The organism is Candidatus Pantoea deserta (genome assembly GCF_003813865.1).
Classification (GTDB): Bacteria; Pseudomonadota; Gammaproteobacteria; order Enterobacterales; family Enterobacteriaceae; genus Pantoea; species Pantoea deserta.
In genome coordinates, this window is record NZ_RMVG01000010.1 from 55,801 (window position 1) to 112,171 (window position 56,371).

The window sequence follows — 56,371 nt, forward strand, 5'->3', positions numbered from 1 at the left end:
CAGAAATGCGCCTTTAACGTCGCGCAACCTTCTGACCCAGCTAAAACTCTACTTTTTCGCCAGCGCCTGGCTTAATGTCCAGAATTCACGACGCTCTTCAGCGCTCAAACCCTGGGTGCGATCGCGCGCGATCAGCTCTTCCAGACGCTGTTCAAGCGCGGCGTCATAAATACTCGCCAGCGAGTCGTGAAACACCGCTTCTACTTCCTCATCCACTATCATGTGGTTCCATGTGGCTAAGGTTTCAAGCGTCTGACTAAAATTTGTCCCGCGATATAACTCTAGTAGCTGTCCGGTGGTCAATCCAGGATTCTCGTTACAACGGCTGACCAACTCCGCAAACAAGGGCAAACCGGCCATTTTCACCTGAGACAGCCCGTCAAGCGTTGGCACTCGCGTCGCCAGCTGCGGATTTTGCACCAGCAAGGCCACCAGCACGCGCATGGTGGTGCGCTTTAACGGCGGCGCGGTCGGCGCTGCGCCGCTGGGCACCTGCTTCGGCATCAGCTTCTCTAACTGATTATCGTCAAGAATGCCGAGTTTATTACCCAGTTCCTGACGCATATAGATACGCAGCGTCTCACCCGGAATCTGACCGATCAGCGGCAGCGCCAGCGTACTCAGGCGCGCTTTACCGTCGCGCGTACTCAGATCGACCTGCGGCAACAGCGTATCGAACAGAAAGGAAGAGAGCGGCATCGCCTGCTCCATACGCGCCTCAAACGCGCTTTTTCCCTCTTTGCGTACCAGCGTGTCCGGATCTTCGCCGTCAGGCAAAAACATAAAGCGTAGCTGACGTCCGTCATTCATGTAAGGCAATGCGGTTTCCAGCGCACGCCAGGCGGCTTCACGACCGGCGCGATCGCCGTCGTAGCAGCAGATAACGGTATCGGTGCTGCGAAACAGCAGCTGAATATGCTCGGCTGTCGTGGAGGTTCCCAGCGACGCCACCGCGTAGTCAATGCCGAACTGCGCCAGCGCCACCACATCCATATAGCCTTCCACTACTAACAGGCGGGCAGGCTGCGGATGATTCTTCTGCGCTTCATACAGGCCATACAGCTGGCGGCCTTTGTGAAAAATGGGCGTTTCCGGCGAGTTCAGATACTTTGGCGTATCGTTGCCCAGCACGCGGCCGCCAAAAGCAATAACGCGCCCGCGCTTATCGCGGATCGGAAACATGACGCGCTCGCGAAAGCGGTCATAGGTGCGGCCCTTGTCGTTGGAGACCAGCATGCCGGCTTCCATCAGGGACTCGCGATCTTCCTTATTGCTGCCGAAGCGCTTAAGCACGTTGTCCCAGCCCGCCGGTGCGAAACCAATGGCGAAATGCTCAATGACCTCTGCGCTCAGGCCGCGGTTGCTGAGATAGTCGCGCGCGCCTCGCGCATGGGACTGCGTCAGGCTCTGCTGATAAAAGCCGTTAAGGCTTTCCATTAGCTGATACAGGCTCTGGCGCTGATGACGTTCCATCTGGCTCGGCCCGCTGCCCGCTTCATAGGGCACTTCCAGACCGTGCTGGGTCGCCAGTTCTTCGATGCTCTCGACAAATTCGAGCCGGTCGTAGTTCATCAAAAAATCGATAGCGTTGCCGTGGGCGCCACAGCCAAAGCAGTGATAGAACTGCTTGTCGCCGTTTACGGTAAAAGAGGGGGTTTTTTCGTTATGGAAAGGACAGCACGCGTGAAAGTTCTTACCCTGCTTTTTCAGCTTAACGCGGGCATCGATAAGATCCACGATGTCCGTGCGGGCAAGCAGATCATTGATAAAAACGCGCGGGATTCTTCCAGCCATAAGCCCCAGATTTTAAGCTCATAAACGGCAACAAGCCGCGCTTCCTTTCGGAAAGCACGGCCTCTTACGTGACTCTGTCTGCGTTTAATACGCAATGGAGGCGAACCTCCGGAAGAACTTAGTACAGACGAGTGCGGCGTGCGTTTTCGCGAGCCAGTTTCTTGGCGTGACGCTTAACAGCTGACGCTTTAGCGCGCTTACGTTCTGTGGTCGGTTTTTCATAAAACTCACGACGACGAACTTCAGCCAGAACGCCTGCTTTCTCGCAGGAACGCTTGAAGCGACGCAGTGCTACGTCGAACGGCTCGTTTTCACGTACTTTAATTACCGGCATGTAACTCTCACCTCGATAAAATTCGGTTTTTGCTGCTGACTGCGGCGCCAGCACATTTCAAAATGGTGCAGCATTTTACTCCAACTCAAGTCGGTTTGTAAAGCACCATGGACAATTAAGAACCAACAGGAGCGTTTGCCGATGCGGCTGCCGGTTTTTTTTAAGGGTGCGGAGTATAGCGCACTCTTTGCGCGCCACGAAATCACTTTTTGCAGCGAAAGCGTCGACCGACAAAGGTGTTGCTGTGCTACACTGCGCGCCGCAAGTAAGAGGTAAGCGCTATGCGAATTCTGGGTATTGAAACATCCTGCGATGAAACCGGCATCGCAATTTATGATGATGAAGCAGGCCTGCTGGCCAATCAGCTTTACAGCCAGGTGAAACTGCACGCCGACTATGGCGGCGTGGTGCCGGAACTGGCGTCGCGCGATCACGTGCGTAAAACCGTACCGCTCATTCAGGCGGCGCTGAAACAGGCGAACCTGCAACCGCAGCAAATCGACGCCGTGGCTTATACCGCGGGGCCGGGCCTGGTCGGGGCGCTGCTGGTGGGCGCAACCATTGGCCGCGCGCTGGCGTTTGCGTGGAAAGTGCCTGCTGTTCCCGTGCACCATATGGAAGGGCATCTGCTCGCGCCGATGCTGGAAGAGAATCCGCCGGCATTTCCGTTTGTGGCGCTGCTGGTGTCAGGCGGGCATACCCAGCTGATTAGCGTCACCGGCATTGGCGAATACGCCCTGCTCGGCGAATCCATTGACGATGCCGCAGGCGAAGCTTTTGATAAAACCGCCAAGCTGCTGGGGCTGGACTATCCCGGCGGTCCAATGCTGTCCAGAATGGCGCAGCAGGGCGTGGCAGGGCGCTTTACCTTTCCGCGTCCTATGACCGATCGTCCGGGACTGGATTTTAGTTTTTCCGGTCTGAAGACCTTTGCCGCCAACACCATCCGCGAAAACGCCGATGATGCGCAAACGCATGCCGACATCGCCCGCGCTTTTGAAGATGCGGTGGTAGATACGCTGATGATCAAGTGTAAGCGCGCGCTGGAGCAGACCGGTTTCAAACGTCTGGTGATTGCCGGCGGCGTCAGCGCCAACCGCACGCTGCGCGAGCGTATGGCGCAGATGATGCAGGCGCGCGGCGGAGAGGTGTTCTATGCGCGCCCTGAGTTCTGCACCGACAACGGCGCGATGATCGCCTATGCGGGCATGGTGCGGCTGAAAGGCGGCACGCGCGGCGAACTAGGCGTCAGCGTACGCCCGCGCTGGCCGCTGGCGGAACTGCCCGCCATCTGATGTAAAAAAGCCGGCGCTACCGGCTTTATTTTTTCTCTTCCTCGCGCGCTTTCCTGCGCCTCCAGATTTTGCTCTCCTGTCCGCGCCACAGGCGCTGAATATTGTCATGATGACGCAGCAGGATCAGGCATGAGAGCATCGACACCGGAAAGGTGAACTGCGGCTTAAACCACCACACGTAAAAAGGCGCGATCAGCGCGCTGACAATCGCGCCCAGCGACGAGTAGCCGCTCAGCAGCACCGTCAGCAGCCAGGTGCCGGTCATCAGTCCCGTTAAGTCCCAGCCAATCGGCGCGATGGCGCCCAGCGCCGTGGCGACGCCTTTGCCGCCGCGGAAGCGAAAGAACAGCGGATAGATATGGCCGAGACAGGCGGCGATGGCGGTAAGGCCAAGATAAAGCGGAGCAAGATGCAGCAGATAAGCCAGCCAGACCGGCACCATGCCTTTAAGAATGTCGAAAACCAAAACGCAGGCCGCAGCGGCTTTACCACCAATGCGCAACACGTTGGTCGCGCCAGGATTACCTGAGCCTTGAGTGCGCGGATCCGGCAGTCCGGCGATCTTGCATACCAGAATCGCGCTCGAAATCGAACCGCAAAGATACGCGAAAAAAATCATACCAGGCGCGATAGCACTCATCATATCGTACCATTTCCTTTAGGGTCGTTTTGTCTTCGTGAACCGTGGATAATACGCATTATACGCCGGAAGTGGTATCCGGCTTAGCCAAAAACAGAGACTGTCATCATGGATATCGTTTTTATCGAACAACTCACGGTGTACACCACCATTGGCGTTTACGACTGGGAGCAGGGCATCCAGCAGAAGCTGGTGCTCGATGTCGAAATGGCATGGGACAATCGTCAGGCGGCGCGCAGCGACGATGTCAACGACTGTCTGAGCTATGCCGATGTCTCTGACGCCATCCTGGCGCATCTCAGCGGCGCGCGCTTCGCGCTGGTGGAGCGCGTAGCGGAAGAAATCGCGGATCTGCTGATGGCGCGTTTCAATACGCCAGGCGTGCGCATCAAAGTCGCCAAACCAGGCGCGGTTGCCCAGGCCGCGCAGGTGGGCGTGCGCATTGAGCGCGGGACTATTCCTAAATAAATCGCTTGTGATTGCCATCACAATGAAACCAAACCAAATTACTGTTTGTCAGAGCGTCTACCGTTGCGTTGCTAAACACGCAGGGTGCCGAAAGCCTTAAGGTTTCCCTCAGGCAGACGATGGCAAAATTTCAGGCGGAAGCAATGGCGCGACCGCCTTTTTAATGGGTTTGAAACGGACATAAGGAAAATTTGATGGCAGATATTCATCAGCTTTGGGTAGCTGCAATCCTGGGCATCGTCGAGGGGTTAACCGAGTTTCTGCCGGTTTCCTCTACGGGGCACATGATTATTGTTGGCCACCTGCTGGGCTTTGAGGGGGATAAAGCGGAAACCTTCGAAGTTGTTATCCAGCTCGGTTCCATACTCGCCGTGGTGGTGATGTTCTGGCGTCGTCTCTTTGGGTTAATCGGCCTTCACTTCGGAGAGGTGAAGCACGAAGGCGTCGGCCGCGGCCACCTGACGCTGATCCATATTCTGTTGGGGATGATCCCGGCGGTGGTGATTGGACTGGTTTTACACGATCAGATCAAAACGCTGTTTAATCCGATCAACGTGATGTATGCGCTGGTGGTCGGCGGCGTGCTGCTGCTGGCGGCTGAGTTCCTGAAGCCGAAGCAGCCAAAAGCGGTGGGCATTGACGACATTACCTATCGCCAGGCCTTTATGATTGGCTGCTTTCAGTGTCTGGCGCTCTGGCCGGGCTTCTCTCGCTCCGGCGCCACCATTTCCGGCGGGATGCTGATGGGCGTCAGCCGTTACGCGGCGTCGGAGTTTTCCTTTATCCTGGCCGTGCCAATGATGATGGGCGCAACGGGTCTTGATCTGTATAAAAGCATCGGCTTCCTGACGATGAATGATCTGCCTATGTTCGCCGTCGGCTTCGTCACCGCATTTATTGTGGCGCTGATCGCTATCAAGGCATTCCTGGAGCTGATCAAACGTATCTCGTTTGTCTCATTCGCCATCTATCGCTTTATCGTGGCGGCCGCCGTCTACGCCATCTTTATGTAATCGCCGCGCGGCCAGCGATTAAGCTGGCCGCATCTCGGCAATCCCCTGCGCCACAGCGGCAATGCGACGCCGCGTCAGCTCTTCTCTTACCTGCGCCCCTTTAAATCCTGCCTCGACCACGGCTTTGGTCGACACCGACTGCGCCAGCGCAAACGCCTGACGCAGATAATCTCCCTGAGGATAGGCCATGCTCTCCAGCCCGGCGCGGCCGCGCGCATCGGCTTCGCTGGTCAGAGCGATCTGCTCAATGCGCTGCGGTTTACGCCAGGCGTCAACGCGATCAAACAGCGCGACCAGGGCATCGGCGGACTGACGTTCGATGGTATGCACCACGTCGTGAAACTCCGTGACCAGCAGCGCCAGATCGCGAATGGCGTTCGGCACGCGCAGGCGCTGGCACAGCGCCTCTACCAGCGGGACGCCCGCTGCGCCGTGGCCGTGATGGCTTGGCCACTTCTCCGGCGGCGTCAGCGCTTTGCCAACGTCATGGAATAGCGTGGCGAAACGCACATCGACTTCGTCGGACAGCGACGCCGCCAGCGTCAGCGTCATCAGCGTATGCACGCCGGTATCGATCTCAGGATGCCACTTTGCCGGGGCGGGAATGCCGAACAGCCGGTCGATTTCCGGGAACAGCACCTCAAGCGCGCCGCAGTCGCGCAGCACCTGGAAATAGACCTGCGGATTACGCGTGGTCAGCGCCTTCTCCGTCTCTTTCCACACGCGCTCGGCGGTGAGGTGACTCAGCTCGCCGCTGGCCGCCATCTGGCTCATCAGCGTCTGGGTCTCGTCGGCGATGCGGAAATTAAGATGCGCGAAACGCGCGGCGAAGCGCGCCACGCGCAGCACGCGCAGCGGGTCTTCATTAAAGGCGTCGGAAACGTGGCGCAGCAGGCGCGCCTGAAGATCGCGCAGCCCGTGAAAGGGATCGATCAGATCGCCATTCTCCGCCTGCGCAATGGCATTGATCGTCAGATCGCGGCGTTGCAGATCCTGCTCCAGCGTGACGTCGGGCGCAGAACAGGTGATAAAGCCCGTATAGCCATTGCCGCTTTTGCGTTCGGTGCGCGCCAGCGCGTGCTCTTCGCGGCTGTCTGGGTGCAAAAACACCGGAAAATCGCGGCCTACCTGCTGAAAACCCTGCGCCAGCATCGCCTCAGGCGTTGCGCCGACCACGACCCAGTCCCGGTCTTTGACCGGCAATTTTAGCTGCGCATCACGAACCGCGCCGCCTACCAAATACGTCTTCACTCAACAGCTCCAGAGAAAATAAAAAGGGCGCGCCGGACGGCCATCCGCCGCTCAACATCAGCGCGCTCGTTGCTCTATTGTTGCACACAATGGGCAAATTGCAGGCATGACGAAAAGGGCATCAATGGATGCCCTGCAACGGCTGAACGCAATCCCGGCGGTGGGACGGGGGAAACGCTTAGTTCATCCAGCGATCTTTTTTCTTGCGGCGCGGCACCATATGCGGCAGCAGCAGCCCCAGCAGCAGACCAACGCCCAGCACGCCGCCGCCATACATAAACCACTGCATAATAATGGTGCGCTGCTTATCATCCAGCTGAACATTGGCGGCGCTCACTTTTTTCTGCGCCACGATCAGCTCATTTTTCAGCTTCTGATTCTCATCTTTCAGTCCGTTGATAACGCTGTCGCTGCTGGCGACTTTGTTCTGCATCTCTGAAGTGCGCTGGTTCCAGCTGTTGTCGATATTACCCAGCTTCGCGGTGAGGTCCTTCACCTGCTGTTCCAGCTGCGGCACGCGCGTGCGCAGGCTGGGTTCGGCGCTGAGCTGCGACAGCGGGATCCACAGGGTGCGGCCCTGCGAATCGCGAATCTGCCCATAGTTGGTATCGTTGTTGGTCTGGAGCAGCTGCACTTCTTCACCCGCGTTGACTTTACCGAGCAGGCGATACTGGTCGCCCGGTCCGCTGCGAACCCAGGTGGATAATTCGTCGGAGATATAGCGTTTTTCGTCGGCATGGGCTGGCGCGAGTGTGCTGAGAGCCAGCAAGGCGAGGCCTGCGATTGCAATTTTTTTCATTCGATGTCGTTTTAGCTGAGGTCTGTAAATTTACCGGCACAGTCTGAAACCGCTTCGCATAAATCTGAATGAGAACTATCCTGGTCTCATTTCCCTGCGAAAAGGGTAGCGAAAGCGCAAAGAAAGCAGAGACAGTCCGCCTTCTGTGCATTACTCTTCGCCAGATAATCCTTGTAAGTGCCAGCAGCGTATTGAATAAAAAATTATGACCATCGAAATCGAATTAAAGTTCATTGCCACTCCGGATGTCGCCAGCAAACTGGCGCAGACGCTTGCCGCTTTTCCGCACCAGCATCACGCCGCGCGCGCGTTGAGCAACATCTATTTCGAGACGGATGACAACCAGCTGCGCCGCTGGGATATGGGGCTGCGCATTCGCGGCGTGGATGGCCAGCATGAAATGACGCTGAAAACTGCCGGAAACACGCTGGGCGGCCTGCATCAGCGCGCGGAATACAATGTCGACCTGCCTGCGGCGGAGCTGGATATTGCCCGGCTGCCGAAGGAGGTCTGGCCGCAGGGCACGGACATCGCCGCGCTGCAACAGCGTCTGCAACCGCTGTTCAGCACCCATTTTCAGCGTGAAACCTGGCTGGTGCAGGTGGGCGAGAGCGAAGTGGAAGTGGCGTTCGATCGCGGCGAGGTGGCGACAGAGACGCTAAGCGAAGCGCTGTTTGAAGTCGAGCTGGAGCTGAAGAGCGGCCAGCGCAGCGACATGATGGCCTTTGCTCAGCAGCTTATCGCGATGGGCGGCCTGCGCCTCGGCAGCCTGAGCAAAGCGGCGCGCGGCTATCAGCTGGCGCAGGGCAATCCGCCGCGTCCGCTGCGTCCGTTCCCGCTGCTGAAAGCCACGCCGAAAGCCACGGTAGAAGAGGGCATGGTCATCGCCATGTCCAGCGCGCTGAGCCACTGGCAGTATCATGAAGAGGTCTGGCTGCGCGGCAACGCCGAGGCGCAGCGCAGCGTGGTCGAAGCGCTGGAAGTGCTGCGTCAGGCCTTTTCTCTGTTCGGCGCGCTGGTGCCGCGTAAGGCCAGCAGCGAGCTGCGCCAGAAGCTTACCGCGCTGGAAGAGCAGCTGGCGGATCCGGTTGAGGACGTTGAGGCGCTGAGTTTTTCCGCACTCTCTGTTGAGACCCAGTTAGCGCTTACTCACTGGTTAGTCGAGTCGCAGTGGAAGCGCTGGATCGATGCGAAAAATCAGGCGAAGCTTGACGGCTCCTTTAAGCGCTTCAGCGACATTATGCTGAGCCGCATCGCGGCCGATCTCAAAGAGACCTTCAGCGATGTGCAGCAGGCCAACGAATACCACGATAAAGCGACGCGACTGTCACGCCAGCTGCTGGCGGTGCATCTGCTCGCCGGGGCCTATGCGCCGGAAGCGGTCAGCGTCTGGCTGGCGCCCTGGCAGCAGCTGCAACAGTCCATTGCGCAGAACCAGGATCGCTGGCTGAAATCGCTGGCGTCTCAGGCAATACGTCAGCCCACATTCTGGTTAAACAGCAGTACGCCGCGATAATCTGACCCATCAGGGAGAGAAGATGTTGTCTGAGTTACCCGCTGAATTACAGGCGCAGGCGGCCAGCGCGGCCGAGCGCCTCGGCGTCGCCGTCGACGCCCTCACTGACGCGCAGCGTGCCGCGCTGGCGTTCAGCGATTTCATCGCCGAGAACCTGCAACGTCACCCTGAATGGTGGCAGGAGATGCAGCAGCGCCCGCCGCAGCCGGATGAGTGGCAGCGCTACGCCGAATGGCTGGATGCGGATATTGCGGCGGTTGATAGCGAAGCCGCGCTGATGCGCGTGCTGCGGCTGTTTCGCCGTCGTATGCTGATGCGCGCCGCCTGGATGCAGTGTCTGCATGAATCCAGCACCGAACAGAGTTTGCAGCAGTTCAGCGTGCTGGCCGAGGCGCTGATTAGCCGCGCGCGCGACTGGGTCTATCAGGCGTGCTGCCGCGACTTCGGCACCCCCTGCAACGGCGCGGGCGAGCCGCAGCCGATGCTGATCCTCGGTATGGGCAAGCTGGGCGGCGGCGAACTTAACTTCTCTTCCGACATCGATCTGATCTTCGCCTGGCCGGAAAATGGCACGACGCGCGGCGGCCGACGCGAGCTGGACAACGCGCAGTTCTTTACCCGCATGGGGCAGCGGCTGATTAAAGTGCTGGATCAGCCGACGATGGACGGCTTTGTCTACCGCGTCGATATGCGGCTGCGTCCGTTTGGCGACAGCGGTCCCCTGGTGCTGAGCTTTGCGGCGCTGGAGGACTACTACCAGGAGCAGGGCCGCGACTGGGAACGCTATGCGATGGTGAAAGCGCGTCTGATGGGGGACGACCAGGATCGCTGGAGCCAGGAGCTTCAGCAGATGCTGCGTCCGTTTATCTATCGCCGCTATATCGATTTCAGCGTCATCCAGTCGCTGCGCAATATGAAGAGCATGATCACGCGCGAGGTGCGGCGGCGCGGGCTGACCAACAACATCAAGCTGGGCGCCGGCGGCATTCGCGAAACCGAATTTATCGTGCAGGTTTTTCAGCTGATACGCGGTGGACGTGAGCGCTCGCTACAGTTGCGTTCTTTGCTGCCCACGCTGTCCGCCATTGGCGAGCTGGCGCTGCTCACGCCAGAGCAGGTCGCGACGCTGCGCGAGGCTTACCTTTTCCTGCGTCGGCTGGAGAATCTGCTGCAAAGTATCGCCGACGAACAGACCCAGACGCTGCCAGCCGACCCGCTTAACCGCGCGCGGCTCGCCTGGGCGATGCAGTGCGCAGGCTGGTCCGACTTATCGGCGCGGCTTGAGGCGCATATGGCGGCGGTTCGCGCCATTTTCGACGAACTGATTGGCGAAGACATTCCTGAAATCAGCGATCAGCCGGAGCTGCTGGAATTTAGCAGCATGTGGCAGGATGCGCTGGACGATGCCGAACTGGCTCCGCTGGTGCCGCAGCTAGGCGAGGAGCAGCGCCAGTCGCTGCACCGCTCGCTGGAGGATTTCCGCCAGGACATTAGCCGTCGCACCATCGGCCCGCGCGGGCGACAGGCGATCGACCAGCTGATGCCGCGCCTGTTGAGCGAGGTATGCCCGCGCGACGACGCGGCGGTGACGTTCAGCCGACTGGTTCCTCTGCTGCTGGGCGTGCTGACGCGCAGTACCTATCTGGAACTGTTGACCGAATACCACGGCGCGCTGCGGCACTTGATCCGCCTGTGCGCCGCGTCGCCGATGATCGCCAGCCAGCTGGCGCGCTATCCGCTGCTGCTGGATGAACTGCTCGATCCCGCTACGCTTTACCAGCCGACCGCCACTGACGCCTATCGCGATGAACTGCGCCAGTACCTGATGCGCATTCCGGTTGACGATGAAGAACAACAGCTTGAGGCGGTGCGTCAGTTTAAACAGGCGCAGCTGCTGCGTATTGCCGCGGCAGACATCGCGGGAACGCTGCCGGTCATGAAAGTAAGCGACCACTTAACCTGGCTGGCGGAAGCCATAATTGAATCGGTGGTGCAGCAGGCGTGGCTGATGATGGTGCAGCGCTACGGGCGGCCGACGCACCTGAAAAATGAGCATGAGCGCGGTTTCGCGGTGCTGGGCTACGGCAAGCTGGGCGGCTGGGAGCTGGGCTATAGCTCCGATCTCGACCTGGTTTTCCTGCACGACTGCCCGGCGGACGCGGTAACCGACGGCGAGCGCAGCATCGATGGTCGTCAGTTCTATCTGCGGCTGGCGCAGCGCATTATGCACCTGTTCAGCACGCGCACCGCCTCAGGCATCCTGTATGAGGTCGACGCGCGGCTGCGGCCGTCGGGCGCGGCGGGCATGCTGGTCAGCACCTTTGACGCCTTCGACGACTATCAGCGCCACGAAGCCTGGACCTGGGAGCATCAGGCGCTGGTGCGCGCCCGTGTGGTGTTTGGCGATGACGCGCTGGCCGCGCGCTTTAACGCGATTCGCGGCGCCATCCTCTGCCTGCCGCGCGCGCCAGAGACGCTGCAAAAAGAGGTGCGCGATATGCGCGAGAAGATGCGCGCGCATCTCAGCAATAAACATAAAGGGCGCTGGGAGATAAAAACCGATGAAGGCGGCATCACCGACATTGAATTTATCGCGCAATATCTCGTCCTGCGCTATGCCGCTGAGCAGCCTGAGCTGACGCGCTGGTCTGACAATGTGCGTATTTTCGAGCTGGCGGCGCGCTACGACAAAATGCAGGAGGCGGAAGCGCAGGCGCTCACGCACGCCTATGTCACGCTGCGCGACGCGCTGCACCATCTGGCGTTACAGGAGCTTCCCGGCCACGTCGAACCGGAAGCCTTCGCCGCTGAGCGGCAAACCGTGGTGGCGAGCTGGCAGCGCTGGCTGGCGTCGCCGGTATCACCTTAAGCGTCTGTTGATAGCGCGGATCGCATCTGTGCTATCATCCGCGCACTATTTTTACTAGCAGTCTGGAGTGTCTGGAATGAAAGTTACTTTGCCCGCGTTCGACCGTGCTTCGGTACTGGTCGTCGGCGACGTGATGTTAGATCGCTACTGGTATGGCCCGACCAGCCGTATCTCTCCTGAAGCGCCGGTGCCGGTGGTGAAAGTGGATGCCATTGAAGAGCGTCCAGGCGGCGCAGCAAACGTAGCGATGAACATTGCCGCGCTGGGGGCCGCTTCGCGACTTATCGGCCTGACCGGTGAGGATGATGCGGCGCGCGTGCTGAGCGAAACGCTAAAAAACGTTAACGTTCACTGTGACTTCGTGGCGGTCAAAACGCATCCCACCATTACCAAACTGCGCGTGCTGTCGCGCAATCAGCAGCTGCTGCGTCTTGATTTCGAAGAGGGATTCGAACAGGTCGATCCAGAGCCGATTCATCAGCGTCTGCGCCAGTCGCTGGCCGCGGCCGGAGCGCTGGTGCTGTCTGATTACGCTAAAGGCGCGCTCTCCAGCGTGCAGTCGATGATCCGCCTGGCGCGCGAAGCGAATGTGCCGGTGCTTATCGATCCCAAAGGCACTGACTTTGAGCGCTATCGCGGCGCGACGCTGCTGACGCCCAATCTGTCAGAGTTCGAAGCCGTAGTGGGCAAATGCAAAAACGAAGATGAGATTGTCAGTCGCGGTATGCAGCTGGTGGCGGATTATGAACTCTCCGCGCTGCTGGTAACGCGTTCTGAAAACGGCATGACGCTGCTTCAGCCCGGTAAAGCGCCACTGCATCTGCCCACCCAGGCGCAGGAAGTGTTCGACGTGACCGGCGCGGGCGACACCGTAATCGGCGTGCTGGCGGCAACTCTGGCGGCGGGCGACTCGCTCGAAGAGGCCTGCTTTATGGCGAACGCGGCGGCAGGCGTGGTGGTTGGCAAGCTGGGCACCTCTACGGTAAGCACCGTTGAGCTGGAAAACGCCATTCACGCGCGACCGGAAGAGGGCTTCGGCATTATGAACGAAGCGCAGCTTAAGGTGGCGGTAGAGCAGGCGCGCAAGCGCGGCGAAAAGGTAGTGATGACCAACGGCGTTTTTGACATTCTGCACGCCGGCCACGTCTCTTACCTTGCCAACGCGCGTAAGCTGGGCGATCGCCTGATCGTGGCGGTTAACAGCGACGCGTCGACGAAACGCCTGAAAGGAGACAGTCGTCCGGTCAATCCGCTGGTTAACCGCATGATTGTGCTGGGCGCGCTGGAGGCGGTGGACTGGGTCGTCGCCTTTGAAGAGGATACGCCGCAGCGGCTGATTGCCGGAGTTCTTCCCGATCTGCTGGTGAAAGGCGGCGACTATAAGCCAGAAGATATTGCGGGCAGTAAAGAGGTATGGGCAAACGGCGGCGACGTGCGGGTGCTTAACTTCGAAGACGGGATCTCTACCACCAATATCATCAAAACCATTCGCGGCGAGTAAGCGTGCGGGCGGGCGCATCGCGCGCCCGCCATAAAAATCTTACTGCGGCGTGTCGATTTTAACCGCCGGATCGGGCGTCACTACCGCCGGGGCGGGTGCGGACGGCTGCTGGCTTTCCAGCTGCGCCAGGCGCTGCTCCAGCGCGGCCAGTTTTTCACGCGTGCGCAGCAAAACCTGCGTCTGCACATCGAACTCTTCACGATTAACCAAATCCATACGCGTCAGCTGCGCCTGAAGAACCTGGCGAATTTTCTTTTCGACATCGTCGCCAAACTCACGAATCCCTTTCGGCATGGCTTCGTGCACCTGACGTGCAAGTTGTTCAATTTTTTTCGTGTCGATCATGATGATTTCCTGGTTTCATGTTGCTGGTGACAGCAGGGTTGGGTCCTGATAGTGAGTAAGTGTAATGCCTGAAACGAAAAGGTTAAACCCGAAATCGCCATGGCAGGAAATGCAAAAGCATTTGCGGTTTTGTTGATTGCCCGCCTGGTTGATTGGCGCTATAGTAATTTTGCTTATTCTCAGGGCGGGGCGAAATTCCCCACCGGCGGTAAATCAGCCTGTGCTGAAAGCCCGCGAGCGCTTTCCGGTAACGGAAAGGTCAGCAGATCCGGTGTAATTCCGGGGCCGACGGTTAAAGTCCGGATGGGAGAGGGTAACGACATCAGCCGGACTCTGTCCGCTTCACGTTATTGCCATGTCTGACGACATCACTCCTAAGCTCGCCCTGATTCTGGTAACTCATATATTTTATAAGGTTTTATTACCATGAATCAGACGCTTCTTTCTGAATTTGGCACGCCGGAACAGCGTGTAGAACGTGCAGTGGCTGCGCTCCGTGAGGGACGCGGCGTGATGGTGCTTGACGATGAAAACCGTGAAAACGAAGGCGATATGATCTTCGCGGCGGAAACCATGACCGTAGAGCAAATGGCGCTGACCATTCGCCACGGCAGCGGCATCGTATGCCTGTGCCTGACCGACGAACGCCGTCAGCAGCTTGAACTGCCGATGATGGTGGAAAACAACACCAGCTCCTACGGCACCGGTTTTACCGTGACCATTGAAGCCGCTAAAGGCGTGACGACAGGCGTATCCGCCCAGGACCGCATCACCACGATTCGCGCGGCTATCGCCGACGACGCGAAGCCGAGCGACCTTAATCGTCCTGGCCACGTCTTCCCGCTGCGCGCGCGCGACGGCGGCGTACTGACGCGCGGCGGCCATACCGAAGCGACCATCGATCTGGTGACCCTGGCGGGCTTTAAACCCGCAGGCGTGCTGTGCGAACTCACTAACGACGACGGCAGCATGGCGCACGCGCCGGAAGCGATTGTGTTCGCTAAAGCGCACAATATGCCGGTAGTGACGATTGAAGATTTAGTGGCGTATCGCCGCGAACGCGAAACGCGTCAGGCCAGCTAAGCTGCGCCGCTGACCAACAAAAACGGGCCGCTTAGCGGCCCGTTCTGTTTTGCGGATGCAGGTTAGCCTGTCCCGCTTATCTGAAGCAGCGCGAGGCTCGCGCCCATCACCGTCATTCCGCACAGGACGCCATAGCTGGGATTATTATGCGGGTCGATTTCTCGCGCCAGCGGCATCAGCTCATCGACCGACAGGGCGACCATAATGCCCGCGACCGCAGCCATCACCGCGGCAATCACCACTGGCGACATCATCGGGCCAAGCAGCGCGAACGCCAGCAGGCCGCCGAGGATCTCCGCCACGCCAGAGACGCAGGCCCAGAACAGCGCCTTACGCTTTGAACCGGTAGCGGCGTACATCGGACCGGCCACCGCCAGCCCTTCCGGAATATTGTGGATGGCGACCGCCAGCGCGATGCCCATTCCCAGTTCCATATCGCTGCTTGCCGTAACAAAGGTCGCGACGCCTTCAGGAAAGTTATGCAGGCTGATGCCCAGCGTCAGCAGAATCGCCGTGCGGCGCAGCTTCGCAGGCTGATGCTGCGCCGTCATTAAATCCTGCGGATGCTGGTGCGGCAGCAGGCGGTCCAGCGCGAAGTAGCCCAGCAGGCCCAGCATAAACATACCGTAGCCGAGCAGCGGAGACATGCCTGCGGTATGCAGCGCGGTCGGCAGCATCTCCATCAGCGAAATCAGCAGCATAATTCCGGCGGCAAAGCCTAGCGCGAATGCCAGCATTCGATTAGACGGCTTCTGACCCAGTACGCCGAAAATCGCCCCGATAAAGGTAGCGGCGCCCGCCAGCACGGTAAGCAGCAGAGGAACCGACATTGCAGTCTCCTTAATGATTATCATTCGCATAAAGTTAGCGATAACCCTACGAAACGTCGAGCTATTTTTAGTAAAGAAGTGTCGGACAAAAGTTATTCAAATCTACTGATAGTCTTCATCACGCTTATGCGCGTTCAGCGCAGGGATAAAAGGCGTATCGTTGCTCTGTAAGCCACAGATTGAGGATAAATAATGCAACCACGTATGCCCGCGCTGTTTTTAGGTCACGGCAGCCCAATGAACGTGCTGCAAGAAAACCGCTATACCCGCGCCTGGCGCGCGGCGGGAGAAACGCTGCCGCGTCCGCGCGCCATTATTGCAGTATCGGCGCACTGGTACACGCAGGGTGTCGCCGTCACGGCGATGGAAGATCCCCGCACCATTCATGATTTTGGCGGCTTCCCGCAGGCGCTGTTCGACACGCGCTATCCCGCGCCGGGTTCGCCTGAGCTGGCGCAGCAGATCGCCGACGCCCTCGCGCCGGTAGCGGTTCGTTTTGATCATCAGTGGGGATTCGATCATGGCTCCTGGGGCGTGCTAATCAAAATGTACCCTGACGCCGACATTCCTGTGGTGCAGCTCAGCGTCGATGCCACCCAGCCGCCCGCCTGGCACTTTGAGCAGGGCAGAAAACTGGCCGCGCTGCGCGACAGCGGCGTGATGATCGTGGCCAGCGGCAACGTAGTGCACAATCTGCGTAAGGTCAGCTGGGATGAAACCTCGGCTGCCTGGCCGTGGGCGCTGAACTTTAATCAGTACGTGCGGGAGAATCTGGCTTATCAGGGGGAGATCGCCACGCATCCGCTGGTGAATTTTATGCAGCATCCGGACGCGAAACTCTCTAACCCGACCGAAGAACATTTTCTGCCGCTGCTCTATGTACTGGGCGCGCGTCAGGCTGACGAGCCTGTCAGCGTCCCCATAGACGGCATTGAGATGGGAGCTATCAGCATGTTGTCGGTGCAGGTGGGCTAAGGCAGAAGCGGGCCAGCGCGGCCCGCTTTAGTTACTCGATAAAGGCGTGCGGATAGAAGCGCGAAAGATCCTGAGTGATGAGATCGCGATCCTCGCGCAGGCCGATACCCGCAGGCTGATCGTCAATCAGCCAGCTGCCGATCAGCGTATAGCTGTCGCCAAACTTCGGTAGCGGATGGAACTGCTGCACGATCATGCCCTCTTCGCCGTAGGGGCCATCAACGCGCGCGATTTCCTGCCCGTTTTCCACGATGCGGATGTTAGCGCCTTCGCGTGAAAACAGCGGCTTAACCACATATTTATCCATATGCGGCACATTGTCTTCGGCAAAATAGGCGGGCAACAGGTTTGGATGGTCAGGGAACATCTGCCACAGCATCGGCAGCAGCGCTTTATTCGAGACGATGCTCTTCCATGCCGGCTCCAGCCAGCGCACGCCCGCATCCGCCAGCTTGGTGGAGAAGATCTCGCGCAGCATAAATTCCCACGGATAGAGCTTGAACAGGTTGCTGATCACCTGATCGTGCACGTCGGTGAACTGGCCCTTATCGCCAAGGCCAATTTCATCAATATAAAGAAATTCGCTCGGCAGGCCCGCTTCGGTCGCGCAGTCCTGAAGGTACTGCACCGTGCCGCGATCCTCTTCGGTATCACGGCAGCAGGCAAAGTGCAGCCACTGGAAGCCATGCTGCTGATGCAGCGCGGCGAAGCGCTCGATCAGCTTCTCTTGCAGGCTGTTGAACTGATCGCTGCCCTGCGGCAGCTGACCGGCGTTAAGCTGATCTTCCAGCCAGATCCACTGAAAGAAAGCCGCCTCGTACAATGAGGTGGGCGTATCCGCATTATTCTCCAGCAGCTTTGCGTCGCCTTTGCCGTCCCACGCCAGATCGAGGCGCGAGTAGAGCGAGGGCTGGCGCTGCTTCCAGGAGTCGCGAACAAAATCCCAGGTGTGCTTTGGAATGCGAAACTTCGTCAATAGCGCTTCGCTGGCGACAACTTTCTCTACCACCTGCAAACACATCTGGTGCAGCTCGGCGGTGACCGCCTCCAGCTTATCGATCTGCGCCAGGCTGAACTGATAGTAGGCGTCTTCGCACCAGTACGGCTCGCCGTGCATGGTATGAAAACGAAAGCCGTATTCCGTGGCTTTTTCACGCCAGTTGGGGCGCTCATTAATGGCAATGCGTTGCACGGCGTTAGCCTCCCAGCGAGCGGCTGGAGGTGCCGGTCGCGCTGCTGCGCGCCATGCTGTTCTGCTTCGCGACCGTTTCGCCGAAGCCGCCGCGCGTAATGGTCGAGGTCGTTGCCGGTTTCGGCGCCAGCGCGGTTTTCGGCACGTTCATGGTGCGGCCAGAGGTGGCGCTGCCGTAGTTTTTACCCGAGGCGTCGACAAACTGACCGTTTGCCGGGCTGTTCGGCGTGCGCGGCGAGAAGAGCGGCTGCTGCGCAAAGCCTGCGCCGCCGCCCATCATGCGGCCCATCATATAGCCCGCCATCAGGGGCATCCAGAAGCTGCCGCTCTGCTGCGCCTCGGCGTTTTGCGTAGTGCCCGCGCCTGCCTGGGCCGGCGTCTGCTGGCACTGATTTTCGCCGAATTCCGCGACGCAGTCTTCGCGCGTGGCGTATTTCGGCGCGGTGCGTTCCGCTTCTTTCAGCGCGTTGTTGTAAGCCGTGGTGCACTGCGCGCTCTGGCCTGGATTGGCCTTGCTACAGTCATCCGCATTCTGATACATCGAAACCGTTTCATCGCTCTGTTCGCAGCCCGCCAGGGTAAATACCGCAGCGATAGCCAGTGCGACCGGCGTTAAATGGCGTGCCTGCCAGCTTTTACGAAAAGCGGCATGGCGAATATTTTTTGTCCGTTTCATATGATTCATCCTGTGCCCAAAGGTGATGCTCAGGATAGGGGATTGCTGGTGGAAAATGAAGCTGAGGGCCTGATGAGGAAAGGATCTTTACGTTGTTATACGTTTAACAGAGAGACGGGCCGCAAAGCGGCCCGTTAACGATTAATTGCGGAACGGATTGCCGCTGCCGCGCTGGGCGGCGGGGCGCGCGGCCACCGGCGCAGTCTGCGCTGCCGCCGGCTGTGCTGCCGGACCGTTATCCACGCTGGCCGTCTGCTGCGGATTTTCCGGCGCGACGGTTTCTGGCGAGGTCGAGATCTCTTTGCCGAGCTGGCTGTTCAGCTGTTGCAGATCCTGCTCGTTCAGCGTACCCAGCGCGTATTTGATATTCAGCTGGTTAATCAGGTAGCTGTAACGCGCATCGGACAGCTGCTGTCTGGCGTTATACAGCGTGGTGGTCGCATCCAGCACGTCAACGATGGTGCGCGTACCCACCTGATAGCCGGCTTCCATCGCGTCGAGTGAACTCTGCGCTGAAACCACCGCCTGTTTATAGGCGTCGATGCTGCTGACGGAAGCGTTCACGTTGTTGTAAGAGGAACGCACGGTCTGAACGGCCGAACGGTGCGCGCTCTCCAGCTGCTCGCTGGCGCTGACGTAGTTAAACTGCGCCTGCTTCACCTGTGAGGTTACTGAACCGCCGCTGTAGAGCGGCAGCGTGAAGCTCAGGCCGACCTGATTGGTCCCGCTGATAGAGTCGGTGTAGCCTGCGCTCTGGTTGGCGCGGCTGCCGCCGTACTTGCTGTTTGACAGGCCGGTGGACGCCGTGAGATCCAGCGTCGGCATATGGCCGCTTTCCGCATAGCGGATCTGCTCGCGCGCCAGATCCTGATTCAAACGGGCGGATAACAGGTTCAGGTTACGGCTTTCCGCCTGCTTCAGCAGGGCGCTGATAGGATCGGGACGGGCGGTCTTAAAGCGATCGATATTCAGCGACGCCAGGGACAGGTAGTCATTGCCGGTAATCTGGCGCAGCGTCTCGACCGTATTATCCAGGTTATTACGGGCGGTGACTTCGTTCGCCAGCACGCTGTCATACTGGGCGCGGGCGTTCTGCACGTCGGTAATGGCGACCAGGCCGACATTGAAGCGCTGCGTGGTCTGGTCCAGCTCGCGGTAGATCGACTGTTTTTGCGCTTCGGTGTAAGAAAGGGTATCAATCGCCTTTAATACATTAAAATAAGCGGTAGCGGTGTTCAGGATCAGATCCTGCTGGGCGACCTGATAGGTGACATCCTGAATGCCGGCGCTCTTTTCCTGCAACGTCAGATTGCGCCATTTCGACATATCGAAAATAGTCTGGGTTAATTGCAGCGAGCCGCTGGTCGTGTTGGAATGAAGGCCGCTGCTGTCGCGAAAGCCGTTGCTATAGGTGTAATCCGCGCCTAAACCTAACTGAGGCAACAAAGGACTGCGCGCTTCATTAATCTTTTCAAAGGCGGCATCGCGGGTAGCAGCGGAGCTACGTAAATCCGGGTTGCTCAGACGCGCTTGTTGATAGACCTGTAGCAGATCCTCTGCCTGGCTGACGAGGCTGAAACCGCCCAGACTCAGCCCGATAAGAAATGGGAGCAGTTTTTTCATTTGCATTCCTTTTGTTGCAGCAAATTACAGGGGTAGCGCTGCCAGATAAGCCAAAAAATAATCGCAGATTCTAGCAGAGTGCGACTGTGTGATAAGTTGGCTGAACGTGCCTTCTCCCCCTAATTTACGTAAATAATTCAGAAAGAACCACTCGGATGGAGCCTCAGGGTTGGCTTTTGCCGCTCCGTCCCAATCTGGCTGAGGAACCGGACAATGAGCAGCGAAAAAAAATCCCCAGTGACTTTTACAAAAAACGATGTAGAAATTATTGCACGCGAAACCGCCTGGAAAGGTTTTTTTTCCATTGTTCGCTATCGGTTTCGTCACCGCCGCTTCAATGGCGAAATGAGCGGCGAGGTGGTGCGCGAAGTCTTTGAGCGCGGGCATGCCGCCGTGCTGCTACCCTATGATCCCTTACGCGATGAAGTGGTGCTGATCGAGCAGATCCGCATTCCTGCCTTTGACGTCAGCGCAACGCCCTGGCTGCTGGAGATGGTGGCGGGCATTATCGAACCCAACGAAAGCGCCGAAGACGTGGTGCGACGGGAAGCCGTAGAAGAAGCAGGCTTAACCGTCGGACGGGTTAAACCCGTGTTAAACTATCTCGCCAGCCCTGGCGGCACCAGTGAGCGCTTGTCGATCCTGGTGGGAGAAGTGGATGCCAGCCTGGCACAAGGATGCCATGGCCTGGAGGAAGAGAATGAGGATATTCTTGTGCATGTGGTCAGCCGCGAACAGGCTTACCGCTGGGTGGAAGAGGGGATTATCGACAACGCGGCGTCCGTCATCGCCCTGCAATGGCTGGCGTTGCACCATGAAAAACTACGAGACGAGTGGAAGCTAAAATGAAACAGCGCTATACCCCTGATTTCCCCGAAATGATGCGGCTTTGCGAAACCAATTTCGCCCAGTTGCGTCGTCTGCTGCCGCGCAGCGATGAGGCAGGCGCGTCGGTGGTCTATCAGGTTAACGGCGCTCGCTATCAGTTGACCATTGAAGAGTCTACGCGCTATACCACGCTGGTGGAGATCCGCCAGGTCGCGCCCGCCGTCAGCTACTGGAGCCTGCCCTCGATGTCGGTACGGCTCTATCATGACGCTATGGTCGCTGAAGTGTGTTCAACGCAGCAGATCTATCGCTTTAAAGCGCGCTATGATTACCCCAATAAAAAATTGCATCAGCGCGACGAGAAACATCAGATTAACCAGTTTCTTGCTGACTGGCTGCGCTACTGCCTGGCGCAGGGTGCGATGGCGATGCCGGTCTGCTGATCGCACAGATAATGCATTATTCGGCGTGGAGACGAAGGAAACGCTTTGGATAGCCTGCTAACACTTCCTGCGGCGAATGGGGCCGGGATCAGGATTTTGCAAATCACGGACACCCACCTTTTCGCTGGAAAAAACGAATCGCTGCTGGGCGTGAATACCTGGGCGAGCTATAACGCGGTGCTGAAAGCCATTGTGGCGCAGCAGCGCGAGTTTGATCTCATTATCGCCACCGGCGATCTTGCTCAGGATCACTCTGTTGAAGCCTATCAGCATTTCGCTGAGGGCATCGCGCGTCTGCCGCAACCCTGCGTCTGGCTACCGGGCAATCATGATTTCCAGCCGGCAATGGTGGATACCCTGGCCGAGGCGGCCATCGCCGCGCAAAAGCATGTGCTGCTTGGCGAACACTGGCAGCTGGTCATGCTCGACAGCCAGGTATTCGGCGTTCCGCACGGCATGCTGAGCGACTATCAGCTGGAGTGGCTGGAGAAGACGCTGGCGATCTATCCGCAGCGCCACACGCTGGTGGTGCTGCATCACCATCCGCTGGCCAGCGGCTGCACCTGGCTCGATCAGCACAGCCTGCGCAACGCCCATCAGCTGGACGCGGTGCTGCAACACTATCCTCTGGCGCGCACGCTGGTATGCGGCCATATTCATCAGGAGCTGGATCTCGCCTGGCACGATCGGCGGGTGCTGGCGACGCCTTCTACCTGCGTGCAGTTTAAACCGCTCTGCACCAGCTTCACTATTGATACCGTCGCGCCCGGCTGGCGCTGGTTCACCCTCTATCCGGACGGCACGCTCGACACCGAAGTCAACCGGCTGCAAACCGACGCGTTTCGGCCAGACCTGGATTCGGACGGTTACTGACGCATGGCGGCGCTGCTCTATCTGCACGGCTTTAACAGCTCGCCGCTGTCAGCCAAGGCGACGCAGCTACAGCAGTGGATGGCGGCAACGCATCCGCATATTGAGGTTATCGTTCCGCAGCTGCCCGCTTTCCCCGCTGACGCGGCGGCGCTGCTGGAAGAAAAAGTCATGGCGCTGAGCGGTCAGCCGCTCGGCCTGGTCGGCTCCTCGCTGGGCGGCTATTTAGCCACCTGGCTCTCTCAATGTTTTATGCTGCCCGCCGTGGTGGTCAATCCGGCGGTGCGTCCGTTTGAGCTGCTGGCGGATTACCTTGGGGTGAACCAGAATCCCTACACGGGCCAGCAATATGTGTTAGAGTCTCGCCACATTTACGATCTGAAAGTCATGCAGATCGATCCGCTGGAAGCGCCCGATTTAATCTGGCTGCTGCAACAAACCGGCGACGAAGTGCTCGATTACCGCCAGGCGCTGGACTACTACAGCGCCTGCCGCCAGACGGTGGAACAGGGCGGCAATCATGCATTTACTGGATTCGAACGCCATTTCCCGCAGATTCTGGACTTTCTGGGTCTGAATCACGACTAACCTGCGGAAATTGCACCTAATTTCACGCTTCTGATTAGAAATTTATCATGAGTCAATCAAGCTATAACGCGGATGCTATTGAGGTTCTGACTGGCCTTGAGCCGGTGCGCCGCCGTCCCGGTATGTACACCGATACGACGCGCCCTAATCATCTGGGTCAGGAAGTCATTGATAACAGCGTCGATGAGGCGCTGGCAGGCCATGCGAAACGAGTTGAAGTCATTCTTCATGCCGATCAGTCGCTGGAAGTCATCGACGACGGCCGCGGGATGCCGGTGGATATTCATCCGGAAGAGGGCGTGCCGGCCGTTGAGCTTATTCTCTGCCGCCTGCATGCGGGCGGTAAGTTCTCCAGCAAAAACTACCAGTTCTCAGGCGGCCTGCATGGCGTCGGCATCTCGGTGGTCAACGCCCTGTCGAAGCGCGTTGAAGTCACGGTACGCCGCAACGGCGAAGTGTACGACATCGCCTTTGAGAACGGCGAAAAGGTGCAGGAGCTGACTAAAACCGGCACGGTCGCGAAGCGCAACACCGGCACGCGGGTTCACTTCTGGCCTGATGAAAGCTTCTTCGACAGCCCGCGCTTTTCCGTCTCGCGCCTGACCCATCTGCTGAAGGCCAAGGCCGTGCTCTGTCCCGGCGTTGAAATTGTTTTCAAAGACAAGGTCAATAATACCGAGCAGCGCTGGTGCTATGAAGATGGCCTGACCGACTACCTGTGCGAAGCGGTGAACGGCCTGCCGACGCTGCCGGAAAAACCCTTTGTCGGCAGCTTTTCCGGCGATACGGAAGCGGTGGACTGGGCGCTGCTGTGGCTGCCGGAAGGCGGCGAGCTGCTGACCGAAAGCTACGTCAACCTGATCCCCACCATGCAGGGCGGCACCCATGTTAATGGTCTGCGCCAGGGGCTGCTCGATGCGATGCGGGAGTTTTGCGAATACCGCAATATTCTGCCGCGCGGCGTGAAGCTGTCGGCGGAAGACATCTGGGATCGCTGCGCCTACGTGCTCTCTGTCAAAATGCAGGATCCGCAGTTTGCCGGCCAGACCAAAGAGCGCCTGTCGTCGCGCCAGTGCGCGGCCTTTGTGTCGGCGGTGGTGAAAGACGCCTTTAGCCTGTGGCTGAACCAGAATGTTCAGGCCGCGGAGCAGCTGGCGGAGCTGGCGATCGCCAGCGCGCAGCGCCGTATGCGCGCGGCGAAGAAAGTGGTGCGTAAAAAGCTCACCAGCGGACCGGCGCTGCCTGGCAAGCTGGCGGACTGCACCGCGCAGGATTTGAATAAAACCGAGCTGTTCCTGGTAGAGGGGGATTCCGCAGGGGGATCCGCTAAGCAGGCGCGCGATCGCGAATATCAGGCGATCATGCCGTTGAAAGGCAAGATCCTCAACACCTGGGAGGTCTCCTCTGACGAAGTGCTGGCCTCGCAGGAGGTGCACGACATCTCCGTGGCGATCGGCATCGATCCCGACAGCGAGGATCTCAGCCAGCTGCGCTACGGCAAGATCTGCATTCTTGCCGATGCGGACTCGGACGGTCTGCATATCGCCACGCTGCTCTGCGCGCTGTTTGTGAAGCACTTCCGTTCGCTGGTGAAAGGCGGCCACGTTTATGTGGCGATGCCGCCGCTCTACCGTATCGATCTTGGCAAAGAGGTCTATTACGCGCTTGATGAAGATGAAAAAGAGGGCGTGCTGGAGCAGCTGAAGCGCAAGAAGGGCAAGCCGAACGTACAGCGTTTTAAAGGGCTGGGCGAGATGAACCCGCTACAGCTGCGCGAAACCACGCTCGATCCTAATACGCGCCGCCTGGTGCAGCTGACGGTGGAAGAGAGCGACGTCGAGCAGACGCTGCGCGTGATGGATATGCTGCTGGCCAAGAAGCGCTCGGAAGATCGCCGCAACTGGTTGCAGGAAAAAGGCGATATGGCCGATATCGAAGTGTAATCATCGCGCTGCGGCTGATAGCTCAGCCGCGCAATGGAGTGGATGATGAAAGTCACGCTGGAAGAGCTGCGCGTGCTGGTGGCGGTGGCGGACTGCGGATCTATTACCGCGGCGGCGGAACTGCTGGATCAAACCAGTTCTGGCGTGAGCCGCGCCCTGAGCCGGCTCGAAACCAAACTCAACAGTACTCTGTTGCACCGCACCACGCGCCGCCTGGCCCTGACCGAAGAGGGCCAGCTTTTCCTTGCCCATGCGCGTCAAATTCTGGTCTCGGTGGAGCAGGCCGAAGAGCAGATCGCCCGACGGCGCGAAACCCCTTCCGGCCGCCTGCGCATCAACGCCGCCGCGCCCTTTATGCAGCACGTTATCGTGCCGCTGATTGGCGCGTTCCGGCAGCGCTACCCGCTGATTCAGCTGGAGCTGAATACCGACGACATCGTTATCGATCTGCTGGAGCAGCAGACCGATATCGCCATTCGCATCGGCGAACTGCGCGATTCCACTATGCGCGCCAGAATGCTCGGCAGCAGCCGGGTGCGGCTGCTGGCCAGTCCGGAGTACCTGCAAAAGCATGGCGAACCACAGAGCGTCGAGGCGCTGGCGCAGCACCAGCTGATTGGCTTTAGCCAGCTGGAGATGCATAACGTCTGGCCGGTCTGGCAGCGAGAGGGCGAAATGCTGCGTATTCAGCCGACGATCGCCGCCTCCAGCGGTGAAATCATTCGTCAGCTTGCGCTGGCCGGGCAGGGCATTGCGCGTATCTCTGACTTTGTCAGCCATCAGGATCTTGCCGCCGGCAGGCTAAAAGAGGTGCTGGTGCCGCAGACGCTGGACGTGCGGCTGCCGGTGCACGCGGTTTATTACCGCAACGCGGAGCTGGCGGCGCGCATTACCTGTTTTCTCGATTTTCTTCACGCCGAAATCGCGTCGCAGGCGCTGTTCTGACATAAAAAAAGCCGCGTGCCTGGCGGCGCGCGGCCTGTGACAGCCTGTGGTGTTAAGCGGTCGGCTCCAGCACCAGAATCTTCACGTCCACCACATCATCTTTGATCTGCGCGCGGTGCGCCTCCATATGCGGCATCTGCTGATGCTGTTCCAGATGACGCAGCGATTCCCACTGCTCCAGCATAAAAATGGAGTCGGGCGAATTATGCTTCCACGGCACCTGCGCCTGATGATCCACCAGCGCGTCGTACTGATGGCAGCCCTCTTCGGCCAGCACCGTGGGAATAAGCGAGGAGATCGCGTTCAGTACTGCGCTGCGACGTCCGGGTTTGATACAAATTTCCGCCACTACCGTTAGCATGACTCTCTCCTCATTTGCTGGTTCGCGTTAAGTTAAGCAAAGATCTCGTTGAGATGAGTCCGATAACGCGCGATGTCGCGCGGCACGTCCGGCTGCTTAATAACGTCGTTGCAGATAAAGGTGGGCAGCGCCTCCATTCCCAGGAACTGGTTGGCCTTATGGAAGTGCAGGTAGAGACCATCCACGCCGACGCCTTCAAAGAACTGGTCGGGATCGGTAAAGGCTTCCAGCGGGGCGTTCCACGTCAGCGAAAGCATATATTTTTTGCCCTGAAGCAGGCCGCCTGAACCATATTTTTTGCTCGCGTCGGCGCGCGAGCGGCCATCGCTGGCGTAGAGCTTGCCGTGCCCTTCGGTAAAAATTTCGTCGATATAGCGCTTAACGGTCCACGGCTCGCCCATCCACCAGCCGGGCATCTGGTAAATCACCACATCGCTGTCGAGAAATTTCTGCACCTCTTCCGCAACGTTATAGTCGCTGTCAGCCAGGGTAACGTTAACCTCATGGCCTAAATCGCGCAGCTGGCTGGCCGCCACCTCAGTCAGCGTATGGTTCAGTTCACCCTTAGAGTGGGCAAAGGTTTTGCCGCCGTCGATAATCAGGATAGTGCTCATTCGGTAATCTCTGTTGTTTTGCATTTGAGCCGCTACTTTACGCCCGAAGCGGCAGCAGAAAAATGCGATTCTGATCACAAGACTCTTGCGCGGAAAGCAATAATCCAGCGGCTTATGACACACTCCGTCCACACTCATCACGCACCACAGAAGAACAACAATGTATAAATACCTTTTCTCCGCGCTGCTGCTGACTGGCGGCGTCGCGCACGCGGACTCGCGTCTCGACCGGGTTCTCGCCAGCAAAACCCTTACGATCTGCACCACCGGCGACTACAAGCCCTACACCTATTTACGTCCTGACGGACAGTACGAAGGGCTGGACATCAGCCTGGCGCAGTCGCTGGCCGCCAGCCTTGACGCCAGCATCCGCTGGGTGCCGACTACCTGGAAAACCCTGTCGCGGGATTTTATGGCAAAGCAGTGCGATATAGCGCTGGGCGGCGTGTCGGTCACGCTGAAGCGCCAGCAGATCGCCTGGTTCGCGCAGCCGCTCGGCGTCGATGGCAAAATTCCGCTGGTGCGCTGCGCCGATAAAGCGAAATACGGCACCATTGAGCAGCTCAATCAGCCTGGCGTGCGTCTGATCGAACCGGCGGGCGGCACCAACGAAGCCTTTGTGCACAGCCATCTGCCGCAGGCCTCGCTGACGCTGTTTCACGATAACGTGACGATTTTCCAGCAGCTGGTGGATAACAAAGCCGACGTCATGATTACCGACGCCTCGGAAGCCCGCTATCAGCAGCAGCATTACCCGCAGCTGTGCGCGCTTAATCCGCAGGCCCCGCTACAGTATGGCGAAAAGGCCTGGATGATCCCGCGCGATGATATGAGCTGGAAAGCCTATGTCGATCAGTGGCTGCATCTCGCCACCGCCACCGCCACCGGCGATTATGCGCGCCTTGCCGCTCAGTGGATGGGCGAAGCGCGCTAAGGCAGGGCGCTGCGCTTCCCCTGTGACTAATTCCGGCGATTAAGGTACTATCCTCGCCAAATAACCGCCGGGTGTTCCGCCATTACGGACCACGAAGTGAGGATAAAAGCTTAATGAGTGAATTGACGCAGGATGGTGCAGAGCGTCTTGCCCTGCACAAATTTACCGAAAACGCGTACCTGAACTACTCCATGTACGTCATTATGGACCGCGCCTTACCCTATATCGGCGACGGTCTGAAGCCGGTACAGCGGCGTATTGTTTACGCCATGTCAGAGCTGGGCCTGAGCGCCAGCGCCAAATTCAAGAAGTCCGCGCGTACCGTGGGCGACGTGCTGGGTAAATATCACCCGCACGGCGACAGCGCCTGCTATGAAGCCATGGTGCTGATGGCGCAGCCCTTCTCCTACCGCTATCCGCTGGTGGACGGTCAGGGCAACTGGGGCGCGCCGGACGATCCGAAATCCTTCGCAGCGATGCGTTACACCGAGTCTCGTCTGTCGAAGTATGCGGAAGTGCTGCTTGGCGAGCTGGGCCAGGGAACGGTGGATTTTGTACCGAACTTCGACGGCACCATGCAGGAACCGAAAATGCTGCCTGCGCGGCTGCCGAATATTCTGCTGAACGGCACCACCGGTATTGCGGTCGGCATGGCCACCGATATTCCGCCGCACAACCTGCGCGAGGTGGCGCAGGCGGCCATCGCCCTGATTGATAAGCCCAATACCTCTCTTGAGGATCTGCTGGAGATCGTACAGGGACCGGATTACCCCACCGAGGCGGAGATCATCACGCCGCGCGACGAAATCCGCAAAATGTACCAGACCGGCCGCGGCTCTGTTCGCCAGCGCGCGGTGTGGAAAAAAGAGGACGGCGAGGTGGTGATCACCGCGCTGCCGCATCAGGTCTCTGGCGCGCGCGTGCTGGAGCAGATCGCGGCGCAGATGCGCAATAAAAAGCTGCCGATGGTAGAGGATCTGCGCGACGAATCGGATCATGAAAACCCGACGCGTCTGGTGATCGTGCCGCGCTCAAACCGTGTCGATCTCGATCAGGTCATGCATCACCTGTTCGCGACCACCGATCTGGAGAAGAGCTACCGCGTTAATCTCAATATGATCGGTCTGGACAACCGTCCGGCGGTGAAAAACCTGCTGGAAATCCTGTCGGAATGGCTGGTGTTCCGCCGCGATACCGTCAGACGCCGTCTGAACCATCGTCTTGAGCGCGTGCTGCGTCGTCTGCATATCCTCGAAGGTTTGCTGGTCGCCTTCCTCAATATCGACGAGGTGATCCATATCATCCGCAGCGAGGATGAGCCTAAGCCGGTGCTGATGTCGCGCTTTGGCATCAGCGAAACCCAGGCGGAAGCGATCCTTGAGCTGAAGCTGCGCCACCTGGCGAAGCTGGAAGAGATGAAGATCCGCGGCGAGCAGAGCGAGCTGGAAAAAGAGCGCGATCAAATCCAGGCGATCCTTGCGTCAGAGCGCAAAATGAACACTCTGCTGAAGAAAGAGCTTCAGGCAGACGCCGCGGCCTACGGCGACGATCGCCGTTCGCCGCTGCACGAGCGTGAAGAAGCTAAAGCGCTGAGCGAGAACGAGCTGGTGCCGTCTGAGCCGGTGACCATTGTGCTGTCGCAGATGGGCTGGGTGCGCAGCGCCAAAGGTCATGACATCGATCCTTCCGGCCTGAGCTACAAAGCCGGCGACAGCTATCTGGCTTCGGCGCGCGGCAAGAGCAATCAGCCAGTGGCCTTTATTGACTCGACCGGACGCAGCTATACGCTCGATCCGACCTCGCTGCCGTCGGCGCGCGGGCAGGGCGAGCCGCTGACCGGCAAGCTGACGCCGCCGCCGGGCGCAGTGGTGGAACAGGTGCTGATGGAGGCGGAAGAGCAGAAACTGCTGATGGCGTCAGACGCGGGCTACGGCTTTATCTGCACCTTCGCCGATCTGGTGTCGCGCAACCGCGCCGGTAAAGCGCTGCTGACCCTGCCGGAAAACGCGCGCGTGATGACGCCGATGGCGGTGCATCATGAAGAGGATATGCTGCTGGCGATTACCCAGGCGGGGCGTATGCTGATGTTCCCGGTGGGCGAGCTGCCGCAAATGTCGAAAGGCAAAGGCAACAAAATCATCTCTATTCCTTCGGCGGACGCGGCGGCGGGCAACGACAAACTGGCGTGGCTGCTTATCCTGCCGCCAGGCAGCGCGGTAACGCTCTATGTCGGCAAGCGCAAGCTGGTGCTGCGTAGCGAAGAGCTGCAAAAATTCCGCGCCGACCGCGGACGTCGCGGTACGCTCCTGCCGCGCGGCCTACAGCGTATCGACAAAGTCGAGCTGGATGCCCCAGCGCGTGCCGTTAGCGAAGACGGCGAAGCCTGAGCAACGCGGCGGATAGTCTTGTCCGCCGCGCCATAATGAGGGATATATGTTACTAGTACTGCGCACTGTCTTTGTGGTGATCTACTCGATTCTGGTTTGCGTTTTCGGCTGCATCTGGTGTTTGTTTTCGCCGCGCAATCCGCGCCACGTCGCCACTTTTGGTCATCTGTTCGGACGTTTGTCCAGCGTTTTCGGCGTTAAGGTAGAGTTGCGTAAGCCGGCTGGCGCGGAAAACTACGGCAATGCGATCTATATCGCTAACCACCAGAACAACTACGACATGATTACGGCGGCGAATATCGTTCAGCCGACCACCGTTACCGTCGGGAAAAAAAGTCTGCTGTGGGTGCCGTTCTTTGGCCTGCTTTACTGGCTGACCGGTAACCTGCTGATCGACCGCGACAACCGTACCAAAGCGCACGGCACCATTAGTCAGCTGGTAGAACAGTTTAAAAAGAAACGCATCTCTTTCTGGATGTTCCCGGAAGGCACGCGCAGCCGCGGGCGCGGTCTGCTACCTTTTAAAACCGGCGCGTTTCACGCCGCCGTGGCGGCTGGGGTGCCGATTATTCCAGTCGTGGTTTCCAATACCCACGGCAAGATCAACCTTAACCGACTGAATAACGGTCTGGTGATCGTTGAGATGCTGCCGCCGGTGGACACCAGCGGCTATACCACGCAGTCGGTACGCAAGCTGGCTACCCACTGCCGTGAACTGATGATGGAAAAACTGGAAGCGCTTAACGCCGAAGTTGAGGCGCGCGAAAAAAGCGGCAAGATCTAGGCGGCCTGATCCTCGTCGGCACTCGCACGGAGGCACGCGGCGCGCGTTCTGCTCGCCGCGACGCAACACAGCAATAAAGCAAAAATAACAACTGGCTGGCGCAGGTGCGCCACGCGTAAAGGGTTTGACGTTCTATGTCTTTCAGCAGACGACAGTTTATCCAGCTTTCTGCTGGCGCGGCGCTTAGCGCAGGTCTTTTACCTTCAGCGGCCCATGCCGCCTCTGGTCCCGCTGGCGATACGCCGCTGCCGGTGCCGCCGCTTATTGAATCACGTCGCGGTCAGCCGCTGTTTCTGACGCTGATGCGCAGCCACTGGTCCTTTCTTGGCGACAATAACAAGGTGCCCGTGTGGGGCATAAACGGTCTCTATCTGGGACCGACGGTGCGCGTCTACAACGGCGACGACGTCAAGCTCATCTACAGCAACCGTCTTAACGAGCCGGTAGCGATGACCGTTAGCGGTTTGCAGGTGCCGGGCGCGCTGATGGGCGGCGCGCCGCGCATGATGTCCGCAGGCGTCGACTGGGCGCCGGTGCTGCCGATCCGCCAGAGCGCCACCACCTGCTGGTATCACGCTATTACGCCGGGTCATATGGCCCCGCACGTCTACAACGGGCTGGCGGGAATGTGGCTGATTGAAGATGACGTCAGCAAGCAGCTGTCGCTGCCGCGCCACTACGGCGTCGATGACTTCCCGCTGATTATTCAGGATAAGCGCCTCGATAACTTCGGCACGCCAGCCTATGACCCGCCGCAGGACGGCGGTTTCCTTGGCGACGTGCTGCTGGTTAACGGCGTGCAGAATCCCTTTGTCGAGGTGTCGCGCGGCTGGGTACGCCTGCGCCTGCTTAACGCCTCGAATGCGCGCCGTTATCAGCTGACGCTGAGCGATAACCGTCCCTTTACCGTGATTGCCAGCGACCAGGGCTTTTTGCCCGCGCCCGTAGCGGTGCAGCAGCTCTCTCTCGCCCCCGGCGAACGCCGCGAGGTGCTGATCGATATGTCGCAGGGCAATGACGTGTCGATTACCGCCGGTACGGCGGCAGGGATTATGGATCGGCTGCGCGGCCTGTTCGAGCCATCGTCTATCCTCACCAATACGCTGGTGCTGACGCTGCGTCCAACCGGCCTGCTGCCGCTGGTAACGGACAATCTGCCGATGCGTCTGCTGGCGGATCAGATCCTCGACGGCGTGGCGACGCGCACGCGGGAATTCCGCATCGGCGACGATATGCCTGGCATCAACGGCGCGCCGTGGGATATGAGGCGCATCGACACCACCGTCCAGCAGGGCACTTTTGAACGCTGGATCCTGCGCGCTAATCGTCCGCAGGCGATACATATTCAGGGCGCGATGTTCCTGGTCAAAAGCGTCAACGGCGCGCAGCCAATGGGCGAAGATCGCGGCTGGAAAGATACGGTATGGGTGGATGGCGAGGTAGAGCTGCTGGTGAGTTTCCCGCAGAGTTCGTCCGAGCATTTCCCCTTTGTCTATTACAGTCAGACGCTGGAGCTGGCCGACCTCGGCACGGCGGGGCAGCTGCTGGTGCAGCCGACGCCCTGACAAACAGGGCGCGCTGTTTCTCGCGACAGCGCGCCTGACGTTTAGCCGTTAAAGGTCTCAGGATCGGGTCCCAGACGATTACCGCGATCCAGCTTCGCGATTTCGCTCAGTTCGGTCTTCTCCAGACGGAAATCAAACACCGCAAAGTTCTCCTCGATACGCTCAGGCGTGACCGATTTCGGGATCACCACCAGCCCGCTATCCAGATGCCAGCGAATAACGATCTGCGCCGGGGTCTTGCCATATTTCTTCGCCAGCTGACGAATAATCTCCTGATCGAAGACGCCTTCGCCGCCTTGCGCCAGCGGACTCCAGGATTCGGTCTGGATCTGATGCATGGCGTTCCACGCGTGCAGCGTGCGCTGTTGCAGCATGGGGTGCAGTTCAATCTGGTTGACCACGGGCGACACGCCGGTTTCATCCAGCAGGCGTTTCAGGTGGGCTTCGTGGAAGTTACATACGCCGATACTTTTCGTCAGCCCCTGCTGTTGCAGCTCAATCATCGCCTTCCAGGCGTCAACGTAGTGGTCTTTCTCCGGGCAGGGCCAGTGCATCAGATAGAGATCGACCTGCTCCAGCTGGAGCTTCTTCAGGCTGGTTTCCATCGCCTGCTGCACGTTCTGCTGATCGTCGTTCCACAATTTGGTGGTGACGAAAATATCGTCGCGCGGCACGTCGGTGTCCTGTAACGCCTGACCAATCGCCTCTTCGTTTTTATAGGCCGCCGCGGTGTCGATAGAGCGATAGCCTACCTCCAGCGCTTTTAGCACCGCACGATGGGCGTCCTCATTGCTCGCCTGCCACACGCCAAGCCCCAGCTGCGGCATCATATTTCCGTCGTGCAGTTTGATAATGGGTTGATCTGCCATAAGTACTCCTTTCTGTTGCAGTGAACCTGAGAGAGATTAAGTCTAGTCAACAAACCTGACGCTGTTTTCATTGTGGGCGGCAATTCGGCGCAATGCCCTGCCTGATTCTGCGGAAGTCTTGCCTGTTTCTCCTTTTTAGTGGCGAATTTCGCAGCAGCCTGGCAGACTGGATTCTTTACCCCGCGAGAGAAATGCATGGCGCACGAAGCTTTGTGTCAGCACCTGGCGAACCAGGTTGTGACCTTAATGACCCACGGACGCAACCGCCTTTGCCCGGTGGAAAACGTCGGCCTGATTTACGTCAACCAGTACCAGCCGCGCACGCCGATGATGTATCTGCCCGGTATCGTTATTCTGTTTCAGGGCAGCAAAACCGGCTATCTCGGCAGCACGGTCTTTACCTACGACGCCACGAAATATTTAATGCTTACCGTGCCGCTGCCGGTGGAGTGCGAAACCTGGGCGACGGCGGAAGAGCCGGTGGCCGGTATGTTTCTGACGGTCGATACGGCGGGTCTTCAGGATCTGCTGATTGAGATTGGCGATGATGAGGATTTTCAGCCGCAGCCGCAGACGTCCGGCATTCACTCAGCCTGGCTCACCGAGCCGATGCTGTGCGCAGCCGAACGTCTGCTGGACGTGATGACTAACGCGCGCGACGCGCGCGTGCTGGGGCCGCAGATCGTGCGGGAAATAATCTACTACGTGCTGACCGGTCCGACGGGCGGGGCGCTGCTGTCGCTGGTTAGCCGTCATACGCAGTTCAGCCAGATTGCCCGCGCGCTGCGCCGTATTGAAAATCACTATGCGGATAACCTCAGCGTTGATGCGCTGGCGGCAGAAGTAAACATGAGCGTCTCGGCGTTTCACCATAACTTCAAGGCGGTTACCCAGACGTCTCCGTTGCAGTACCTGAAGCGCTATCGGCTGCACCAGGCGCGGCTGCTGATGCTGCATGACGGGCTAAAAGCCAGCGCGGCGGCGGTTCGCGTGGGCTATGAAAGCCCTTCGCAGTTTTCGCGGGAGTTTAAGCGCTATTTCGGCGTCACGCCGGGAGAGGAGATTAATCGCGTGCGTCAGACCGTGGCGGAGCCTCAGGCCTGACGCACGCCGTTCAGGCATGCTTTTGCCGACGTTTTTTCCAGATCACGATGATGCTGCCTGCCAGGCCGACAAACAGCAGAACCACCGGCAGCACCATCAGGATCGCCATCACCTGATCTTCATGGCGTTTGATAAAAGGCACCTGACTGATGCCGTAGCCAAACGCCACCACGATTGCCACCCACAGCAGGCCGCTCAGCCAGTTGAACAGCTGAAAACGGCTATTTTGCAGTCCGGAGATGCCCGCCATGGTTGGCAGAATGGTGCGAACGAACGCCAGAAAGCGGCCCACCAGCAGCGCCATCAGGCCGTGGCGGTTAAACAGCTGCCACGCGCGCTGATGATATTGCGCGGGCAGATGCATCAGCCAGCTTTTTACCAGGCGAGTATTGCCCAGCCAGCGTCCCTGAAGATAGCTCAGCCAGCAGCCAAGGCTGGCGGCGGTGGTGAGGATCACCATCGTCGGCACGAAGTCCATCACGCCTTTCGCAATCATCGCGCCAGCCAGCAGCAGCAGGCTGTCGCCCGGCAAAAAGGAGGCGGGGAGCAGTCCGTTTTCCAGAAACAGCGTCAGAAACATCACGCCGTAAACTACCCAAACCACATTTGGATCGGCCAGCGCGGCAAAATCCTGATGCCAGAGCGCATGAACAATCTCGTGTAAAACACTCATCTGCTATCCCATCGAGTCACAAGGCATTTATTTTAGCGGCAATCCGGCAAAGGAATTTGATCTGTCGCCGGTCGCCATAGTGTGGTTGAGGTTCTGTTTAGGTTATTACTGCGCCAGACGCGCAAAGCCAGCGGCTAAATCGTCAATCAGGTCGTCAACGTGTTCCAGCCCGATATGCAGACGCACCAGCGTGCCGTCAAAATCGACCCCGCCCGCTGGACGGATGGCCGCCAGCTCTTCCGGCTGGTTGGCCAGGATCAGCGACTCGTAGCCGCCCCACGAATAGGCCATGCTGAAATGGTGGAAGTGATCGAGGTATTGCGCCAGTTTTTCGTGGCTGAGTTTTTCATGCAGCACGAAAGAGAAGAGACCGCTGCTGCCGCTGAAGTCGCGTTTCCAGAAGGCATGGCCTGGGCTTTGCGGCAGCGCGGGATGGTTTACGCGCGCCACTTCGGGACGCGTTGTCAGCCACTCGGCGACCCGCAGCGCGCTCTCTTCATGCTGGCGCAGGCGCGTCGCCAGCGTGCGCAGGCCGCGGCTTGCCATATAGGCGCTGTCGGCGTCAACCGTCTGCCCCATCAGGTAGGAGTTCTCGCGCAGCTGATCCCAGCAGCGCGCATTCGCCACCGCGGTGCCGATCATGGCGTCGCTGTGGCCAATCAAATACTTGGTGCCCGCCTGGATCGAAATATCGATACCGTGCGCCAGCGCGTTAAAGAAAATACCCGCCGCCCAGGTGTTATCCATCATGATAATCGCATCGGGCGCCCTGGCGCGCACTGCGGCGACAATTGCCGGAATGTCCTGCACTTCCATCGTAATCGAGGCGGGGGATTCCAGAAATACCACGCGCGTTTCCGGGCGCACCAGCGCGCCGATTTCGCTGCCGATGGTGTGCGGATAGAAGGTCGTTTCGACGCCGAGCTTGCTGAGAATTTTGGTGCAGAAATCCTGGGTTGGCTCATAGACCGCGCCGCACATCAGCACATGGTCGCCCGCGTCGACAAAAGAGAGGATGGCGTTCGCCACCGCCGCCGCGCCGCAGGGGTAGAGCACGCAGCCCGCGCCGCCCTCCAGCTCGGTCATGGCATCCTGAAGCGAGAAGTGGGTCAGGGTGCCGCGGCGGCCATAGAAAAGTTCGCCTCTGGCGCGTCCCGCCGTGGCGCGTTTTTTATCGGCAACGGTGTCGAAGACCAGAGACGAGGCGCGCTGAATGACGCTGTTGACCGCGCCCTGGGTGTAACGTTTGCTGCGCCCGGCGCTTACTAAGGTGGTATCGATTTTTTTGGTTGTCATTATTGTCTGCCCTGTCGCTCACCACAAAACCTTCACGTTATCACGAATCGGCGGTCAGGGTTGACTTCAAATCCTGATATTCAGAACCAGCCCAGGCGGAGAAGCAGCGTCCCTGCTGCCTGTTTTTCCGCGCCCTATATCACGCCCATCAGGCGCGGGAGCCACAGCGAAATCGCCGGGATGTAGGTAATCAGCATCAGCACCAGAAACAGCAGGCCGTAAAACGGCAGCATCGCGCCCACCACCTGTTCGATCTTCTGCTTGCTTACCGCGCTGGCGACAAAGAGCACCGTGCCCACCGGCGGGGTAATCAGCCCGATGCCGAGGTTAGTCATCATGATCATGCCGAAGTGCACCGGATCGATACCCAGCGCGGTGGCGACCGGCAGCAGCACCGGCGTCAGGATCAGAATGATCGGCGCCATATCCATCAGCGTGCCGATCAGCAGCAGCAGCACATTGATGCACATCAGAATAACGTACTTGTTATCCGACAGGCTGGTAAAGGCGTCGGTGATAATCGTAGGCAACTGCATAAAGGTCATTACCGCGCCGAAGCCTGCTGCAAAGGCGATCAGCACCATAACGATGGTCACCGTTTTAATGGTGCGAAACAGCAGGATATGCAGCTGGTTCCACTTAAAGTCGCGGTAGATAAACATGGTGACGAAGAAGGCCCAGATACAGGCGATGGCCGCCGATTCTGATGCGGTAAAGATGCCGGAGAGGATGCCGCCGAGAATAATCACCACGGTGAACAGCCCCCAGAAGGCGTCGAAAAAGATCTTCACCGCCTGGCGAAAGGGAATGCGTTCGCCTTTGGGATAGCCGCGCTTGCGCGCAAAGGCAAGGCACATCACCATCAGGCACAAACCCAGCAGCAGACCGGGAAAGATCCCGGCGACAAACAGCGACGAAATCGTCACCACGCCGCCGGTGGCCAGCGAGTAGATCACCGAGTTATGGCTGGGCGGCGTCAGCACCGCCTGCACCGATCCGCTGGCGGTGACCGCCGCGGCAAAGTCGCGCGGATACCCTTTCTGCTCCATCTGCGGGATCATGACCGACCCTATCGAGGCGGTATCCGCCACCGACGAGCCGGATATCGCGCCGAAAAAGGTTGAGGCGACGATATTCACCAGCGACAGCCCGCCGCGAATAAAGCCCACGAAGATATAGGCGAAATTGACCAGCCGTCGCGCAATGCCTCCCTCTGCCATGATCGCGCCCGCGAGGATAAAAAAGGGAATGGTCAGCAGAGAAAACTTATTCACTCCGTTAGTGATCTGAATAATCACTGCCTCCAGCGGCAGTTCGATCCACCATGCGCCAATAAAGGCGCTCAGGCCTACGGCGAAGGCGACGGGAAAACCCAACAGCAGCAGTACAATCAGACTGCCGATCAGTATCAGTGCGTCCATGGTCGCTCCTTAGTGTGTCCCGCCTAAAACCACCACTGGCCGCTGGCTTTGATCGCCATTCAGCAGCCGCTCAATCACAAACAGCAGGGTAAACAGCGCGCCTGTGGGGATCGGCAGATACATCTCGCCGTAGGTCACCATCGGCAGCGAGGCGAGCGGCTGGATCCACATGGCCACGCACAGGTTGTAGCTGGCCTGAAAAATCACCAGGCAGGTCCCCACCATCAGCAGATCGCACAGGCGCAGCATCAGACGCTGCGCAGGGGGCGACAGGCGATCGGTCACCATAGAGACGCAGATATGGGTTCCGGCGCGGAAGCCCACCGGCGCGCCGATAAAGGTAAAAATAATCATGCAGACAATAGCGACAGGCTCTGGCCACGCCAGCGCGCCGTTGAGCACATAGCGGGCGAAAATGCCGATCGGGATAACCGTCACCATAATCAACAGCGCGACGGCGGCGATGCCCATGCACAGCAGATATAGCCCATCCATCAGACGAGAGTATCGGATCATATGCGTTACCTGATTAACGCCGCGCAGAACGCGCGGCGGAGAGATTATTTAACCTCAGCGATCTGCGTCATCAGATCCTGATAGTTGCCGCCAAAACGATCGCGCACCGGCTGCGTCGCCTTCACAAAGTACTCCTTGTCGGTTTCCTTAAAGGTCACGCCGCCTGCTTTCATCTTCTCGACAGATTCGCGGGTGTAGGCGGCCCACAGCTGGCGCTCTTCATCCTGCGCCTCTTTACCCAGTTTTTTCAGCAGCGCCTGGTCGTCGGGCGACAGGCGCGCCCAGGACGCTCTGGAGAACAGGATCATTTCCGGCTGGATAAAGTGGCCGGTCAGGGTGTAGTTTTTGGTCACCGGCAGATAGTTGTGCGCGACAAAGGTCGGCGGGTTGTTCTCTGTGCCATCCACCACGCCGGTCTGCATGGCGCTGAAGACTTCACTGACCCCCATTGCCACCGGGTTTGCCCCCATCGCCTTGAGCGTCGCCAGCGAGATAGCGCTGTTCTGCACGCGGATCTTCATGCCGTTGAGATCTTCCGGCTTGTTAAGCGGATCCTTGGTGATCATGTTGCGTTCGCCTGCGTCGGTCCAGCCGAGGAACACCATGCGCGCGTTGGCGTCCGCATCGAACTTATCGACAATCTGTTTGCCCACCTCGCCGTCCAGCACCTTATGCATGTGCTCTACGTCGCGGAAGATATAGGGCAGGGTCAGCACGCTGGTTTCCGGGGCGATAGTGGTCACGGGGGCCAGCGACACGCGGATCATATCGATCGCGCCGAGCTGCACCTGTTGCAGCGTCTGATCTTCATCGCCGAGTACGCCGCCTGCATAGACTTTCATCTCCAGTCGTCCATTGGTGGCCTGTTTCAGCTTGTCCCCCATATGCTGCAATGCCACCACGGTGGGGTATCCGGCGGGCTGAACTTCGGCGACTTTTAACACTTTCGCCAGCGCGGAGGTGGCGCTCAGGCCAAGCGCAGCGGAGACGGAAACGGCCAGGAACCATTTATTCACTCTCATTATTTTTCTCCAGGCAGGTAGAGGAGGGCACAGGTCGTTAGCGGCAGAGGACGCGGCTCACGTGCTGCCAGAATAGGCAAAACAGGCCGGCTGAAAATGCGCGGTTGCTGATTGAATGAACAATGTCACATTTTGAAACGATGTTTTAATAAATTTATACGGGAAGTCACATTTCTAAAATGCGCCGGAAAAGCGTCAGAAAATACCCGCTGCTGCGGCAAAGAGAGCCGCTTCTGTTTGTAAATACTAATGAGAACTACTATCAATTCGCCCGTTTTTTGCTATTATTCGCGCTTATCCATTATTCCTGCATATGAAGTTGGAGACGCAGCGTGGTAGCCAGTGACTTGATGCAAACGGACCTCTCCGTTTGGGGCATGTATCAACATGCTGATATCGTGGTAAAAGTGGTAATGATCGGCCTGTTGCTGGCATCGGTCGTAACCTGGGCGATCTTTTTCGGCAAGTTTGCCGAGCTGAGCGCGGCGAAGCGCCGTCTGAAGCGCGAACAGCTGGCGCTGGGCGAAGCGCGCTCTCTGGGCGACGCCGCTCGCGCTGCTGCAAACTTTAGCCAACACAGCCACAGCGCGGCGCTGCTCAACGACGCTCAGAATGAGATTGAGCTGTCAGCGGGCGCAGAAGATACCGACGGAATCAAAGAGCGCACCAGCTTCCGCCTTGAGCGCCGCGTCGCCGCCTTTAGCCGCCACGCCGGCCGCGGCAACGGTTTTCTCGCCACCATTGGTTCCGTCGCGCCTTTTATCGGCCTGTTCGGTACGGTATGGGGCATCATGAACAGCTTTATCGGCATCGCGCAGACGCAGACCACTAACCTGGCGGTTGTCGCGCCCGGCATTGCCGAAGCGCTGCTCGCCACCGCCATCGGCCTGATTGCGGCCATCCCGGCGGTGGTGATTTACAACGTCTTTGCCCGCATGATCGCGGGTTACAAAGCGTCACTGGGTGACGTGGCGGCACAGATCCTGCTGCTGCAAAGCCGCGACATTGATCTGGGTAAGGTTAACAGCGCTGAACCCCGTCCGGCCGCTCAGAAATTACGCGTAGGGTAAGTTCATGGCGATGCGATTAAACGACGACCTGGAAAGCGATGGCGAAATGCATGAGATCAACGTAACGCCGTTTATCGACGTTATGCTGGTTCTGCTGATCATCTTTATGGTGGCCGCGCCGCTGGCGACCGTGGATGTTCGCGTTAATCTGCCCGCCTCAACCAGCGCGCCTCAGCCGCGCCCGGAGAAGCCCGTCTATCTGTCGATCAAGGCTGACAAGCAGCTCTATATCGGCAACGAACAGGTGACGCCGGAGACGCTGGTCAACGCGCTGAACGGTCAGACCGAGGGCAACAAAGAGACCACCATCTTCTTCCAGGCTGACAAGTCAGTGGATTATGAAACGCTGATGAGCGTGATGGATAAACTGCGTGGCGCGGGCTATCTCAAGATCGGTCTGATGGGAATGGAAACCGCCGCGAAGTAACTTTTCGCCGGTGAGAAAAGGGCAGCCAGACGGCTGCCCTTTTTGTTAAGAACGCAAAACCGCTTTAATCCGGTATCAGGCGGCGCGCCTGAAATCACCCAGACGAAAAGCAGAACAGGCGGGCAAATCGCCAGAAGGCCAGCCGCCGCAACCGCCATGTCCGGCAGCTGCCGAAAAGCTTTTCCGTCAGGGCAGCGGCTGTTGAGGGGAAGAGCGCTCTTCCCCTGTCCCGCTTTCAACCGGAAAACCATTATTACATAACGCTTCCTGCGCGTTCAGGATTGCCTCCCGTTTTTCATTGAGCCGGATGGCCGCGAAGACATCGATATTCAGCTTCTGCGATTCATGGTCTGTCAGCTCGCGGTAGCACAGCCCTTCCTGATTAAAGGTGCATTTTGACTGAGGCAGCAGGGCGAACCCCTTTCCCCTCGCGATATAGGTGAGCATCACCAGTGAGTCGTCCGGCTCTTTAACCCTTTTAAGCGGAAAACGAAGCTGCTCAAGATAGCGTTCACACTTGTCGTAAAATGACGGGTTGGCGCTTCTTGCGAACCAGAAGAGCGGTAAATCACTGACGTCTTCCAGCGAAACTTTTTCTTTCAGGCTTGCAGGGTGCGCGGCTGGCATCGCCATCAGCAGCGGTTCGCGGCACACCCAGCGATACTGCACGCTGTCTTCATGGCCGGTCCCTTTTTCTCCGGTAAGCACCAGATCGAGGGTGTTTTTCGACAGGCGCTGAAGCAACTGGGCAGAGGTCAGATTCGGCGTTTCAACATCGTCGCTGGCGTCCAGTCTGTTGAGCTGCTGGTTTACTGGCTCAATCAGTTCAAAATTCAGCGTTCGGGTCAGACCGATACGCAGGGAGTTTTCGCATGAAAGCGCGCCTGTTTTAAGCTCATTGAGCTGCTGAAGGATCTTCTCTGCTTGAATGACCAGCTCCCGGCCGGCGTCGGTCAGGCTGACATCATGTGTGCTGCGGCTGAACAGCTGCCGCTCCAGAACGTCTTCCAGGCTCTTGATCTGTCGGGTTAAGGGCGGCTGGGTCATTCTGAGCCGTTCGGCGGCTCGGCGAAAGTTCAGCTCATGCGCAACGGCAAGAAAGCACTGAAGCTGTTTCACGCTGGGGAGATTGTTGCTGATTAAATGCCCTGCAATAGCCATAGATTCCCTCCTGCCGGTGAAAATTTTATTCTACCTTTTTACCGGCGCAGATACCGTTCCGGACTGGATCTCAGGACGCGGGAGAGGCTGACAGCCGCATTGCCGGTGATGTCGTAGCCTGTTACCACACGCTGTGCTAGCGGCGTCGCGCTGAGCGTTTATCGCTACCCCCTGGCCGCTGCGCTGATAACAGACAACCGGCAGTACCCGGTTGTCTGTTATCAGGATGCATGTCAGGCGTTAACGCCTTTCATGCCCTCCTCAGAATAGCGCTCGCCCCGAATTTCAACGCGCTGGTGAATAGCGTTCAGTAAGGCGACATCTGACGCGTCCAGAACGATGTCGGCCGCTTGCGCATTTTCAGCCAGGTAGCTGAGGTGCTTAGTGCCGGGAATGGGCACCAGCTTATCGTACTGCGCCAGCAGCCAGGCCAGCGCAATCTGGCCGGTCGTGCAGCCGTATTTTTCAGCCAGCGGCTGGATAGCGTCAAGAAGCTGAGCGTTATGATCGAGGCTGGACTGAATGAAGCGCTGATTGTTTTTCCGGAAGTCACCCTCCGCAAAATCGCTGTTTTTACGATACTTACCGGTGAGGAAGCCTCTGCCCAGCGGCGAGTAAGGCACCAGTCCGATACCCAGCTCTTTCACTGTTGGCAGGATCTCCTCTTCAATATCACGCGTCCACAGTGAGTATTCCGTTTGCAGGGCGGTCACAGGGTGTACTGCATGCGCCCGGCGCAGGGTAGAGGCAGAAACCTCGCAGAGTCCAATATGGTTGATCTTGCCCTCTTTGACGAGACGGCTCAGGCACTCCATGCTCTCTTCAACAGGGGTAGCGTGACTAACCCGGTGCAGATAGAAGAGATCGATGCGCTCAACGCCAAGCCTTTTAAGGGATTCATTACAGCAGCGGGTAATAAAGTCGGGTTGATTATTAATGGTGCGGGCGTAGGACTCGTCAGGGAGGCGATCGATCCCGCACTTGGTGGTGATTTTAAATTGCTCGCGCGTCGTTTTGTCGAGTCCGGCAAGAAAGTGACCAATCAGCCGTTCATTATGGCCCCGGCCATACAGGTTAGCGGTATCGATAAAGGTGATATTCAGGTCGATGAGTTTATATAACAGCTGTAGGGAAGCCTGGTCGTCGGTCTGACCATAAAATTCGCTGAGTCCCATTGCGCCGTAGCCGACAGAACTGACGGTAAGGTTTTGAGATAGATTTCGGGTATGCATAGTGTCTCCTTTTGACGTTCTCTGATTGTTTCACCTCGATCGGGATTGATGAATTGTCATTTTCGTTATGCGAAAAAAGTATCAGCGCTGGGGGGTGCGGTTGTTTTGTCGAGTCGGGAGAGGGGCAAAATAAAAGGACAGAAGAGAATTGATGCAGCCTGGACGCGGCGTCAGGGCCAGTAAAGCGCTGGAACGCTTTCTGCCCTTACTGGATAACCCGCTATCCGCTCAGGCATTCATGAACACTATTTTTTGATTCGGCAAACCCTGCTGCTTACTCATTTGCTGGCCCTGTATCGCGGCGGCCAGACCCGGCGAGCAGGGCGAAGACCGGTAAGGGTAAGCAGGGCTGCATCATTGCAAGGTTAATTATTTGTTACCTTTGTTTTCATGATTGTAAAGTGCAATGGTGAGCTGAATCACATTATTCCCGGCCGGGTCAGGCTAAAACGAAGAAAAAACGCAGGAAGCCACTATGAGCCACTCTCCATCTTTACAAAAACCTCAGGGCAGCGCCCGAACCATTTTCAACGTTACCAGCGGTAACTTCCTTGAAATGTATGACTTTATGGTGTTTGGCTACTACGCCACCGCCATTGCGAAAACCTTTTTTCCAGGCGACAACCCATTCGCGTCATTAATGTTAACCCTGATGACCTTTGGCGCGGGTTTCCTGATGCGCCCGCTGGGCGCCATCGTGCTGGGCGCCTATATCGACCATCACGGGCGGCGCAAGGGCCTGTTACTGACACTAGGCCTGATGGCCATAGGTACGCTCACTATCGCGCTGGTGCCCGGCTACGCCACGCTCGGCGCCGCCGCGCCGATTTTGATCCTGCTGGGACGCCTGTTGCAGGGCTTCTCCGCCGGGGTAGAGCTGGGGGGCGTCTCGGTGTATCTGGCTGAAGTCGCGCCAAAAGGACGCAAAGGCTTTTTTGTGAGCTGGCAGTCAGGCAGCCAGCAGGTGGCGGTGATCTTTGCCGCGCTGCTCGGCCTGCTGCTGAATCACCTGATGACGAAAGAGGCGGTGACCGACTGGGGCTGGCGTATTCCCTTCTTCGTCGGCTGTATGATCGTGCCGTTTCTGTTCTGGATCCGCCGTATGCTGCAAGAGACCGAAGCCTTTAGCCAGCGCAAGCAGCATCCGACCATGCGGCAGATTGTCCGTTCGCTGGCGAGCAGCTGGGCGCTGGTGCTGGCAGGCATGCTAATGGTGGTCACCACCACCGTGATGTTCTATATGATCACCGCCTTTACCCCAACCTTTGGTAAAACCGTGCTGATGATGAGCGACAAGCAGAGCTTTCTGGTGACGCTGTTCGTGGGCGTCTCTAATCTGATCTGGCTGCCGGTCATGGGCGCGCTGTCGGACCGTATCGGACGCCGTCCGCTACTGATTACCTTTACGCTGCTGATGATCTTTACCACCTGGCCGGTGCTGCACTGGCTGGTGGGCGCGCCGACCTTTGCCCGCCTGATTGAAGCTGAGCTCTGGCTGTCGTTTCTGTACGCCAGCTACAACGGCGCGATGGTGGTTTACCTGGCGGAAATTATGCCGGCTGAGGTGCGCGCCTCCGGCTTTTCTCTCGCCTATAGCCTGGCGACCGCGCTGTTCGGCGGCTTTACGCCTGCTGTCTCCAGCTACCTGATCCACGCGACCGGCGATAAAGCCATGCCCGGCGTCTGGCTGACCTTTGCTGCCGTGTGCGGGCTAATCGGCACGCTGCTGATTGGCCGTATGGTCAGGCAGTATCGCGCGCGCCACAGCGCCGCGCCCGCCGGCGCGTCGGTCTAAAACGACACGTCTACCACTACGCTGTCCGTGTAGTTCCCTGCGGGCGGCGTTGTTTGCGTCGTAAGTATGCGCGCGGTGTAGTTAAAGCCGCGCGTCAGTCCATCCGTACTGACGCTGGCCGCGCTTGCGCTGCTGTAGCGGTCGGTGCCGGTCGGTCCCCAGCGGTTGCTGCTGGTGCCTTTGTAAATCTCATAGCTCAGCCGGTTCGTGCCGCTCGCCATCTGACGCTGCGTGCCGCTGGCATAGCTGCCGTTGCTTAAGCCCACTGTGTAGACGCTGCCTTTGCTGCATACCACATTAATGGTCTGCGAAACGGCCGAGAAGCTGCCGACCAGCGGCGCGCTGCCGAAGCTGATATTGGGCGCGGTAATGGTGGTGCAGTCATTGGTCACCACCAGCGTCACGCTAATGGGAATCACCCCGCTGCCGGTCTGCTGGGAGAGGCAGAGGTTACCGACGCCGACGCTGGTGCAGATGTTATAGGTTACCGCCAGATTCAGCGTGCTGGTATAGGTGCCGGCAGCGACGGTCTGACCCGGAACGGTCCGCAGGTAGACCGGAATAGCGAAATTCAGGCTGCCCAGCAGGCCGGCGAGATTAACCAGCACCGCCTGGTTATAGACATAGGCGGCTGCGCCGATGGTCAGCTCGGTGGCGCAGGCGCTGTCAACACACAGCTGTACGGGAATATTATCGCTGCCGGTATCGCCGCTGCGCCTGAGCGTGCCGCGCGTGCCGCTGACGTTGGTGGCTCCGGTCAGCTGAAAGGTGATCTGATTATTGCCCAGCAGCGACAGCGATGAGCCGGAACCGCAGTTTACGTTGGCATTCGTCGAGGTCGCGCTCGCCGTGCTGTTTACTACGAAGGTGGTCACGGAACCAAAGCTGGCGGTGGAGCTGGGCAAGCCGCAGGCGGCGCGCGACAGCGTCGGAAGGAGCAGCAGCAGCAGTAGCAGAAGTTTTTTCATGGAGTAATGCCTGAGGTAGCGTTATCGGGACTGGGCACCGGCGCGCCCGCTGGCGGGGGCGGCAGCGGACAGGTGAGGGGACCATAGGTTTTTAGCGCCTGCGGCTGGCCGCTGGGGATAATCAGTTCAGTGGCGCAGCTGCGCCCGTCTGGCGTGGCGACGCGGATCGGATTGCTGGCGCGCAGATCCTCCATCCAGGCGATACCGTCCCAGCCAACATATTCTGTCGCCTGACCCTCGCGCAGCACCTGACTGGAAACCGGCAGCGGCTGGCCGCTGGCATCGTGCAGGATCACGCTGGCGGATCGCAGCTTTTCCACCGGGAAATGCAGCAGATAGCCACTCTGGCGTTTCACCGCAAACCGCTGTTCAACCTCTGGCGTCGTCATATCCGCAGGCAGATCGAGAGTATCGATGTCATATTTCGCCGGATAGTAACTGCTGACAGAGGGCACCAGCAGATAGCCGTTGGGGTCGGTGCGCCCCATCGACTGGTTTTCGTAGCGTACGTTAACGTCGGGATAGCTGGTTTTCACCACCACAAAGGCGTCGTTGATGGCGTTAGCGGCGAACACTTCGCTGTCCATCAGCACCAGCGAACCGGTGACATCCGCCCACTGGGTGTTGTAGTCATCGTCGCCATAGAAACCCGCAGAGGTATCAATCTTGTTGTTGCGCCAGCGCAGGCTCCCCTGGCGATAATCGCCGCTTTCGCCGCCCTGCCTGGCCCAGGAGGCATCCCAGGCAAAGCCGCCGTCGCTCGGCATCGCGCGTGACAGATAGAGCCGCTGATTATTCTCGCCCTGCTGATCGCGCTCCATGCTGACCGAAGCGCTGCCGTGTTCGCCAAACGGGATGACCAGCGAAACGGCGCCGCTCCACGCGCCCTGTTCCCGATCGCGGCTGGCAGAGAGGTAGAGGCTGGCATTGCCCCACAGGGTTTTACTCCAGGAGAGATTAAGCAGCCGCGTATGCATCCCGTCGCCGCCGCTGATGTCAATGTAAGCCGCGCCGAGGCTGCCGTACTGATTCAGCGATACGCTGGCGTTGTACTGAGCGCTGCGTCGCGCCAGGCTGTAAGTGGTGCTGGTATAGCTGTTGTCGCCGCTGCGGCTGCTGAGCAGCGCCAGATTGCCAAACTCCCGGCTGCGCAGCGTATGCTGAGTGCCGACACTGAACCAGCTGTTGTTGTACTGATAGCCCCAGCTGTACTGGGTGCCCGCCGCGCCGTTCATCTGACTTTGCGCCAGCGCGCCGTTCAGCACGCCCAGGCTGCCGACGCGAAACATCGCGCCTGCGCCGCCCATCGCCAGCTGATTGCTGCCTTCGGCATGGGTTTCCAGCGTCAGCCAGTCGGTCGCGCCGTAGCGCAGCGAGCCGCTGGCCGCCGCATCGCCATAATCGAAATTCCTGATGCCATAGTTATTGCGGAACGCCCCGGCGGAGAAACTGTAGTCGCTGAGACCGGCTTTCAGCAGCGTGCTGGAGACATAAAACGGCAGCGTGGTCGTCACCTGACGACCTACCGCATCGGTAGTGGTGATCACCGCATTGCCCGCGCCGTTAACGAAGGGCACATTGGTCAGCGACCAGGGACCGGGCTGAACGTTAGCCTGGCTGGAGCGGTAGCCGTTAATAAAGAGATCGACGGTCGAAGGCACCGCCGCCTGACCGGCAAAGGCCGGGAGCGGATAGGTCACCAGATCGGGACGCACGCTAAAGTCGCGGCCGATCTGCACTCCGCCGAGGCGCACGCTGTTGCTCCAGCTCAGCGCGTCGGTGGCGAGATCGCCGACGCGCCAGCTGATAACGTTGTTCTCATCCTGGTTGCTCCACCAGGTGTCGTAGCGAAGATAGCCGTCATCCTGCGCGGGCGCGCTGCCCTCCATCTGCTGCTGCCAGACGCCATTGCTGGAGAACTGTCCGGCAGCGCCAAACAGGCGTAGCTCGTTCCAGGCGGAAAGCCGCGTCCCGGCGCTGGTGGTGCGGGTGGCGTAAAGGTCGTAATTAAACAGCGCGCCGGTACTGGCGCGGCCCGGATAGCGCGGGCCGTTTCGCGCTTCGCCTATCTGCTGGCCGGGCAGCCAGGCTGGCGGCACCGTCAGCATCAGCCGCTGACGGGCTTCGTCGTAATCCGCTTTTACCGCGCTCCACCGGCTGACGTTCACCTGCTGCGGGTCCGGCAGCTTCTCTGACGGGATACCCGCGCGCTGCAAATCGCCTGCGCGCAGCAGAAACTGCCCGTCGCGCCGCTCGACCGGCACAATCGCGCCCTTTTCGCGCTGGTTAATCACCAGCTCCAGCATATAGCGCTGCCGTTCGCCGCTGCTCTCCACTGACGGCGGCGGCGGCAGCGACGAAAAGGTCTCCGCCAGCGCGGCGGCTGACGTCAGGCAGCTACAGACGCTGGCCACCGCCAGCGCGCAGGGATGAAAGGAACGCTGCATCTAACGACCGGGGGCGCTGCGCCACTCGCCCGCATTGGTGTCGGCTTTGATCTGACCGCTGACCGCGTTTTTTAACGGCCAGCGGTTTTCACTGTGCGCCAGCACGTAGCCAAACAGCCCGTCGCCCAGCTTGCGTCCGCCAATCGTGACATTGCTGAGACGGGCGTGGCCGCTGCCGCGATTGGTCAGGTGCAGCCAGGCTTTTCCGCCCTCGCTGATCGGCTGCCAGCTCAGCACCGGCTTCGCCGAATCGCGCGTGAGTCCGTCGCCGTATACAAACAGCGGCACGGAATAGCGCATCTGAAAATTCAGTCCCGCCTGATTATCGCCCGGCGTGCGCGGCGTAGGGATCTCATCCAGCACCACGCGATACGCCAGCTCCTGACCTGCGTCGGGCGCGGTCTGTTTAATCAGCCGCACCAGCTGTTTTTGTCCGGGTTCGATACGTACCAGCGGGGGACTGGCCACCACGCTCTGCTGGGTGGCGTACTGATCTTTGCCGCCTACCTGCTGCCAGCTAAAGATGCGTACCTGCATCAGGGTGGTGGCGCTGCCGCGATTCTCCAGCCACAGCTCGCTGGCTTTATCGTCTGGATTAATACTGGGATCGATGGGCCAGATCATCAGTGAATTGGCCGCCTCGGCGCTCGTCGTCAGCAGGAAAACAAAAAACAACAGGGCGCGCATCATGACATTTCTCCTTTAATCATGCGGCTACCAGCTCAGCGTCACGGTCAATGTGTCGGTGTAAACGCCCGCGCGCGTCGGACCAGGCAGTTGCAGCAGGCCATAAATTGGCAACGTGATATTGCTGGCGTTGCTATAGCTCAGCGCGACGGCGCTATTCACCGGGATCGCCGTGGTGTGGCTGGCGTTGGTATAGAGGGAATAGGGCACGGTATTGGTGTTGCTGGTGTGCTTCAGATTGCGCGTGGTGCCGTAGTTGCTGCCGCCATTAATGCTCATGCTCAGCGTGGTGCCGGGCGTACAGGCAAGCGTAATCGCCGTGCTCTGTACAAAGCTGGCGCTGACGCTGTTGCTGGCGACGCCCGACTGCGAGCCAAAATCAAGCGTGCCGAATACGCCGGTACTGGTACCAGAGACAACGCACCCCGCTACAATGGAAGCCGATACCTGAAACGTGCTGGTCGGCAGGCTCCAGGCGCTAAGACTTCCTGTCAGCAGGGGCAGCGTGCAGATCAGCGTGCGCACTGCGCGCGGCACGGCCACCCGAAGGCTCCCGACGGCGCGATCAGTAGTTCACGGCGACGTTAATGGTATCGGTATAAGTGCCTGCCGGGATCAGCGGGTTAAAGCCGCCGCCTACCACGCGACCATAGATGGCGTAGTTGGTCCCCAGCGTCGGGTCGGTGGTGCCGCTGGCGGCAATATTGGTGTTATTGGCGATGGCGGTGGTAAAGGCCGCGTCGCTGTAGAGGGTATAGGCGATCCCCTGCGTATTGTTGGAGCCGAGGATCAGGTAGCGCGGCTGGCCGGAGACGGTGCCATAGATGGTTGCGGGCGCCGCGTTGCTGCTGGTCACCTGAACGTTATAGGTCTGGCCGGTGGTGCAGCGCACATAGATGCCGTTGCCCGATGCGCCCACCAGCGTGGCGTTCAGGGTATCGAAGGTCGCCGCGCTACTGCCGAAGTTCAGGGTACCAAAGTTAACGCCAGTGGTCGCCGACTGGCCGTTGACCAGACAGCCGGTAGTCAGCGTCAGGGTGGCGTTGATGGTCCCCGTCGTGGTGGCGGCAAAAGTAACAGAAGGCAATACCGTAGTCAGTCCCGCAGCGGCAAACAGAAAAAGCTTGAGTTTCATAATCTATCCTTACCGATTATCCAGAGTCAGTGCTTTTTCACCCGGTGACCAGTTAACAAAGTAAATAAAACAGGCTCGCCGCCGCCTGGGCCGGCAAAGAAACTACGTGTTTTCTAAGAATCTTCTTAGCTTTAGGCTAAGTGATTTTTATAAATTTTATTTAATATAGAACAGCACGCGACGCTCGGTGAAGCGCGACGCGAATTTTTCGTTAATCAATTCATTATGCTGGTCGATAACCCAACAATACCAATATGTTGTGCCTTATAAAAAAAAGAAAAGCAGGGAGCGTTTTGGCCTCTATCGTCGCCTCGTTAACAATGATATGTTCATACATTAATCAGACATAGTTACGCTTCTGCTTGCCAGACCAGGAAAAGTCCTAATTGAAATCCGCCCTACACAGCACAGCGTTACCCGGTCCTGAAAATAAAAAACTCGCACGGCGAGCCGCTATTTTATCCGTCTGTTTTCGATTGAATTGTTGATAACAATATGGCACCTGCTTCCTGGCGGGTTGGGAGGAGTTGCACATGCTGCTGGTCACCTGGGATAGCGTTCTGGTTGGCGTTTCGCTTATTGTCGCGTTTATTGCCGCCTTTACCGCTCTGGATACCGCAGGGCGCGCAGCAGTATCGCGCGGCTGGGCGGCGCGGCTCTGGCTACTGTTCGGCGGGATGGCGATGGGAATCGGCATCTGGGCAATGCACTTTATCGGCATGCTCGCGATGATGATGCCCATGCATTACGACAGAAACCTGACGATACTGTCGCTGCTGGCGGCCTGCCTGGCCTGTATGCTGGCGTTTGCCCAGACCCAGCGCGGCTCCCGCTTTCGCCGCCGCCACTGGCTGAGCGGCAGTCTGATGCTCGGCACCGGCATCGTGGTCATGCACTATACCGGCATGCTTGCGCTACGCCTCTCTCCCGCGCCGCACTGGCGTCCTCTGCTGGTGGCGCTCTCGGTCGCCATCGCTTACCTTGCCTCCGCTGCGGCGATCTGGCTGGCGTTTCACCTGCGTCAGGGGGAAAAACATCTGTTTATCATGCGCGCGCTGGGGGCGCTGGTGATGGGTTTCGCCGTCGCCGGGATGCACTACACCGGCATGGCGGCGGCGCAGTTCGACCGGCACAGCATGATGATGACGCAGGGGATTAGCAGTCAGGGGCTGGCCGTGTGGGTCACGCTGATCGCGCTCTCTATCCTCGGTTTTACCCTGCTGGTCTCTATGCTGGATGCGCAGCTGCGCGCGGCGCGGCTGGCGCTGCGTCTGAATCAGGCGAATCAGGAGCTGCATCAGCTGGCCATGCACGACAACCTGACGGCGCTGCCCAACCGCGTCATGCTGGAGCAGCGGCTGGATGCTGCGCTCGGCGAGGCGGGGCAGGGCTTTGCCCTGATGTATATGGATCTCGACGGTTTTAAGGCGGTGAATGATACCTGGGGACACGTCGTCGGCGATCGTCTGCTGATTGCCGTCGCCGACCGCTTACGCCGACAGCTCAGCGACGAGGGCATGCTGCTGGCGCGGCTCGGCGGCGATGAGTTTGTGGTGCTGGCGCCGGGCAATGAAAGCCGTCACGCCGTGGCGCTGGCGCAGCGGCTGGTTGACGCCATTGATGCGACCTTTGAACTGGACCGCTACCTGCTGCGCGTCTCGCTCAGCGTGGGCATCGCCCTTTACCCTCAGCACGGCAGCAGCAAGCAGGAGCTGATGTTCAACGCCGATTCGGCGATGTACCACACTAAATACAGCGGGCGTAACGGCTGGTGTCTGTTTGAGGCGGCGATGAGCGCCAGCGCGCAGCACCAGCTGGCGTTAGCCAACGATCTGTGGCAGGCGCTGGAGCGCCAGGAGATGCGGCTGTTTTATCAGCCCAAATTTCGCTCCAGCGGCGCGGAGCTAATCGGCTTTGAGGCGCTGCTGCGCTGGCAGCATCCGACGCGCGGCCTGCTGATGCCCGATGTTTTCCTGCCGCGCGCGGAAAAGACCGGCCAGATTATCGCCCTCGGCAACTGGGTGATCAACGAAGCCTGCCGTCAGCTTAAGCAGTGGCACCGCGACGGACACGCGCACTGGACGGTGTCCGTCAATCTGTCAGCGCTCCAGTTTCACCAGCGCGATCTGCTGGAAACCGTGCGCCAGGCGCTGTCGCGCCATCAGCTGGCGGGCAAGTCGCTGACGCTGGAGATCACTGAAACCATCGCCATGCGCGATCCTCAGTTCAGTCGGCAGCGCATCAGCGAGCTGCAAAAAATTCAGGTGAGCGTCGCCATCGATAATTTCGGAATCGGCTACGCCAACCTGCTGCATCTGAAACACCTCGACGCCAGCGAACTGAAGATCGATCGCAGCTTTATCAACAGCCTGCGCGCCGACAGCGAAGACGCCACCGTGGTCAGCGCCATGCTGGCGCTGGCGCAGACACTGAATCTGCGCATGGTGGCGGAAGGGGTGGAAACCGAAGAGCAGCAGAGGCTGCTGACCCGGCTCGGTTTTGACGCCTTACAGGGATACTTACTGGGCAAACCGACGCCAGCCGAACGGATCGTCGATTACACAGCGGCCTGACGATAGATTTTGACGCTCAGAGACATCGGAAGCTTTCATCGTCGCAGCCTAATCAGGCTTTGCATTTTGCCGATAACCTGAGCAAATAATTTATCCCTGTGACTTTTTCATAACAACATTACAGCTGCGTTCAGGCTTTAACGGAATTTCACTATGTTAGTGACCACTTACGATTCGTTTACCGTCATCGTTTCGATCCTCGTCGCTATGCTGGCCTCCTTTACCGCACTCGACATGGCAGGGCGCGTAGCGACCTCAACCGGCAAAGTTGCGCTGGTATGGCTGTTTGGCGGCGGCTTCGCCATGGGCGTCGGCATCTGGGCGATGCACTTTATCGGCATGCTGTCGATGACCATGGAAATGGTGATGAGCTACGACGCCTCGCTCACGGCTCTTTCCATGGCGATTGCCGTGGTGGCGTCGATTTTCGCCCTCTGGCTGGTGTGTCAGGGGGAGCTGCCGCTGAAAAAGCTGCTGGGCGGCGCGCTGGTGTTAGGCAGCGGCGTGGTGGCGATGCACTACACCGGGATGGCGGCGCTGATGTTCTCGCCCGGCATTAGCTGGAACTGGGGCTGGGTCGCCGTTTCCGTTCTGATTGCGCTGGTGGCGTCGGGCGCGGCGCTGTGGCTGGCGTTCAATCTGCGCGACGGCACTACGGGCCGCACTACGCTATTACGCCTCGGCGCGTCGGTGGTGATGGGCTGCGCCATCGCCGGTATGCACTACACCGGCATGGCGGCGGCCAGTTTTCCGGCGCACAGCCACATTATGCAGGCAGGGGTAAACAGCAACTGGCTGGCGATTCTGGTTACAGTGGTGACGCTGGCGATCCTCGGCATTACCCTGCTGGTGTCGATGCTGGATGCGCGTATGCAGGCGCGCACCGCGATTCTGGCGCGCTCGCTGGCGGAGGCGAACCGTGAACTGGCGCAGCTGGCGCTGCACGACAACCTGACGCGGCTGCCGAACCGCATTCTGCTGGAGGATCGCCTGGAGCAGGCGATTAATAAGGCCAATCGCGAACGCACGCAGTTTGCGCTGATGTTTATGGATCTCGATGGCTTTAAGGCGGTGAACGACGCCTTTGGCCACCACGTCGGCGATAACCTGCTGATCGCCGTTACCGAGCGGATGAGCGAGCAGATGAAAGGCTACTATACGCTGGCGCGCATGGGCGGCGATGAGTTTGTGCTGCTGATGGAGATCAACGACCCCAACGACGCCGCCACGGTGGCGGATGCGCTGGTAAAAGCCATTGAGCGCCCTTTTGACATTTCGCGCTATGAGCTGATGGTGTCGCTGAGCATCGGTATCGCGGTCTATCCCGGCGACGGGAAAGACGAGCGCGAGCTGATGTTCAACGCGGATGCCGCCATGTACCACACCAAAAATAACGGGCGCAACGGCCACAACTTCTTTCAGCCTTCGATGAATACGCTGGCGCAGTCCCAGCTCCAGCTGAATAACGATTTATGGCACGCGATGGAAAATCAGGAGCTGCGGCTGTTTTACCAGCCAAAATACTGCGCGCCGCGCGGCCCGATTATCGGTTTCGAAGCGCTGCTGCGCTGGCAGCATCCGACCCGCGGCCTGCTGACGCCGGACATCTTTCTGCCGCTGGCGGAAAAGACCGGGATGATTGTGGCTATCGGCTGCTGGGTTATTAATGAAGCCTGCCGTCAGCTGCATGTGTGGCATCAGCAGGGCCACAGCAACTGGTCGGTAGCCGTGAACCTGTCGGCGCTACAGTTTGAACAGAATAACCTGGTGGAGACGGTGACCGAGGCGCTGGCAACGCATGACATTCCCCCTGAACAGCTGACGCTGGAGGTTACCGAAACCACCGCGATGCGCGATCCCGATGAGAGCGTGCGCATCCTCACCGAACTGACGCAGCTGGGGGTTAAAGCCTCGATTGATGACTTTGGCACCGGCTATTCAAGCCTGCTTTATCTCAAGCGTTTGCCAGCCAGCGAACTGAAGATCGACCGCGCCTTTGTCAACGAGCTGCAACATCAGACAGAAGACGCCACCATCGTTTCCGCGATCGTGGCGCTGGCGCAGTCGCTGGATCTGAAAGTGGTGGCGGAAGGGGTGGAAACGGCGGAGCAGCAGGCTTTTTTAACCGGCCTGGGCTGCAATACGCTTCAGGGCTATCTGCTGGGGAAACCCCTGCCGCCGGAAAAAGTCGAAGAGCTGCCTGATTTTGCGCCAGAAGCGGAGCCGAGCCGCAGCGCCACATCGGCCCGCGCCCTCTGTGAGGCGCTGCCGGATTAGTCCGGCAGCGAAAAGTAGCAGAATTGTTGCTTTGATATTTGTGTTTGGTTAGCAAAATCATGTTTTATCAAAGATTTGCTGGCGGGCGCACATTGCAACGGCTTCGGGTTTTGCCACACTTAGCTGAAAGCTAACCGGAGAACCTGTATGACTGCCTCTTCTTCCAGTCTGTTGTTGCTGATGTCCTTCGCTGCGGGCACCTTTGCCGCCGGGTCGTCGAACAATCCGCAACACCTGATGCTCGCCAGCCCGTCGGGCGGCGTGCCCAATAATCCTCTGCCGCTGATCATCTGGCCGCGCGTCGCGCTGGATGAGATGCAGGAGGAAGAGCCTGACCTCGCCGGCTGGTTCGAGCAGACCTTTGCCCGTAACGGCTGGCCGCCGGCGTGGCGCTACGATATTTTTCCCTATACCCATTACCATCCCAATACCCATGAACTGCTGGGCGTGGCCGAGGGCTGGGCTGAAGTCCTGTTCGGCGGCGACACGGGCCGCATGGTGACGCTGCGCGCGGGGGATGCGGTACTGATCCCGGCGGGCGTGGGCCATAAACAGGTTTACGCCAGCGACGATTTTATGGTGGTCGGCGCCTATCCGGAAGGGTTTGAGCCGCAGACCAGCCGCGATGAGCCGGGTAAGCTGCGCGCGGCGCTGGAGCAGGTGAAGCAGGTGCCGCTGCCAAAGCGCGATCCCTTTACCGGCAAAGAGGGGGCGCTGACCGAAATCTGGCTGCCGATCGCCGACCATTTTTAACGCCCGCGGCGCCATGCGTCTGAACACATTCGATCCGCTTTGCGGCATCGCGCAACGCTACTGGCGGGCAGGGCGCTAAAGCGGCTGTCCGACGCTGGCGCGGCATCGCGAGGCGTTTTAGCCTGGCGTCGCGCCACGAGCTGAAAATGGCCGCAGCGGCTGATGCCTCTCTGTCTGCATGCCTGCGGCTGACGTACGCGTTACGCCGCGCCGCCACTAACGGACTTGCCAATGGCCATAGCCCCTTTATCAAGACCTCATCGCGCCGCGCTCCAGCCGTGCTTTTTCGCCATCGTTATGCCATTTTCACCCGGCAATTTACCATTGAACATTTTCTCGCCACCGCCGATAACTGACCTACTAACTTTCGTCATCAGACTATTATTGCTTGTCAAAATCTGGCTTTTCCGCTGTAGTCGAGAAAATATTAAGACTTTTCTTAAGTTTTTTTGGGAAACTTCAGACAGCGCAGCAACAGG

The 56,371-nt window shown here is 58.9% G+C and carries 51 protein-coding genes and 1 riboswitch; of the genes, 26 read left to right on the forward strand and 25 right to left on the reverse strand.

Annotated features, from left to right (window positions below; all coding sequences use genetic code 11):
• Window positions 1-48: 48 nt before the first annotated feature.
• Both dnaG and rpsU read right to left on the reverse strand, forming a co-directional pair.
• Complete coding sequence (dnaG, locus tag BBB56_RS13670; protein ID WP_123801496.1) at window positions 49-1,794, reverse strand: DNA primase; 1,746 nt, start codon at window positions 1,792-1,794, stop codon at window positions 49-51.
• Window positions 1,795-1,912: 118 nt separating this feature from the next.
• Window positions 1,913-2,128: a 30S ribosomal protein S21 gene (rpsU, locus tag BBB56_RS13675; RefSeq protein WP_001144069.1), complete on the reverse strand. Its 216-nt coding sequence runs from the start codon at window positions 2,126-2,128 to the stop codon at window positions 1,913-1,915.
• A gap of 281 nt (window positions 2,129-2,409) precedes the next feature.
• Between rpsU and tsaD the strand changes: the two genes are divergently transcribed.
• Window positions 2,410-3,423, forward strand: coding sequence for a tRNA (adenosine(37)-N6)-threonylcarbamoyltransferase complex transferase subunit TsaD (tsaD, locus tag BBB56_RS13680; protein ID WP_123801497.1), 1,014 nt, complete (start codon window positions 2,410-2,412; stop codon window positions 3,421-3,423).
• 25 nt (window positions 3,424-3,448) lie between these two features.
• On the opposite strand, the gene plsY is transcribed toward tsaD, so the two are convergent.
• Window positions 3,449-4,063 carry a glycerol-3-phosphate 1-O-acyltransferase PlsY gene (gene plsY / locus BBB56_RS13685; protein ID WP_123801598.1) on the reverse strand — a complete coding sequence of 205 codons (615 nt, stop codon included), beginning with the start codon at window positions 4,061-4,063 and terminating at the stop codon, window positions 3,449-3,451.
• A 108-nt stretch (window positions 4,064-4,171) separates the two neighbouring features.
• On the opposite strand from plsY, the gene folB reads away from it, so the two are divergent.
• Both folB and bacA read left to right on the forward strand, forming a co-directional pair.
• Entirely contained in the window at window positions 4,172-4,531 is a 360-nt protein-coding gene (gene folB / locus BBB56_RS13690) for a bifunctional dihydroneopterin aldolase/7,8-dihydroneopterin epimerase (RefSeq protein WP_123801498.1), read from the forward strand.
• A 194-nt stretch (window positions 4,532-4,725) separates the two neighbouring features.
• The gene (bacA, locus tag BBB56_RS13695) at window positions 4,726-5,544 is read left to right on the forward strand and encodes an undecaprenyl-diphosphate phosphatase (protein ID WP_123801499.1); all 819 of its coding nucleotides are present in this window, start codon (window positions 4,726-4,728) and stop codon (window positions 5,542-5,544) included.
• 18 nt (window positions 5,545-5,562) lie between these two features.
• Here bacA and BBB56_RS13700 read toward each other — a convergent pair whose 3' ends face one another.
• Together BBB56_RS13700 and BBB56_RS13705 are read right to left on the reverse strand one after the other, a co-directional pair.
• Complete coding sequence (locus BBB56_RS13700) at window positions 5,563-6,795, reverse strand: multifunctional CCA addition/repair protein (protein ID WP_123801500.1); 1,233 nt, start codon at window positions 6,793-6,795, stop codon at window positions 5,563-5,565.
• 178 nt (window positions 6,796-6,973) lie between these two features.
• Complete coding sequence (locus BBB56_RS13705; RefSeq protein WP_123801501.1) at window positions 6,974-7,594, reverse strand: TIGR04211 family SH3 domain-containing protein; 621 nt, start codon at window positions 7,592-7,594, stop codon at window positions 6,974-6,976.
• A 205-nt stretch (window positions 7,595-7,799) separates the two neighbouring features.
• Here BBB56_RS13705 and BBB56_RS13710 point away from each other — a divergent pair, with 205 nt between their 5' ends.
• The 3 genes from BBB56_RS13710 to hldE all read left to right on the forward strand — a co-directional run bounded on the left by BBB56_RS13710 (window position 7,800) and on the right by hldE (window position 13,480).
• A complete protein-coding gene (locus BBB56_RS13710; RefSeq protein ID WP_123801502.1) occupies window positions 7,800-9,110 on the forward strand; it encodes a CYTH domain-containing protein in 1,311 nt (436 codons plus the stop codon).
• Window positions 9,111-9,132: 22 nt separating this feature from the next.
• Window positions 9,133-11,979 (forward strand): bifunctional [glutamate--ammonia ligase]-adenylyl-L-tyrosine phosphorylase/[glutamate--ammonia-ligase] adenylyltransferase, encoded by a 2,847-nt coding sequence (gene glnE, locus BBB56_RS13715; protein WP_123801503.1) that lies wholly within the window; start codon window positions 9,133-9,135, stop codon window positions 11,977-11,979.
• Between the two features lie 76 nt (window positions 11,980-12,055).
• Window positions 12,056-13,480, forward strand: a complete 1,425-nt coding sequence (hldE, locus tag BBB56_RS13720; RefSeq protein ID WP_123801504.1) for a bifunctional D-glycero-beta-D-manno-heptose-7-phosphate kinase/D-glycero-beta-D-manno-heptose 1-phosphate adenylyltransferase HldE — start codon at window positions 12,056-12,058, stop codon at window positions 13,478-13,480.
• A 39-nt stretch (window positions 13,481-13,519) separates the two neighbouring features.
• Here hldE and ubiK read toward each other — a convergent pair whose 3' ends face one another.
• Window positions 13,520-13,825, reverse strand: coding sequence for a ubiquinone biosynthesis accessory factor UbiK (gene ubiK / locus BBB56_RS13725; protein WP_123801505.1), 306 nt, complete (start codon window positions 13,823-13,825; stop codon window positions 13,520-13,522).
• A gap of 171 nt (window positions 13,826-13,996) precedes the next feature.
• A riboswitch (FMN riboswitch) is annotated at window positions 13,997-14,144 on the forward strand.
• 107 nt (window positions 14,145-14,251) lie between these two features.
• Between ubiK and ribB the strand changes: the two genes are divergently transcribed.
• Window positions 14,252-14,908: a 3,4-dihydroxy-2-butanone-4-phosphate synthase gene (gene ribB / locus BBB56_RS13730; RefSeq protein ID WP_123801506.1), complete on the forward strand. Its 657-nt coding sequence runs from the start codon at window positions 14,252-14,254 to the stop codon at window positions 14,906-14,908.
• Between the two features lie 62 nt (window positions 14,909-14,970).
• Here ribB and zupT read toward each other — a convergent pair whose 3' ends face one another.
• A complete protein-coding gene (gene zupT, locus BBB56_RS13735; RefSeq protein WP_123801507.1) occupies window positions 14,971-15,738 on the reverse strand; it encodes a zinc transporter ZupT in 768 nt (255 codons plus the stop codon).
• 189 nt (window positions 15,739-15,927) lie between these two features.
• Here zupT and ygiD point away from each other — a divergent pair, with 189 nt between their 5' ends.
• Window positions 15,928-16,713: a 4,5-DOPA-extradiol-dioxygenase gene (gene ygiD / locus BBB56_RS13740; RefSeq protein ID WP_123801508.1), complete on the forward strand. Its 786-nt coding sequence runs from the start codon at window positions 15,928-15,930 to the stop codon at window positions 16,711-16,713.
• Window positions 16,714-16,744: 31 nt separating this feature from the next.
• Here ygiD and BBB56_RS13745 read toward each other — a convergent pair whose 3' ends face one another.
• The 3 genes from BBB56_RS13745 to tolC form a co-directional block, all read right to left on the reverse strand.
• Window positions 16,745-17,905, reverse strand: a complete 1,161-nt coding sequence (locus BBB56_RS13745; RefSeq protein WP_123801509.1) for a glutathionylspermidine synthase family protein — start codon at window positions 17,903-17,905, stop codon at window positions 16,745-16,747.
• 4 nt (window positions 17,906-17,909) lie between these two features.
• On the reverse strand, window positions 17,910-18,581 hold the full coding sequence (locus BBB56_RS13750) for a DUF1190 family protein (RefSeq protein WP_123801510.1): 672 nt from the start codon (window positions 18,579-18,581) through the stop codon (window positions 17,910-17,912).
• A gap of 141 nt (window positions 18,582-18,722) precedes the next feature.
• Entirely contained in the window at window positions 18,723-20,204 is a 1,482-nt protein-coding gene (gene tolC / locus BBB56_RS13755) for an outer membrane channel protein TolC (RefSeq protein ID WP_123801511.1), read from the reverse strand.
• A gap of 213 nt (window positions 20,205-20,417) precedes the next feature.
• On the opposite strand from tolC, the gene nudF reads away from it, so the two are divergent.
• From nudF to BBB56_RS13790, 6 genes are read left to right on the forward strand one after another with little or no spacing between them, the layout of a single operon-like run.
• Window positions 20,418-21,053: an ADP-ribose diphosphatase gene (gene nudF / locus BBB56_RS13765; RefSeq protein WP_123801512.1), complete on the forward strand. Its 636-nt coding sequence runs from the start codon at window positions 20,418-20,420 to the stop codon at window positions 21,051-21,053.
• Window positions 21,050-21,475, forward strand: a complete 426-nt coding sequence (locus BBB56_RS13770) for a DUF1249 family protein (RefSeq protein WP_123801513.1) — start codon at window positions 21,050-21,052, stop codon at window positions 21,473-21,475. Before nudF ends, BBB56_RS13770 begins: the two co-directional genes overlap by 4 nt.
• 45 nt (window positions 21,476-21,520) lie before the next feature.
• On the forward strand, window positions 21,521-22,348 hold the full coding sequence (gene cpdA, locus BBB56_RS13775; protein WP_123801514.1) for a 3',5'-cyclic-AMP phosphodiesterase: 828 nt from the start codon (window positions 21,521-21,523) through the stop codon (window positions 22,346-22,348).
• A gap of 3 nt (window positions 22,349-22,351) precedes the next feature.
• Window positions 22,352-22,933 carry an esterase YqiA gene (gene yqiA, locus BBB56_RS13780; protein ID WP_123801515.1) on the forward strand — a complete coding sequence of 194 codons (582 nt, stop codon included), beginning with the start codon at window positions 22,352-22,354 and terminating at the stop codon, window positions 22,931-22,933.
• A gap of 47 nt (window positions 22,934-22,980) precedes the next feature.
• Entirely contained in the window at window positions 22,981-24,876 is a 1,896-nt protein-coding gene (gene parE, locus BBB56_RS13785; RefSeq protein WP_123801516.1) for a DNA topoisomerase IV subunit B, read from the forward strand.
• 45 nt (window positions 24,877-24,921) lie between these two features.
• Window positions 24,922-25,821 carry a LysR substrate-binding domain-containing protein gene (locus tag BBB56_RS13790; protein ID WP_123801599.1) on the forward strand — a complete coding sequence of 300 codons (900 nt, stop codon included), beginning with the start codon at window positions 24,922-24,924 and terminating at the stop codon, window positions 25,819-25,821.
• A 52-nt stretch (window positions 25,822-25,873) separates the two neighbouring features.
• Here BBB56_RS13790 and BBB56_RS13795 read toward each other — a convergent pair whose 3' ends face one another.
• Window positions 25,874-26,182 (reverse strand): putative quinol monooxygenase, encoded by a 309-nt coding sequence (locus BBB56_RS13795; RefSeq protein ID WP_123801517.1) that lies wholly within the window; start codon window positions 26,180-26,182, stop codon window positions 25,874-25,876.
• Between the two features lie 32 nt (window positions 26,183-26,214).
• Entirely contained in the window at window positions 26,215-26,796 is a 582-nt protein-coding gene (locus tag BBB56_RS13800) for an NAD(P)H-dependent oxidoreductase (RefSeq protein ID WP_123801518.1), read from the reverse strand.
• Window positions 26,797-26,956: 160 nt separating this feature from the next.
• Here BBB56_RS13800 and BBB56_RS13805 point away from each other — a divergent pair, with 160 nt between their 5' ends.
• From BBB56_RS13805 to ftsP, 4 genes are all read left to right on the forward strand, one after another.
• Window positions 26,957-27,730: a transporter substrate-binding domain-containing protein gene (locus BBB56_RS13805; RefSeq protein WP_123801519.1), complete on the forward strand. Its 774-nt coding sequence runs from the start codon at window positions 26,957-26,959 to the stop codon at window positions 27,728-27,730.
• 113 nt (window positions 27,731-27,843) lie between these two features.
• Window positions 27,844-30,117: a DNA topoisomerase IV subunit A gene (gene parC, locus BBB56_RS13810; protein ID WP_123801520.1), complete on the forward strand. Its 2,274-nt coding sequence runs from the start codon at window positions 27,844-27,846 to the stop codon at window positions 30,115-30,117.
• Window positions 30,118-30,163: 46 nt separating this feature from the next.
• Entirely contained in the window at window positions 30,164-30,901 is a 738-nt protein-coding gene (locus BBB56_RS13815; RefSeq protein WP_123801521.1) for a 1-acylglycerol-3-phosphate O-acyltransferase, read from the forward strand.
• Between the two features lie 134 nt (window positions 30,902-31,035).
• Window positions 31,036-32,466 (forward strand): cell division protein FtsP, encoded by a 1,431-nt coding sequence (gene ftsP, locus BBB56_RS13820; protein WP_123801522.1) that lies wholly within the window; start codon window positions 31,036-31,038, stop codon window positions 32,464-32,466.
• Window positions 32,467-32,507: 41 nt separating this feature from the next.
• Here ftsP and dkgA read toward each other — a convergent pair whose 3' ends face one another.
• Window positions 32,508-33,335, reverse strand: coding sequence for a 2,5-didehydrogluconate reductase DkgA (gene dkgA, locus BBB56_RS13825; RefSeq protein WP_123801523.1), 828 nt, complete (start codon window positions 33,333-33,335; stop codon window positions 32,508-32,510).
• 195 nt (window positions 33,336-33,530) lie between these two features.
• On the opposite strand from dkgA, the gene BBB56_RS13830 reads away from it, so the two are divergent.
• The gene (locus tag BBB56_RS13830; RefSeq protein WP_123801524.1) at window positions 33,531-34,439 is read left to right on the forward strand and encodes an AraC family transcriptional regulator; all 909 of its coding nucleotides are present in this window, start codon (window positions 33,531-33,533) and stop codon (window positions 34,437-34,439) included.
• Between the two features lie 10 nt (window positions 34,440-34,449).
• On the opposite strand, the gene BBB56_RS13835 is transcribed toward BBB56_RS13830, so the two are convergent.
• The 5 genes from BBB56_RS13835 to BBB56_RS13855 form a co-directional block, all read right to left on the reverse strand.
• Window positions 34,450-35,112, reverse strand: coding sequence for a DedA family protein (locus BBB56_RS13835; protein ID WP_123801525.1), 663 nt, complete (start codon window positions 35,110-35,112; stop codon window positions 34,450-34,452).
• A 105-nt stretch (window positions 35,113-35,217) separates the two neighbouring features.
• Window positions 35,218-36,408, reverse strand: a complete 1,191-nt coding sequence (gene metC, locus BBB56_RS13840) for a cystathionine beta-lyase (RefSeq protein ID WP_123801526.1) — start codon at window positions 36,406-36,408, stop codon at window positions 35,218-35,220.
• Window positions 36,409-36,542: 134 nt separating this feature from the next.
• Window positions 36,543-37,829 carry a TRAP transporter large permease gene (locus tag BBB56_RS13845; RefSeq protein ID WP_123801527.1) on the reverse strand — a complete coding sequence of 429 codons (1,287 nt, stop codon included), beginning with the start codon at window positions 37,827-37,829 and terminating at the stop codon, window positions 36,543-36,545.
• A gap of 9 nt (window positions 37,830-37,838) precedes the next feature.
• Window positions 37,839-38,345 (reverse strand): TRAP transporter small permease, encoded by a 507-nt coding sequence (locus tag BBB56_RS13850; RefSeq protein WP_123801528.1) that lies wholly within the window; start codon window positions 38,343-38,345, stop codon window positions 37,839-37,841.
• A 44-nt stretch (window positions 38,346-38,389) separates the two neighbouring features.
• Complete coding sequence (locus tag BBB56_RS13855; protein WP_123801529.1) at window positions 38,390-39,367, reverse strand: TRAP transporter substrate-binding protein; 978 nt, start codon at window positions 39,365-39,367, stop codon at window positions 38,390-38,392.
• Between the two features lie 350 nt (window positions 39,368-39,717).
• On the opposite strand from BBB56_RS13855, the gene exbB reads away from it, so the two are divergent.
• Window positions 39,718-40,437: a tol-pal system-associated acyl-CoA thioesterase gene (gene exbB, locus BBB56_RS13860; protein ID WP_199756243.1), complete on the forward strand. Its 720-nt coding sequence runs from the start codon at window positions 39,718-39,720 to the stop codon at window positions 40,435-40,437.
• Between the two features lie 4 nt (window positions 40,438-40,441).
• Window positions 40,442-40,864, forward strand: coding sequence for a TonB system transport protein ExbD (gene exbD / locus BBB56_RS13865; protein ID WP_123801531.1), 423 nt, complete (start codon window positions 40,442-40,444; stop codon window positions 40,862-40,864).
• Window positions 40,865-41,050: 186 nt separating this feature from the next.
• On the opposite strand, the gene BBB56_RS13870 is transcribed toward exbD, so the two are convergent.
• Together BBB56_RS13870 and BBB56_RS13875 are read right to left on the reverse strand one after the other, a co-directional pair.
• Window positions 41,051-42,025 carry a LysR family transcriptional regulator gene (locus BBB56_RS13870; RefSeq protein ID WP_123801532.1) on the reverse strand — a complete coding sequence of 325 codons (975 nt, stop codon included), beginning with the start codon at window positions 42,023-42,025 and terminating at the stop codon, window positions 41,051-41,053.
• 233 nt (window positions 42,026-42,258) lie between these two features.
• Entirely contained in the window at window positions 42,259-43,257 is a 999-nt protein-coding gene (locus BBB56_RS13875) for an aldo/keto reductase (protein WP_123801533.1), read from the reverse strand.
• Between the two features lie 475 nt (window positions 43,258-43,732).
• Between BBB56_RS13875 and BBB56_RS13880 the strand changes: the two genes are divergently transcribed.
• On the forward strand, window positions 43,733-45,052 hold the full coding sequence (locus BBB56_RS13880; RefSeq protein WP_123801534.1) for an MFS transporter: 1,320 nt from the start codon (window positions 43,733-43,735) through the stop codon (window positions 45,050-45,052).
• Here BBB56_RS13880 and BBB56_RS13885 read toward each other — a convergent pair.
• Genes BBB56_RS13885 through BBB56_RS13905 form a run of 5 tightly spaced genes read right to left on the reverse strand, consistent with a single transcriptional unit; the run spans window position 45,049 to window position 50,289 of the window.
• Complete coding sequence (locus BBB56_RS13885; RefSeq protein ID WP_123801535.1) at window positions 45,049-46,020, reverse strand: Csu type fimbrial protein; 972 nt, start codon at window positions 46,018-46,020, stop codon at window positions 45,049-45,051. The genes BBB56_RS13880 and BBB56_RS13885 overlap by 4 nt on opposite strands.
• Window positions 46,017-48,467: a fimbria/pilus outer membrane usher protein gene (locus BBB56_RS13890; protein ID WP_123801536.1), complete on the reverse strand. Its 2,451-nt coding sequence runs from the start codon at window positions 48,465-48,467 to the stop codon at window positions 46,017-46,019. The genes BBB56_RS13885 and BBB56_RS13890 overlap by 4 nt, the downstream gene beginning before the upstream one ends.
• Window positions 48,468-49,157 (reverse strand): fimbrial biogenesis chaperone, encoded by a 690-nt coding sequence (locus BBB56_RS13895; protein ID WP_370661863.1) that lies wholly within the window; start codon window positions 49,155-49,157, stop codon window positions 48,468-48,470.
• 24 nt (window positions 49,158-49,181) lie between these two features.
• Window positions 49,182-49,670, reverse strand: coding sequence for a Csu type fimbrial protein (locus BBB56_RS13900; protein WP_233593041.1), 489 nt, complete (start codon window positions 49,668-49,670; stop codon window positions 49,182-49,184).
• Window positions 49,671-49,719: 49 nt separating this feature from the next.
• Window positions 49,720-50,289: a spore coat protein U domain-containing protein gene (locus BBB56_RS13905; protein WP_123801538.1), complete on the reverse strand. Its 570-nt coding sequence runs from the start codon at window positions 50,287-50,289 to the stop codon at window positions 49,720-49,722.
• A gap of 533 nt (window positions 50,290-50,822) precedes the next feature.
• On the opposite strand from BBB56_RS13905, the gene BBB56_RS13910 reads away from it, so the two are divergent.
• The 4 genes from BBB56_RS13910 (at window position 50,823) to BBB56_RS13925 (ending at window position 56,248) form a co-directional block, all read left to right on the forward strand.
• The gene (locus BBB56_RS13910; RefSeq protein ID WP_123801539.1) at window positions 50,823-52,862 is read left to right on the forward strand and encodes a putative bifunctional diguanylate cyclase/phosphodiesterase; all 2,040 of its coding nucleotides are present in this window, start codon (window positions 50,823-50,825) and stop codon (window positions 52,860-52,862) included.
• Window positions 52,863-53,015: 153 nt separating this feature from the next.
• Window positions 53,016-55,139 (forward strand): putative bifunctional diguanylate cyclase/phosphodiesterase, encoded by a 2,124-nt coding sequence (locus tag BBB56_RS13915; RefSeq protein ID WP_123801540.1) that lies wholly within the window; start codon window positions 53,016-53,018, stop codon window positions 55,137-55,139.
• A 147-nt stretch (window positions 55,140-55,286) separates the two neighbouring features.
• On the forward strand, window positions 55,287-55,892 hold the full coding sequence (locus BBB56_RS13920; RefSeq protein ID WP_123801541.1) for a cupin domain-containing protein: 606 nt from the start codon (window positions 55,287-55,289) through the stop codon (window positions 55,890-55,892).
• A 146-nt stretch (window positions 55,893-56,038) separates the two neighbouring features.
• Window positions 56,039-56,248, forward strand: coding sequence for a hypothetical protein (locus BBB56_RS13925; protein ID WP_123801542.1), 210 nt, complete (start codon window positions 56,039-56,041; stop codon window positions 56,246-56,248).
• Window positions 56,249-56,371: the final 123 nt, after the last annotated feature.

Excerpts from the sequence above, each read along its gene's own strand:
- BBB56_RS13750 (WP_123801510.1), bottom strand. The coding sequence starts at position 18,581 with ATGAAACGGACAAAAAATATTCGCCATGCCGCTTTTCGTAAAAGCTGG.
- BBB56_RS13705 (WP_123801501.1), bottom strand. The coding sequence starts at position 7,594 with ATGAAAAAAATTGCAATCGCAGGCCTCGCCTTGCTGGCTCTCAGCACA.
- BBB56_RS13915 (WP_123801540.1), top strand. The coding sequence starts at position 53,016 with ATGTTAGTGACCACTTACGATTCGTTTACCGTCATCGTTTCGATCCTC.
- hldE (WP_123801504.1), top strand. The coding sequence starts at position 12,056 with ATGAAAGTTACTTTGCCCGCGTTCGACCGTGCTTCGGTACTGGTCGTC.
- exbD (WP_123801531.1), top strand. The coding sequence starts at position 40,442 with ATGGCGATGCGATTAAACGACGACCTGGAAAGCGATGGCGAAATGCAT.
- parC (WP_123801520.1), top strand. The coding sequence starts at position 27,844 with ATGAGTGAATTGACGCAGGATGGTGCAGAGCGTCTTGCCCTGCACAAA.
- tsaD (WP_123801497.1), top strand. The coding sequence starts at position 2,410 with ATGCGAATTCTGGGTATTGAAACATCCTGCGATGAAACCGGCATCGCA.
- dkgA (WP_123801523.1), bottom strand. The coding sequence starts at position 33,335 with ATGGCAGATCAACCCATTATCAAACTGCACGACGGAAATATGATGCCG.
- nudF (WP_123801512.1), top strand. The coding sequence starts at position 20,418 with ATGAGCAGCGAAAAAAAATCCCCAGTGACTTTTACAAAAAACGATGTA.
- plsY (WP_123801598.1), bottom strand. The coding sequence starts at position 4,063 with ATGAGTGCTATCGCGCCTGGTATGATTTTTTTCGCGTATCTTTGCGGT.
- BBB56_RS13875 (WP_123801533.1), bottom strand. The coding sequence starts at position 43,257 with ATGCATACCCGAAATCTATCTCAAAACCTTACCGTCAGTTCTGTCGGC.
- dnaG (WP_123801496.1), bottom strand. The coding sequence starts at position 1,794 with ATGGCTGGAAGAATCCCGCGCGTTTTTATCAATGATCTGCTTGCCCGC.
- ftsP (WP_123801522.1), top strand. The coding sequence starts at position 31,036 with ATGTCTTTCAGCAGACGACAGTTTATCCAGCTTTCTGCTGGCGCGGCG.
- BBB56_RS13835 (WP_123801525.1), bottom strand. The coding sequence starts at position 35,112 with ATGAGTGTTTTACACGAGATTGTTCATGCGCTCTGGCATCAGGATTTT.
- BBB56_RS13895 (WP_370661863.1), bottom strand. The coding sequence starts at position 49,157 with ATGATGCGCGCCCTGTTGTTTTTTGTTTTCCTGCTGACGACGAGCGCC.
- BBB56_RS13890 (WP_123801536.1), bottom strand. The coding sequence starts at position 48,467 with ATGCAGCGTTCCTTTCATCCCTGCGCGCTGGCGGTGGCCAGCGTCTGT.
- BBB56_RS13920 (WP_123801541.1), top strand. The coding sequence starts at position 55,287 with ATGACTGCCTCTTCTTCCAGTCTGTTGTTGCTGATGTCCTTCGCTGCG.
- BBB56_RS13855 (WP_123801529.1), bottom strand. The coding sequence starts at position 39,367 with ATGAGAGTGAATAAATGGTTCCTGGCCGTTTCCGTCTCCGCTGCGCTT.
- zupT (WP_123801507.1), bottom strand. The coding sequence starts at position 15,738 with ATGTCGGTTCCTCTGCTGCTTACCGTGCTGGCGGGCGCCGCTACCTTT.
- parE (WP_123801516.1), top strand. The coding sequence starts at position 22,981 with ATGAGTCAATCAAGCTATAACGCGGATGCTATTGAGGTTCTGACTGGC.
- BBB56_RS13805 (WP_123801519.1), top strand. The coding sequence starts at position 26,957 with ATGTATAAATACCTTTTCTCCGCGCTGCTGCTGACTGGCGGCGTCGCG.
- BBB56_RS13925 (WP_123801542.1), top strand. The coding sequence starts at position 56,039 with ATGGCCGCAGCGGCTGATGCCTCTCTGTCTGCATGCCTGCGGCTGACG.
- BBB56_RS13850 (WP_123801528.1), bottom strand. The coding sequence starts at position 38,345 with ATGATCCGATACTCTCGTCTGATGGATGGGCTATATCTGCTGTGCATG.
- tolC (WP_123801511.1), bottom strand. The coding sequence starts at position 20,204 with ATGAAAAAACTGCTCCCATTTCTTATCGGGCTGAGTCTGGGCGGTTTC.
- BBB56_RS13815 (WP_123801521.1), top strand. The coding sequence starts at position 30,164 with ATGTTACTAGTACTGCGCACTGTCTTTGTGGTGATCTACTCGATTCTG.
- ubiK (WP_123801505.1), bottom strand. The coding sequence starts at position 13,825 with ATGATCGACACGAAAAAAATTGAACAACTTGCACGTCAGGTGCACGAA.
- metC (WP_123801526.1), bottom strand. The coding sequence starts at position 36,408 with ATGACAACCAAAAAAATCGATACCACCTTAGTAAGCGCCGGGCGCAGC.
- yqiA (WP_123801515.1), top strand. The coding sequence starts at position 22,352 with ATGGCGGCGCTGCTCTATCTGCACGGCTTTAACAGCTCGCCGCTGTCA.
- BBB56_RS13790 (WP_123801599.1), top strand. The coding sequence starts at position 24,922 with ATGAAAGTCACGCTGGAAGAGCTGCGCGTGCTGGTGGCGGTGGCGGAC.
- BBB56_RS13885 (WP_123801535.1), bottom strand. The coding sequence starts at position 46,020 with ATGAAAAAACTTCTGCTACTGCTGCTGCTGCTCCTTCCGACGCTGTCG.
- BBB56_RS13905 (WP_123801538.1), bottom strand. The coding sequence starts at position 50,289 with ATGAAACTCAAGCTTTTTCTGTTTGCCGCTGCGGGACTGACTACGGTA.
- glnE (WP_123801503.1), top strand. The coding sequence starts at position 9,133 with ATGTTGTCTGAGTTACCCGCTGAATTACAGGCGCAGGCGGCCAGCGCG.
- folB (WP_123801498.1), top strand. The coding sequence starts at position 4,172 with ATGGATATCGTTTTTATCGAACAACTCACGGTGTACACCACCATTGGC.
- BBB56_RS13770 (WP_123801513.1), top strand. The coding sequence starts at position 21,050 with ATGAAACAGCGCTATACCCCTGATTTCCCCGAAATGATGCGGCTTTGC.
- bacA (WP_123801499.1), top strand. The coding sequence starts at position 4,726 with ATGGCAGATATTCATCAGCTTTGGGTAGCTGCAATCCTGGGCATCGTC.
- BBB56_RS13880 (WP_123801534.1), top strand. The coding sequence starts at position 43,733 with ATGAGCCACTCTCCATCTTTACAAAAACCTCAGGGCAGCGCCCGAACC.
- BBB56_RS13800 (WP_123801518.1), bottom strand. The coding sequence starts at position 26,796 with ATGAGCACTATCCTGATTATCGACGGCGGCAAAACCTTTGCCCACTCT.
- BBB56_RS13845 (WP_123801527.1), bottom strand. The coding sequence starts at position 37,829 with ATGGACGCACTGATACTGATCGGCAGTCTGATTGTACTGCTGCTGTTG.
- BBB56_RS13795 (WP_123801517.1), bottom strand. The coding sequence starts at position 26,182 with ATGCTAACGGTAGTGGCGGAAATTTGTATCAAACCCGGACGTCGCAGC.
- ribB (WP_123801506.1), top strand. The coding sequence starts at position 14,252 with ATGAATCAGACGCTTCTTTCTGAATTTGGCACGCCGGAACAGCGTGTA.
- rpsU (WP_001144069.1), bottom strand. The coding sequence starts at position 2,128 with ATGCCGGTAATTAAAGTACGTGAAAACGAGCCGTTCGACGTAGCACTG.
- exbB (WP_199756243.1), top strand. The coding sequence starts at position 39,718 with ATGCAAACGGACCTCTCCGTTTGGGGCATGTATCAACATGCTGATATC.
- BBB56_RS13910 (WP_123801539.1), top strand. The coding sequence starts at position 50,823 with ATGCTGCTGGTCACCTGGGATAGCGTTCTGGTTGGCGTTTCGCTTATT.
- BBB56_RS13710 (WP_123801502.1), top strand. The coding sequence starts at position 7,800 with ATGACCATCGAAATCGAATTAAAGTTCATTGCCACTCCGGATGTCGCC.
- BBB56_RS13870 (WP_123801532.1), bottom strand. The coding sequence starts at position 42,025 with ATGGCTATTGCAGGGCATTTAATCAGCAACAATCTCCCCAGCGTGAAA.
- BBB56_RS13830 (WP_123801524.1), top strand. The coding sequence starts at position 33,531 with ATGGCGCACGAAGCTTTGTGTCAGCACCTGGCGAACCAGGTTGTGACC.